Source organism: Clostridium sp. OM05-9, from assembly GCF_003481465.1.
Lineage (GTDB): Bacteria > Bacillota > Clostridia > Lachnospirales > Lachnospiraceae > Coprococcus > Coprococcus ammoniilyticus.
On the sequence record NZ_QULF01000007.1, the window covers coordinates 1 to 57671 of the forward strand.

Here is a 57671-nt window from a genome sequence, read left to right on the forward strand (position 1 = left end):
ATAACTCTTTATTATCCATCACCCCACCTCCAAAATTCCCCTTGCCAAAATCCAGATTTGCGTTATCATAGTAAAAACAAAAGATAGCAAATTCGTTTTGAAAGGAAGTTGAAGATATATGACAAAGACAGGATTGGTTTTAGAAGGCGGTGGCATGCGTGGCATCTATACTGCCGGCGTACTGGATGTATTTTTAGATCATAATATTACTGTGGATGGCGTGATCGGCGTATCGGCGGGAGCTATTCATGGAGCATCTTTCGTATCCAAGCAGCGTGGAAGAAATATTGCATATAGCTTGGAATACCGAAACAATAAGGAATATATGAGTTTGAAGTCATTGCTGAAAACGGGAAATTTATTTGGCGTTGATTTTTGTTATGATCGACTGCCGAATGAATTATACAAATTCGACTATGATGCATTCGAGGAGAATCCAACGAGATTTTATGTATGTTGTACGAATGTAGAGACCGGACAGCCGGAGTATCTGGAATGTACGGATCTTCGAAAGGATATGGACAAGCTACGTGCATCAGCATCACTTCCGATCGTGTCACAGATCGTAGAAGTAGATGGCAAGAAGTTATTGGATGGCGGAACGGCAGACAGCATTCCAATCTTCCAGTTCCGGAGAATGGGATATCGAAAAGATATCGTAGTTTTGACCAGACCGGAAGGCTATGTCAAGGAAGAAGACAGCATGTTGAAGCTGGAAGCAATCCGGTATAAGGAATATCCGGAGTATGTGAAACGAATAGCCATGAGGCATTTGTATTATAATAAGACATTGGAGAAGCTGGCTGAACTGGAACAGAAGGGCGAGGTTCTTATTATCCGTCCGAGTGTACAGATCGACATATCAAGAACGGAAAAGGATGATAAGAAGATTCAGGCAATGTACGATCTGGGCGTGTATGATGCACAGAATAAGATCGAGGAAGTTGTTGAATTTCTGAAATAATGCATCATATCCGGATAATATAAAAGATTGTTATGATTTTGGTATCAAAGTTTGGATAGATACAGAAAGATTTATTTGTCAGTTTCTTACTATGGCTATAAGGCAGGATGTCTGCATATGAAAAATGATAATGTTCAATGTAAAACGGACAATACGAAGGATAAGGCACAGGAGAATCATGTGAAAATGACACAGACTCCTGTGCCTTCTCTTATTTTGCGATTATCCTGTTCAACCATTGTCAGTATGCTTGCCGGAACGACATACAATATCGTGGATATGTATTTTGTTTCAGATCTTGGAAACAGTGCAGTGGCGGCAGTTGGCATTTTATTTTCAGTGCTTGCGATGATACAGGCGGTAGGGTATACATTTGGCATGGGTGCAGGCAGCAGAATATCCCGATTTTTAGGTGAACAAAAGGAACAGGAGGCAGGCAGAGATGCACTGGTTGCGGTCTTAATGTCGCTGATTGCCGGACTTATACTGATGGGAGCAGGATTTCTGTGGCAGAAACCGTTGGTTGAGTTCCTGGGATCGACGGATACGATCGCGACATTTGCATTAGATTATGGATTCTGGATCCTGCTTACAGCGCCGGTTATGTGTGTGTCGTATGTACTCAACAATGTTCTGCGGGCGGAAGGAATGCCCGTCTGGGCGTTAGTTGGAATTGGAAGCGGTGCTGTCTTAAATGCGGTCTTAGATCCAATTCTGGTGTCAGGTTTGGAGCTTGGAATCCGAGGAGCAGGAATTGCCACATTTTGTGGACAGAGCGTAAGTCTCATTATTATGCTGATCGTGATGCTGAGTGGGAAAAGTGTGATCAGGTTTAATAAAAATACAGACATAATGGATCATTTGTCCCAAAATGCAGATGCCAAATATAAACCAACAGGAATGCGAGTTAAAATTGAGCAGATAAAGAGAGAGGATAGACGGGGTTTAGCGGTGTTTAAGCAGACAGCCATCGATATTACGAGAACCGGAATCCCATCCTTTTTCCGTCAGGGGCTGGTCTGTGTGGCGACCATCCTGTTGAATCGGGCGGCGAGAGCATATGGGGATGACGTGATAGCTGCGATATCAGTATCAAATAAAGTATTTGCCATATTATTTGCAGTCATGGTCGGATATGGGCAGGGCTTTGCACCGGTGGCCGGTTATAATTATGGAGCAAAGAAGAATGATAGAGTAAGAAAAGCGATCATATTTACGATTCTGAGTCAGGTCATTGCATCGGCTGTTACAGGTATTCTTGTGTGGATATTTGCATCTCCGATCATCTCGTTATTTGGTGAAAATGCAGCACTTGATCTGGGTGTGCTCTCTCTTCGGATGCACGCGGTATCATTGCCATTTATGGCAGTCTGTCTGGTCAGCGGTATGTTATTTCAGGCAATAGGGGAGATCGGAAAAGCCATTCTTATATCCTCCACCAGACAGGGAATCTTTTTCCTGCCATTGATCTGGCTTCTTCCAATGTGTTTTCAGGAAACAGGCGTGGCTCTTACACAGGGAATCTCCGATGTACTGTCAGGGGTATTTTCATTGCCCTTTATACTTGTGGCGATTCATATGTGTAAAAAAACAGGTAGAAAATAGCTACATTTTTTAACAGGGCATTTACAGGAAATCTCCACCAAGAAAAAGATAGACATTTTTGGATGTGAATGGTATGCTTTAAGGTAAGATTGTGACGGTGGAAGCCATGTTCGACAGGCGGCTTTCATCCGGAAGACAGCTGTAGGAAGGTTGTGACACATGGAGTATATATTTGTGGATTTTGAGATGAATCAGATCGATAATTCTCATCCCGATGAATTAAAAATTTGCAAAAATGAAATAATTGAAATAGGAGCTGTTAAGCTGGACGATACATATAAGGAGATTGATTCATTCAAGACTTATGTAAAGCCGGGAATTACGCCTGTGACATCCAGAATAACAAATCTTACCGGGATCACAAATGAGATGGTAGACGATGCACCGGATTTTGCGATTGCGATGGATCGGTTCATTGCATGGGGCTTAAGCGCGGATGTGATCTATGCATGGAGTGAGAATGATCTGCGGCAGTTTAACCGGGAACGCAAGTTAAAATCCTACAATAACCCGGATGCACAGAAGCTTGCATCCAAATGGAAGGATTTCCAGAAGGAATTTGCACGTATGCTTGGAACCAGAAGAAGACTGGCACTGTCAGATGCGGTATTCTATCTGGGAGAAGATTTTCAGGGAAAAGAGCATGATGCATTGTGGGATGCCAGAAATACAGCAGAAGTATTCGTTCTTTCAAAGAACAGGGAGAAGTTTGAGAAGATCATGGCTCCGATTATGAATGCTTATAAACCAAAAGAGAATATGACCTATTCCATAGGAGATGTATTTGGAAACATCAATCTGCCGGAATAAATGGTCTTGGCATGATTGAGCAGACACGTTCTATGTGCCTGCTCAAAAAAATGTAAAAAGAAAGCAGAGGAAATTGAATTTGGAACTGAATAATTCGAATATGAAAAAGCTTATAAAACTGATCATTATAACTGTATTAGTCGTATTTTGCGTATTTCGTTTTGATAAAATCTATGCCTGCGGTACATGGATCATCGGGTTGCTTATGCCGTTCGTGATTGGATTTGCGATTGCGTTCATTCTGAATGTGCCGATGAAGGGATTTGAAAATCTGTTATTCCGAAATGAAAAAAGCAGATGGTATCGGTTCCGGAGACCGGTCTGTATGGTGCTTTCCCTTATCTGCGTCGTTCTGGTGATTGCTTTTGTGATCACGATGCTGATACCGGAGGTCAGCCGGACAATTACAGCGATCGGACAGCAGTTTCCGTCTACGATGGAGGCAATTAAGAATTGGGCGGTGAATCTGGCAGCGGGATATCCGGATATCGTTGACCGGATCATGGAGATTGATATTGCATGGGATAAGGTGAGTGAGAGCGCGATCAATCTGATAAAGAATGGAAGCGGAAGCCTGTTGTCATCAACATTTAATTTTGCAACCTCCGTTGTCAGCGGTATAGTCGATTTTGTGGTTGGATTATTTTTCGCAATCTATATTCTGGCACAGAAGGAGAACTTGAAGCGTCAGACAAAGGGTCTGATATATGCGTTATTTAAAGAGAAAACAGCAGATAAGATCATCAAGACCTGCGTTATGGCAGATGAGACATTTGCAAATTTCATAACCGGACAGTGTCTGGAGGCATGTATTCTGGGCTTGATGTTCTTTGTATCCATGAGCGTCCTTAGTATTCCATATGCACTGACAGTCAGTGTTACGATTGTGGTAACGGCATTGATTCCGGTCTTTGGTGCATTTATTGGATGTGGTGTTGGTGCATTTCTCATTCTGGTTGACGATCCGAAAAAGGTACTGGTATTTTTGATCCTGTTTATCATACTGCAGCAGGTCGAGGGAAATCTGATCTATCCGCATGTGGTAGGCGGTTCCGTCGGACTTCCATCTATATGGGTGTTGGTTGCAGTTATCATTGGCGGAGATCTGATGGGAATTCTCGGTATGTTGATATTTGTACCGTTATCCTCTGTCTTATATGCACTGGTGAAGGAATTCGTACTTATGAGATTGCGGGAAAAGGGAGTCGCCTGGGAAAAGTATGGAGAACCTTACGCTTCGTCGGATGATGGCTGGAGGGAGAAACCCCGGAAGCGGAAGCAGAGACGACAGTCCAGACGCATGAAAGAGAAAAGAAGCAAGGAAAATGCCTGAGAGAAACGAGCTGGATAAAACAGGGCAAATGCCTGTTTATATAGACAAATGAAGAAAGAAGGATAATTTAAGATGTACAGAGATATAGCGAAATTGGTATTATATAGAAATCTGGGTGAGAACAGTATTCTGATGAAGCTGTCCGGGATATTTGAGGATTTTGACCGCGGAGACTGTTCGAATGCGGAGCTGGTTGCAAGGATCTACGACCAGATCAAGCGGTTGCTGGATCTTGCTACCGATTATGGATTTGACACAAATCTGTGGCACAATTATCTGGCATTTATTCTTATCACAAATGAGAATTCATTCTCTATGACGAGTGAAAAAGTGGGTGCCAATGACGGAACCGTTAATTATTTTGCAAAAAATGATTTCAAGATCTTCAAGAAGCTGTTTGATTTTGATTTCTCTGAGATCGAGGAAGCGTTGGATATTGACTGCTTCACGATCGTGAATAATTATAAAGCCATCGGCAAGAAAGAACGTATGTATAATAAGAATGTCAGCACAAAGGTACAGGATATCAGCCGTGCGATCGAAGGGGCAAAGGATGAAAATGATATCTTCAAGATCGTGACGGATTTCTATAAGGCATATGGTGTTGGAATGTTCGGACTGAACAAGGCATTCCGTATCGTTCATCCGACAAATGGAGATATGCAGTTTGTTCCGATCAATAACACAGAGGATGTTCGTCTGGATGATCTGATCGGATATGAGATCCAGAAACAGAAGATCGTGGAGAATACAGAAGCCTTTGTTGCAGGACGTAAGGCAAATAATGCGCTGTTATTTGGTGACAGCGGAACCGGAAAGTCAACAACGATCAAGGCGATCATAAATGAATATTACGATCAGGGACTTCGTATGATCGAGATCTATAAGCATCAGTTTCAGGATCTGTCTCAGGTTATTTCCCAGATCAAAAACCGTAACTATCGATTCATCATTTACATGGATGATCTGTCCTTTGAGGAGTTTGAGACAGAATACAAATATCTGAAGGCAGTCATCGAAGGTGGCCTGGAGATCAAGCCGGATAATGTTCTGATCTATGCGACCTCGAACCGTCGTCATCTGATCCGTGAAACATGGACAGATCGTACCGATCTTGAGAATAACAATGGTATGCACAAGAGCGATACGATGCAGGAGAAGCTGTCACTGGTCAATCGTTTTGGTGTTACGATCAATTACAGCAAGCCATCACAGAAGGAATATTTCCAGATCGTTGTAGGTCTGGCAGAGAAGAACGGCATCCATATGACAGAGGAAGAACTGTGTGCGGAAGCAAACAAATGGGAGTTGTCGCATGGTGGAATCTCCGGCCGTACAGCCCAGCAGTTTATCAACTATCTGGCAGGAAAACAGGAGTAATGCAGTATGACAAAAAAAGAAAAGCAGCAGGTCACTGAGATCTGTCGGATCTTGAATGAGACATACGGAACAGATTACAAGTGTTATCTGAATCATGAAAATGCATGGCAGCTTCTGATCGCAACGATGCTGTCGGCACAATGTACAGATGCCAGAGTAAACATCGTAACAAAAGATCTGTTCGTGAAATATCCGACCTTGCAGGCATTTGCCGATGCAGATATCAAGGAACTGGAAAAGGATATTTACTCGACCGGATTTTATAAGAATAAAGCGAAGAATATAATTGGCTGTGCAAAGAAGCTCATCAGTGAATATGGCGGAGAAGTGCCGAGTGATATCGAGAGCCTGACGAAATTAGACGGTGTTGGAAGAAAAACCGCAAATGTGATCCGTGGCAATATCTACCACGAGCCAAGTATCGTCGTTGATACACATGTAAAACGTATTTCCAGGCTTCTTGGGCTGACAGATAGTGATGATCCGGTGAAGATCGAGCATGAGCTTATGGAAAAGCTTCCAAAGGAACAGTGGATCTTATATAATATTCAGATCATTACACTTGGAAGAACGATCTGTATCGCCAGACGACCAAAATGTGCCGAATGCGCGCTGAACCGTGTGTGCCCATCGGCAAATGTAACGGAATAAGCAGTTGGCAGAATCTGGCACAAATGCTAAATTGCTATAAAATAATGCTATTATATCTGGACAAAGTGAAAATTCAGCGTTAATCTATACATGATGTCGCTGCATAAGACGGAAAAAGGTCTGATGTGGGGCGGATAATATCAGAAAATTATAAGTTTAAAATATAAAGGAGAAATGGGAAATGATCAATTTAAGCAGTTCAAAGGGTAAAAAGGTAGCATCTGCAATTATAGTTGGAATCCTGGTAGCAGCTATGGTAATCGGTATGCTTGCATATGCATTCTAAAAGGTATCAGGGATGAATAAAGAAAAGTTTCGATTTATACAGCAGAAGCGGTCAATCTTAAGATCGTTGAATAAACAGGAACATTCTGACGTAACACAAGCCGGCATAGGAGATGACTATAGCCGGCTTGTGTTGTTGGATAGTGAGCTTGCAGTAACGGAAGGACTCTGCCTTGCAAATGCACTGGGTACGGTGACTTCGGATGTTATCAAACAATATAATAAATTACGGCTTGGCGGGTATCAGCCATTTGCACTTACAGATACGGTTATGATGCCGGAAAATGATGAGAAGCGTATGAAAAAAATTCTGCGGGAGCTTTCTGATCTTGCGAAGGAGCTTCACATGGATGTTGTGTATGGAGATACCGCGATCAGCGGGATATTCAAGGAGCCTGCGGTAACTGTAACGATGTATGGACGAAAGATATCGCAGGGCGAGAAAAATGCAAAGATCAAGCCGGATATGGATATCGTTATGTGCGGACAGACCGGCATCCTCGGAACCCTGCTTCGGGTAAGGGAAAGAAAAGAAGAGCTTCTGACCAGATATTCTGCGGAATATCTTCGCACAGCAGAGCAATTTGACCGGTTATTACTTGTGAAGGATCAGGGAGATATTGCGATGGCATGTGGCAGTATATATGCACGCCACATCTCAACAGAAGGAGTATATGGCGCATTATGGGAACTGGCAGAGGCTGGAAATGTCGGGCTTCGGATCAGCCATGACCATATACCGATCATGCAGGAAACCATTGAGATCTGTGAATTTACCGGGGATGATCCATACCGGATCGATGGATGTGGAGCAGCGTTATTTGTCACAGCAGATGGTGGAATGTTAAGTAATCGTCTGTATGAAGCCGGATTTGAGGCTGCTGTGATCGGCAGAACAACAACCGGACATGACCGCGTGATCATCCATGACGGAGAGGAAAGCTTTTTGACACCATAAGAGCGAAGGGAGAAAAACATGTTAAATATCGTACTTCATGAGCCGGAGATGCCGGCAAATACAGGAAATATAGGACGTACCTGTGTGGCAGCAGGTGCAAGACTTCATTTGATCGAGCCTCTGGGCTTTCAGATCAACGAGAAGCAGTTAAAGCGTGCGGGTTTGGATTATTGGGACAAATTAGATGTAACGATCTATGATGATTTCAATGATTTCCTTGAAAAGAATCCAGGCGCAAAGATCTATATGGCAACGACCAAATCCAAACAGAAATATACAGATGTAAACTATGAGGAAGATGCCTACATCATGTTCGGAAAAGAGAGTGCAGGAATCCCGGAGGAGATTCTGTTAGACTATAAGGAAACAGCAGTCAGGATTCCAATGTTCCCGGAGATACGTTCCCTGAATCTGGCAAATTCTGTAGCGATCGTGTTATATGAGGCACTCAGGCAGCAGGGCTTCCCGGAGCTTGAGGCGAAGGGGCAGCTTCACCATTACGAGTGGTAAAAAGGAGTATTTATGAGTACATACATGGTAGATGGAAAGAAAATGATGAATATCTGTATCCTTGAGATTCTTCGGAAATACACGGATTCCGAACATACAATGGATCAGAAGGATATCATAAAGAAACTGGAAACCGAATATGGAATGAAGGTTGACCGCAAATCCGTCAAGAGCAATCTCATGAATCTGGTGGATTTTGGTTATAATCTGGAATGTACGGAGATTGAACGTGAAAATAAAAACGGAGAGACCGAGATCCTGACAAAGGACTGGTATTACAATCATGAATTTGATGATGCTGAGCTTAGAATGTTGATCGACAGTATTTTATTTTCAAAGACGATACCGAGAAATCAGGCACAGGAGCTGATCGAGAAGATCAAGGGGCTTTCGAATGTGTATTTCAGTGCGAAGGTACAGCATGTGTGCAATCTGCCGGGGTTATCACATACCGATAACCGTCAAACCATGTTAAATGTTGAGATGATCGATGATGCGATCAGTGAGGGCAAGAAGGTTGCATTTCTCTATAACACCTATGGTATCGATAAACAGCTTCATCCAAGAAAGGATACGAAGTATATCGTAAATCCATATCAGATGGTTGCAAATGAGGGCAAATATTATCTGATCTGCAATTATGATAAATATGACAATCTGTCGAATTACCGGATCGACCGTATGACGGAGATTGAGATATTAGATGAAAAGGTCAAGGATAAAAGTCTGGTAAAAGGGATGGAGCATGGACTGAATCTGCCACAGCATATGGCGGAACATCTCTACATGTTCAGTGATCCCGCAGCTACGATTGTATTAAAGGTTCAGAAAGGGAATATGGGTGATATTGTAGACTGGTTTGATAAGAACTTTGAAGTGTTGTCACCAAAATTTGTTCAGAACAATTATCCAGATAACTTTAATCCTGAGACAGATGCCAATAAGGCGTTTATCCGTGTGACCTGCAGCCAGAATGCCATGTTTCACTGGGCGATGCAGTACGGAACCAGCGTAGAGGTCATAGAGCCTGCAGATCTCCGCGAGCGTATCCGTGATGCTGTAAATGAGATGGCAGAACGATATAAATAATGCCTCCTATTAATGGAGACATTTTGAGTAAGACATAAAATAAAGCCCCACCCGCTCTTGCCTCTATGATGGATAGGAGTTGAAACATCAGTGGAACTTTCGTTATGAGGTTTGCACTAGCTGTCAGCATCAAGCCCTTGTTTGAGCCTTATAAGGCGAGTTTGGGCGACTGCTGACAAATCAGCGTGCGAACCGAATAGAAAGTGTAGCGAGTTTCAACTCCTATCCATCATAGAGGCAAGAGCGGGTGGGGCTTTTGTTAGTTCTTCTTAATACGGAACTTTCCGTTGGAGATATATTGTGTATCTTCTTCCTTCTTCACATGCACGGCTTTGATCGGAACCTGCATTTCCTTCTGCATAGGGAGAGAGAAAATGAATTCACTTCCTTCGCCGACCTTACTGTTGAGGGTGATATTCTCACCATGCGCCTTGATGATCTCTTTTGTGATGGCAAGTCCGAGACCGGTTCCGGTCTTATCCTTTCCGCGGCTTGGATCCGTTTTATAGAAACGGTCAAATACTTTCTTGATCGATTCCGGTGGAATTCCGACACCTTCATCCTTGACACTGACAAAGATTTTATCGGATTTTTCTGTGACCTGAACTGTAATCTGTCTGCCTTCCGGGGTGAATTTGATCGCATTGTCAACCAGATTGTAGATAACCTGCTGGATTCTTGTACGATCTGCGTAGACAATGGTATTGTCGGTATGGAAGATTGCATGCAGATAAATGCCTTTGTCCTGACAACGACCTTCAAAGGTGTTGATCGTAGGAAGGATAATGCTCTTGATATCAAAATTCGACTTATCAAGCTGAAGGTCAAAGGAGTCGAAGTTGTTTAGTTCCAGAAGTCCCTGTGTCAGCTTGGTCAGACGTTTTGTCTCATTTAATACGATCTGTAGATATTTCTCATGCTTATCCGGTGGAATTGTTCCATCGATCATGGCTTCAATATATCCTTTGATCGAGGTCAGAGGAGAACGGAAGTCGTGGGATATATTGGAAATGAAAGACTTTCGGTATTCATTGGAACGACTCAGCTCGTCTGCCATTTCCTCCATATATCGTGCAAGTTCACCAAATTCGTTATCGGTATGCACATCAATTCGCGCATTGAAATTTCCGGCGGCATACTGCTTGGAGGTTGCAATGATTTCACGGATTGGTTTTAATGTACTGTTCGTGATCAGCATTAAGGCGATCAGAGACAACACCACAATGACCAGAAATGGCATATAGGTGGATGCAAATGTTTTCTGCGCAATATCCTTGATAAACTGCAGTGACAAGTGAATGGACAGCAGTCCTGCATAGGATTTATCCTGATAAACAGGGGTACTGAGGCTTAAGGTTTTGGCTGAAAAGCAGCCGTTCAGCGTACCGGTTTTTACTGTCTGGGAATATATATCCGTCCGGTCATAAAAATCAGTGATCATCATATCTTTTGCAGCAGGACTTTCACTGTTTGAACAGTATATGATCTCGCCATTTGCAGTAGAAAGCCAGATCTCTGCGTTCATATCAGCAGCATGTTCATCCAGCTTCTGATAAAACGTATCCTTATCGATCAGGCCGTTCATATAATCCGTTACGGTGGTGCTGATGATAAGCTTGGATTCTGTTTTCAGATTTTGTTCTGTGTTGCTTAGCAGCTTTGACTGTGTCATATTGACGGTATACAGAGCAAGTACACTGAAGATTACAATGACCAGCAGGACAAAGCCGACAACAATCTTATCAAAAATCGTTTTTTTCATGGTCATTTAACCTCAAATTTGTAACCGATTCCCCATACTGTAAAAATGGACCAGTTATATTTATCGGTCAGTTTTTCGCGCAGACGTTTGATGTGTACATCAACGGTACGGGTGTCACCGACATATTCGTAGCCCCATAATTTGTCCAGAAGCTGTTCTCTGGTAAATACCTGATTTGGACGGCTTGCAAGGAAATACAGCAGTTCCAGTTCTTTTGGCGGCATTTCCAGATTTTTGCCCTCTAATGTAACGGTATAATTTGAAATATTAACGACCAGATTATCATACTCGACATAGGTGCCGATATGATCGGCATTTGTCGGATTATAGTTCTGGAAATTATCCGTCCGTGAGTTGCAGCGGCGAAGCAATGCACCGACACGGGCAACCAGTTCGTTGGAATCAAAGGGTTTTACGATGTAATCATCGGCACCGATCTTAAGTCCGAGCACCTTGTCAAATACCTCACCTTTTGCGGATAACATGATGATCGGTACATTGGACTGCTTTCTGATTTCCGTACATACCTGATAGCCGTCCATGCCCGGAAGCATGACATCTAATAGGATGAGATTTGGCATAAATTCGACAAATGCCTCCAAGGCAGAAGCTCCGTCTGCGGCAATCTGTGTTTCATAACATTCTTTATTCAGATAAAGGGAGATCAGTTCGGCGATGTTTTCGTCATCGTCAACGATCAATATTTTTTCTTTGTCCATATAGTTCTCCTTGTTGTTGTGTATTTTATAACTCTACAATCGTAACGCCGGCTTCGCCCTCCCCGTACTCACCCAGACGGAAGGATTTGACGTATGACTGCTTGCGCAGATAGTCATGGATGCCTTTCCGGAGTGCTCCGGTGCCTTTTCCATGGATGATCCTTACCTTGTGCAGGTGCGCCATCATGGCATCATCGAGATAACGGTCAACCAAAGAGGTAGCTTCGGCTACAGTCATGCCGAGTACATTGATCTCCGGCTGGATGTTTAGAGCCTTGCTCATTCCACGTTTATTATTGATCGATACCTGAGCGTTGTTCTGCTTTGGTGTCTCGATGATCACAAGATCAGAAGCAGGAAGCAGAGAGCTTAAGATGCCCATCTGAACCTTGATATTTCCCTTCGAATCAGCAGGAGCAGTAACCGTTCCTGTTGTATCCATGCTGATAACATGCACGGTGTCTCCGGCCTTGAAATCCTTTGCCGTATGATGGGAGGTCATGGATTTGCGTTTTTCCGGCGTCATCTTCCGGTAATCGTCCATCTTGGTACGGAGCTTTTTTCGCTCATTCTCCATAGTGCTCGCATCTGCTTTATGAGGATTTGTTGTCCATTTATTATATTTTTTAATGGCTGAATCCGCCATTTCCTTTGCTTCTTCCAGAATATCCGCCGCTTCTTCTCTTGCATCTGCAAGAATCTGAGCCTTCTTGGCAGAGAGTTCGTCATCCTTTGCTTTTGCCCGTTCCTGAAGCTGTCTGGCTTCTTCCTTAAACTGCGCAATCTCCGCTTTGTCCCGTTCAATCTCTTTTCGGCTGTTTTCCAGGTCGGATAGCAGTGTTTCGAAATCAACCTTGTTGCTGTCGATATTTGTCTTTGCCCGTTCGATGATATCGTCGGATAAGCCTAATTTCTTAGATATTGCAAATGCATTTGATTTGCCGGGAATACCGATGATGAGCCGGTAGGTCGGCATCAATGTCGCTACATCGAATTCACAGCTTGCATTCTGAACGCCCGGAGTCGACATGGCAAATAATTTCAGTTCACTGTAGTGCGTGGTAGCCATGCAGCGGATGCCCTGATCGTTTAAGCTGCTTAAGATCGCGATCGCAAGTGCTGCACCCTCGACCGGATCGGTTCCACCGCCAAGCTCATCGAAAAGGCACAGCGTGTTTGGTGTCACATGGTTCATGATATATACGACATTGCTCATATGGGAGGAGAAGGTCGAGAGACTCTGCTCGATGCTCTGTTCATCTCCGATATCGGCAAATACATCATCAAATACATTCAGTCTGGAACCATCCAGTGCCGGAATATGAAGTCCGGACTGTCCCATCAGAGTAAACAGACCCAGTGTTTTTAAGGATACGGTCTTACCACCGGTATTTGGACCGGTAATAATCAGCAGGTTGTAGTCCTCACCCAGTTTGATGTCGACCGGAACAACGGTATGTTTGTCTAAAAGTGGATGGCGTCCCTGCTTGATATCCACGATGCCGTCCGTATTAAAGATCGGTTCGGTTCCCTTATAGGATCTTGCAAAATTCGCTCTAGCAAATATAAAGTCCAGATCGGTCAACGTCTCAAAGTCAAATTTTATATTTTCGTATTCAGATGCTGCCTGCGCTGACAGGCTTTCCAGAATCTTTTCGATTTCTGCCAGCTCCTGATTATCCAGCTCTTTTAACTGGTTGTTCAGATTAACTACCGCCAGAGGTTCGATAAATACAGTATTTCCACTGGAAGACTGGTCATGGATCATGCCCGGAAAGCTGTTCTTATATTCCTGCTTGACCGGGATACAGTATCTTCCGTTACGCATCGTGATCAGATTATCCTGAAACATCGTCTGCTTGCTCTGGTCAGTTACAAGTTTGTTCAACTGGTTATGTAACTTTTCATTTGTCAGTTTTTTGTTCCGTCTGACTGCCTTCAGACCGGACGAGGCATCGTCTGCGATCTCGGATTCTGACAGGATACAGCGGTGGATCTCCTGACTTAAATGTTCCAGCGGAACAAGCTCCATGAAGCGGGAGTAGAGGCTGTCATGTGCCTTTTCCTCGTTGTCATCGCCGCTGCCATATTGTCTGGCGGATAATGCCATATCAAGGACACTTCCGATATCTAACAGTTCCTTGATGCCAAGTGCTCCTTGTACCTCCAGTCGCTTGATCGAAGCGCCGATATCCCGGAGACCGGCAAATGACAGATTGCCCTGTGTATTCAGCCGGATCAGAGCATCTCTTGTTTCCTGCTGTAAGGTCTGGATCAGAGCCGGATCCTTGCGGGGCTTCAGGCGTTCACATTTTCGTTTTGCCATCGGGGATGCCGCGTAGGAGGTCAGCATTTCTACAATTTTATTATATTCTAAAAGTCTTAAAGTCCTTAAATTCATATCGTTTTCTCCATCTTAAATGCACAAATACGCATACACAATCCATTATAAACAGTTTGCCTGTGGCTGTCCAGTGTGGGTTGGCGCCGGAAACCTATATGTTGTTTCAACTTATATGTTATACTTGCCGGACAAGAAGAAACTAGAAGAATTTATGTTAAAAGAGATAGAAGAAATGGGAATGTAGAGATAAGCACCTTAGCTAATGATCGTTAAGGTGCTTTTTGTATGTCCTTAAAAAAGGAGAAAGCTCCGGCAAAATTTCCATGCATAGACTTGCAAAGCAGGACATATAAATAATGGTATAGAGATTGACAAGGGTAAAGATAGAGCCGAAAAAAGACATTGGGAAGGGAGCGGTGAGATGAGAGGACAAAGATGGCTGCGTATTCTGGCAGGGGTGTTGACTGTGGTAGTTGGGCTGAGTTTGTTTGCCGGATGCAGTTTTTATAAGGTGAAAGAAGATGGTGAAGCGCTGACTTACGATATCTGTGACGACACCATGCTGCCGGAGGAGTTGTTGAGCGTCATTAACAGCAAAAAAGAAGAACCGTTTAATCTGACATATTCAAACAACACTTACACATATATTGTGATCTGCAGCGGCAGGCAGAATCGGGATGATGTTGGCGTGGTTGTAGATAAGATGTATATGGATGAAAATGCTATTTACATCGAATCGGTTCTCAGGCAGACGGCGACACCATCAGATGCAGTAAGTAAGGATACGGTATCGTATCCATATATAGTTCTTCGGATTGCACGGACAACGACACCGGTTGTATTTAAAAATTAGAAAATAGTATGGGGGTATCATATGGAACTTGTAAAAAATAAACTCAGTACAACGATTTTAAAGACTTCTAAGTATTCGCAGTTTACGATCAATGATGATTTTAATGTACCGGATGCAAAAGACGATATGGAACGGATCATTGCAAGTACAGGAAATGTCCTTTTAGATGATGTAGAGACATTGGAGAATAAGGTGCGGATATCAGGAACAGTTGTATTTAAAGTCCTGTATCAGACAGTTGGTGAAGATGTTCGGTTTGAAACCTATGAGGGTGATGTTCCATTTGAGGAATCCATCAATATGGATGGCATACTTGCCGGTGATAAGGTCGATGTCAGCTGCGTGCTGGAAGATCTGTACATAACCATGATCAATTCAAGAAAATTTGAAGTTCGCGGGCTGGTTGGCATGAAACTGTGGGCTATGGATTCCGTAGAGCTGTCCGGGGCAACCGGATTGTTAAACGGATCGGGAATCGAATGCAGGAATGAGCAGATTCCATTTACCAATAATGTGGCATCTGTAAAAGATATATTGAAGGTAAAAGAAGATTTCGAGATCGCTGCCAATAAACCAAACATCGGTCGGGTGCTTTGGAGCCGGGTGTCCTTCTATGGCATCGAGACAAAGGTTGTAGATGGGGGAATAAATATGAAAGGACAGATGGACCTGTTTGTAATCTATCTGGCGGAGGAGCCCGGCGTACCAATGCAGTATCTGAATGAGAGCCGGGAATTTGAAGGCCTGATCCCGTGTGAAGAAGCAAATGAAGGCATGATCCTGGATGACCGCATTACGATGGGAAAAGGAGAAGTCAGTGTGCGTGCGGACAATGACGGAGAAGACCGCGTGCTTCAGGTTGAATATAATCTCCATACAGATATGAAGATTTACGAAGATATGGAGCTTTCTATCATCGGGGATATGTTCTCTCCGTCGGCAAATGTAGAAACGATCTGTGAACAGTTTCCATTTGAGAATCTTCAGATAAAAAATAATGCCAAGACAAAAGTCGTACATAAAGAGCGAATCAAGAGCAGCTTCCCGAAGATCCTGCAGATCGTATATGCAACCGGAACGGTTGAGATCGATGAGGTAAAAGCAGGAGAGGACAGCATTGATATATCAGGTGCGGTAAAAGCTGAAATACTCTATGTATCAGCAGAGGATAGCAAGCCGTTACAGCAGATTGAAACGGCGATACCATTCAATTATCAGGTGGAATCCGTACCATTTGTCAATCAGGATTCGATCCGCATCAATCCATCCGTTGATCAGATTACAGCCCAGATGCTGAATTCCGATGAGGTGGAGATCAAGGCGGTGATCAATATGAATGTTACGGTATTTGCACCGGGTTCTGTGGATGTCATTACCGATATGAATATTCTGCCGATCGACTGGAATAAGAAGGCAGCCATGCCGGGTATGGTTGGATATGTTGTAAAAGAAGGCGACAGCATCTGGTCTATTGCCAAAGAATATTTTTCCAGCCTGGATTCCATCCGAACCATCAACCATCTGGAAAGCGACGAGGTAACACCGGGTGAGAAATTATTAATTGTAAAATGTTAGCAATATAAAAATCCCCGCCCGTCTCCGGCACGATGGTGGGTAGTGTTTTCAACATCAGTGGAACTTTCGTTATGAGATTCATGCTAACTGTCAGCATCAAGCCCATGTCTGAGCCTGATAAGGCAAGTTTGGGCGACTGCTGACAAATAGTTGCATGAAGCGAATAGAAAGTGCAACGAGTTGAAACACTACCCACCATCGTGCCGGAGACGGGCGGGGGTTTATTTTTCAATCCAAAATCTTCGTGCAAATCCTATTGAAAAATGTTATCATCTGTATATGAGGTATTGATAAAAATTCCCAACAATGGGGCAAAGCACGGAGGGTAATACATGCTGGAACAATCTTACTACGATGAGGCTGATAAGATTATTGCTGCATATGGGACAGAGCCAAGATTTCTGATCCCGATCATTCAGGATATTCAGAGTGAATATAAGTATCTTCCGCCGGAATTATTACGATATGTGGCGGACAAACTGAATATCGCAGAGGCAAAAGCTTACAGCGTAGCAACATTCTATGAGAACTTTTCATTTGATGCAAAAGGAAAGTTCATTCTTAAGGTGTGCGATGGAACCGCATGCCATGTCAGAAAATCCATGGATATCTTAAATCAATTGTATAAAGAACTTGGATTGTCAAAAGAGAAACACACAACAGATGATATGATGTTCACATTAGAGACAGTATCATGTCTTGGCGCATGCGGACTCGCACCGGTCATGACGGTAAACGATGTTGTTCATCCGGCTATGACACCGGAGAAGGTAACTGCATTGATAGCAGAATTGAAGGAGGGTGCGGATGAATAGAATAACAAATGTATCAGAGCTTGACGCAGCAGTAAAACAGGCAGAAGAGATGCTGCATGCGGATTCGCACAGGATCCTTGTCTGTGCAGGAACCGGATGTCTGGCGGGTGGCTCTCAGAAAATATACGACCGGTTCTGCGAGATGGCGAAGCAGTCGGAGGGCGTGAAGGTAGAATTTGTCCCGGAGGCGGAGGATACAGTTATAAAAGAATCCTGTCATGTCGGCGTGAAGAAAAGCGGCTGTCATGGATTTTGCGAGATGGGGCCGCTTGTGCGAATCGAGCCATATAATTATATCTACATAAAAGTAAAGGAAGAAGATTGCGAGGAGATCTTCAACGAGACGATCCTGCACGGAAGACCGGTAGAGCGTCTGATGTATCACAAGGATGGTGTTGTCTACAGACAGCAGGAAGAAATTCCATTTTATAAGAAACAGACCAGACTGGTACTGAAAAACTGCGGACATATCGATGCAGAAAATATCAATGAATATCTTGCGGTCGGTGGATATCAAGCACTTCGTAAGGTGTTATTTACCATGGAGCCTTCGGAAGTTATTCAGGTCATCAGTGACTCCAATCTGCGTGGACGTGGAGGCGGTGGTTTCCCGACCGGATACAAATGGCAGCAGGTTGCCAGACAGGCGGAGAAGATCCGATATGTTGTCTGCAATGGTGATGAGGGAGATCCGGGTGCGTTCATGGATCGAAGCGTGATGGAAGGCGATCCGCATAAGATGTTAGAGGGTATGATCATTGCTGCATATGCGGTTGGTGCGCAGGAGGGATATGTCTATGTAAGAGCAGAATATCCGCTGGCAGTCAGCCGTTTGAAGACTGCGATCGCACAGGCAGAGGAAGCGGGATTTCTTGGTGAGAATATCTTAGGCTCCGGTTTCTCTTTCCATATACATATCAATCGTGGTGCGGGAGCATTTGTCTGCGGAGAGGGAAGTGCGCTCACGGCATCGATCGAGGGACAGCGCGGAATGCCGAGAACCAAGCCGCCGAGAACGGTAGAGCAGGGCTTATTTGCCAAGCCGACAGTTCTGAATAATGTAGAAACCTATGCAAATGTGTCCATGATCATTTTAAATGGTGCAGACTGGTACAAGTCGATCGGACCGGAGAAAAGTCCGGGAACCAAGGCATTTGCATTGACCGGAAGTGTAAAGAATACGGGACTGATCGAGGTACCGATGGGAACAAAGCTGCGTGAGATCGTGTATGATATCGGCGGTGGTTTAAAGGATGATATCCCGTTAAAGGCAGTTCAGATCGGTGGACCATCCGGTGGCTGTCTGGTGACGGATGATCTGGAGGTCAGTCTGGATTTTGATTCATTAAAGAGCAAAGGAGCGATGATCGGTTCGGGTGGTCTGGTTGTTATGGATGAGAATACCTGTCTGGTTGAGGTAGCCCGTTTCTTTATGAACTTTACACAGAACGAGAGCTGCGGCAAATGCGTTCCATGCCGTGAAGGAACCAAGCGGATGCTTGAGATCCTGGAGCGGATCGTTGCCGGAAATGGTACGTTAGAGGATCTGGATCTGTTAGAGGAACTGGGACAGGCGATCACCGACACAGCCCTTTGTGGACTTGGTAAGAGCGCAGCCCTTCCGGTACTTAGTACGCTGAAGAATTTCCGTCAGGAATACATCGAGCATGTGGTTGACAAACGATGCAGAACCGGAAACTGTAAAGCACTGGTTCGCTATAAGATCAATCCGGAAGCATGTAAGGGCTGTTCCAAATGTGCGAGAAACTGTCCGGTCGGTGCGATCACAGGCGAGATCCGGAAACCATTTGTCATTGATACAGCCAAATGTATCAAGTGTGGTGCATGTATCGATAATTGTGCGTTCCATGCAGTATATACAGAGAATTAAGGAGGGAGACGAACATGGATTATATTACGATCAATTCAATCAAAGTGCCGATCGAGGGCGAGAAGAATGTTCTGTCTCTGATCCGAAAGGCAGGGATCGACATCCCGACATTCTGTTATCATTCAGAATTATCCATCTATGGCGCATGTCGTATGTGCGTGGTAGAAGATGACAGAGGAAAAATATTTGCAGCATGCTCCGAGACACCGAGAGCGGGCATGGTGATCTATACGAATACAAAGAAAGTGCAGCAGTACAGAAAGCTTATTATCGAGCTGTTGTTATCCTCTCATTGCAGAGACTGTACGACCTGTCAGAAGAATGGCATGTGTGCGCTCCAGTCACTTGCCTATAAGGTTGGTGTGCATGCGGTTCGTTTCCTGAATAATAAAAAAGAAGAAAAGATCGATATGAGTTCACCGTCTATCGTCCGGGATCCAAATAAATGTATCCTATGCGGTGACTGTGTGCGTACCTGCGATGAGATTCAGGGGCTTGGTGTTATCGATTTTGCATTCCGTGGTTCGAAAATGAAGGTACAGCCGGCATTTGACAAGCCGCTTGCAGAGACAGACTGTGTAGGATGCGGACAATGTGCAGTTGTCTGCCCGACCGCAGCAATCTCGATCCGTACCAATGTAACCGATATCTGGGATGCGATCGAAGATCCGTCCATCCGGGTGGTTGCACAGATCGCACCGGCAGTCCGCGTGGCAGTTGGAGATAACTTCGGTATACCAAAGGGCGAGAACTGTTTTGGTAAGCTGGTATCAGCACTTCGTATCATGGGCTTTGACATGGTATTTGACACAAGCTTTGGTGCCGATCTTACGGTTATGGAGGAATCCAAAGAATTTGCGGCGCGTCTTGCATCGGATGAGAAGCTTCCGTTATTCACATCCTGCTGTCCGGGATGGGTCAAATATTGTGAAGAAAAATATCCGGAATTTGCAGATAATCTGTCAACCTGCCGTTCTCCACAAGGAATGTTCTCAGCAGTGATCAAGGATTATTTTGCGGAGAAAGATAAAGAAGATGGTAAGAGAACGATGGTTGTATCGATCATGCCTTGTACAGCAAAGAAGGGAGAGATCCTCCGACCGGATAATTTCACGGATGGCAGACAGGATACCGATTATGTCATCACAACGACAGAGGTTGTGCGGATGATTAAGCAGATGGGACTGCAGTTTACCGAACTGGAAAATGAATCCGCAGATGCACCATTTTCGGTGGCTTCCGGTGCAGGCAAGATCTTCGGAACGACAGGTGGTGTAACGGAAGCGGTGCTCCGTCGTCTTGCGGAGGACAAATCCTATAACACGATCCGTGAGATCAGTTATACAGGTGTCCGGGGATTTGAAGGAACGAAGGAAGCAACGATCGAGTTAGATGGCAGAGAAGTGAAGATTGCAGTTGTACATGGTCTTGCAAATGCAGGACGGTTGCTTGACCGTATCCGATCCGGCGAAGCAAGCTATGATTTCGTTGAGGTTATGGCGTGCAGACGTGGATGTATCATGGGTGGCGGTCAGCCATCCGGCGCAGGCCCAAGAACCAGACGGAGCCGTATGGAAGGTATGTACAATGCAGACGCAAGCTCCAATGTCCGTTTCTCCGAGGAGAACCCGGCAGTCCGTCAGTTGTACGATCATTTCCTTGCCGGAAAAGAACATCGTCTGCTGCACCGGAATCTGTAAGCTTAATATTAAGATAAAATGGGTATATCTTCCATAATAAGGTAGATATATCCATTTTTTATTTCCTACTTTGTTACATGCATGATATAATGAATGCAAAATTGTTTGCTCGCAAGGATGCTGATTTTGCAGAATGCATTGAGTGAGCTATGCTCACGAAATAATGAGTGCAAGAGAGCTAACATGCTTGCATGCAATGCCATGGTTTGGAGAGAATGATATGAATGTAATGCCGGTTGAACGGATTATTGAAAAAGTAACAGAAATTTGCAAAAAAAATAATATAAAGCATTTAAAATTGTTTGGCTCTTTTGCCACAGGAACAGCAACGGAGTATAGCGATATTGATTTTGTTGTGTATGGATGCCCGGATATACTGAAATTGGAACGGGATATGGAGGATGTAGAAACGCTTCGGAAGATAGACATATTTGATTATGACTCAATAAGGAATAAGCAATTATTGGAGGATATAGATTTATATGGAAAACAAATTTATTAACAGATATCGTACATTTTGTAATTGCCTGAACAATCTGAAAAAAAGTCAAAATGCAGATCCGGAACAGGATTTCGTACTGGAGGGAACGATTCAGAACTTCAATCTTACGTTTGATATTTCATGGAAAGTAATGAAAGATATTCTGGTGAAGAAACTTGAAATTACGAATTTTGCACTTGGCTCACCACGGGAAGTTTTACAAACAGCATTTACGAACCGCTTGATAGATGATGATCGCTGGGTTGAGATGTTGAAAATAAGGAATCAGCTTGCACATGATTATGATGGATCTTTGGCGGAAAATGTATTCCAGAAGATTGTTGAAACGTATATTATTTTATTTGAAAGATTCAGAGATGAAAATAAAAAATTCTATGAAAACTGGGATATGGATGAAATGCATTTTGAGTAAACATGTCATATAGAATCACATATAGAATCTACGTTTTTAACAATTGTCATTCACCATTTGGTGTGCTACACTTAATTAGTAAATTTTTTGCGAAAGGGATTGACAAAGGATGCAGAAAGGAAAAGGCTTAAGCACAGCACAGCACAGCACAGCACAGCACAGCACAGCACAGCACAGCACAGCACAGCACGCTTAAATAGCGCTTTTTTGATACCATAAAATATAGAACTGCAGTTGAGAAGACCTGGAACAGGATAATGGAAGATTATCCTGTTTCGGGTCTTTTTTGCGCTTGTGTCAACCCGGAGTAAAAAGAAGAAATTGGAAGGAGAGACAATATGAGAAACAAAAAACAAATGAACAAATTGGCATTGCAGACAAAATTAAAACGTCTGATGGTTGTTGGAGGTCTGGCAGCATTAGTAGCAGTACCGCTGTTATTTAGTAATGCAGGTATGCGGAAAGTTGATGCAGCGCAGGGGGATGTGAAGATCAATTCAACGAATTTCCCGGATGAAGGATTTCGGAAATATATTTCTGAGAATATCGATCTGAATGAGGATGGTGTATTATCAAAAGCAGAGATTAAGAAAGTCTCGGAAATAACACTGGAGCATTATGATGGAGATGGAAATGAATATGTTTATAATGATCTGACCGGTATTGGTGTATTTACAGAATTGAAAAGACTGGAATGTGAAAGCCAGAAATCTCTTTCCAAACTGGATCTGCACAAAAATACAAAACTGGAAGTCGTAAAATGTGGTTATAACAGCATAAAAGAATTGGATGTATCCAAATTAACGAAATTAAAAGAACTGCGTTGTTATGATAATAAACTAACAAAGTTAGATGTCAGCAAAAATGTAAAACTGGAGATATTAGATTGTGTGAGCAATAACTTAACTGGTCTGGATCTCCGTAAGAATACAAAATTGGTAGTGTTGTGTTGCGACGAAAACAAATTGACAAAGCTCGATCTTACAAAAAATACCAAACTTCATACTCTGTGGTGTAGTAGTAATAAACTTACAAAGCTCGATCTTACAAAAAATACCAAACTTCATATTCTGTGGTGTAGGAGTAATAAACTTACGAAGCTTGATGTTACCAAGAATCTTGATCTTGTAGACTTGAATTGCGAGACCAATAAACTGACAAAATTGAATGTTGATAAAAACGAAAAACTTGTATGTTTGGTCTGTTCTGATAATAAGCTGACTCAGTTGCATCTTACAAATAATAAACAGCTTGTAAAGCTGGAATGTGCAAAGAATCAGTTGACCCAGTTGGATACCAGTCATAATAATGCCTTAGTATGGGTAGTGTGTACAAATAACAGGTTAACGAAACTGGATTTTAGTGCAAGTCCTTTATTTGGTTCTGTTGTTTGCAATGAGAATAAATTGACAGAAATTATCGTACCAAAGAATATGGAAAACGATAGAATTTACTATGATAAAAATTTGAAGGTATCCATAAAGAAGAAGACAAAACCAGTCAAAAATGGAGCCTATTTTGTTGAGGATACTTATAATTATCCATATTGTACCTTCCGTGTTACAAGTACAAAGGCCGGAAACCGGACAGCATCTGTTGGAGTATGGACCAATGGAAGTTATTTTACCCAAGATGGCTGGAAAGGTTATATGAAAGGAATAAAATATGGAAATCAGACTTATAAGCTGACGTCCATTGATTCTGGAGCATTTGCAGGTGCAACATTCTCTGAATATGATGGAAATAATAATATTGTGATCGGAGGAAGTATTAAAACAATTGGATCCAAGGCATTTGCCGGAACAAAAGTTTTAAAGACGATCACCCTTGGAACATCAGTTGAGAAAATTGGATCATATGCTTTTGCTAACAGCAGGGATTTAAAGGTTTTAAAGATCAAAACAACCAAGCTGACATCCAAAACGCTGAGCAAGAAAACCTTTGCCGGTATCACCTCAAAGACAACAGTCAAAGTACCAAAGAGCAAGCTTAGCGCATATAAGAAGCTTTTCCGTAAGTGCGGACTGAGCAAGAATGTAAAGGTTAAGGCAATCTAAAAAAGCCGGAAAGAAATAAAAAAGGGTTCGTTCAGAATAGGTTGTGTCTGGATGCCTCATAATGAAAACAAGCAGGAAATCTTTTAAGGATTCCTGCTTGTTTTATAACTATATAATATTTTATTTTTATGCTGCTTCTTTCTTTGCGCCTGTATTTGCATTTGCTTCCGGCATCAGTTTCTTGAATAATGGAACGATCTGTGCAGCGATAATAGCTTTTACAAGATCCAGTGGAATAAATGCAACAAAGCCTGAAAGGAAAGCGACTTTCCAAGTTAAGTTTCCGTTGAATTTCCACCATAACATTCCGATGATATCAATGAGGGCTGCTGTTAAAATAGCAATGATCGTATAACGGATACGATTATATTTCTTACCCTTTGTCAGACCTGCAAAGATAGTAACGATAATAAATGAGAATGTATATCCACCGAATACTCCTGTCAGATAACCGATACCGGAGCCACCGCCGATAAATACCGGAACGCCGACTGCACCGAGGATCATCCATAAAGCAACGATGATCGTTGAGTCGCGGACTTCAAATACCAGTGCAATGAGCATGATCATAAAGTTCAGTAATGTAATGTGTGCTGCATTTGGGAGTGGAGTTGGGATACTTAAATATGCGGATACGCATAAGATTGCTGCAAATACAGCCATCATTGTGATCTCCACGGTTGTGAATTTGTTTTTCATGTGTGTTCTCCTTGTTGAATAAATAATATAAGTACAATGGATGCCATCCCTTGATTGGATGAGGTTAAGGGGGATTGACAAAAATATGAAGCGGATAGCAGGGCTAAGCTATCCGCTTCCAGATAACAAATTGAATGTCAACTATTAAATGGCACCCACTGGATAACATTATAGATGGCATATATCCAAATGTCAACCATAAAATATGCCTGTTGGTTGACATTTGGATAACTTTACTTAGGAATTGTCATTTACCTTTCAGTATGCTACACTTAATTTGTAAATTTTACGCGAAAGGGATTGACAAAGGATGCAGAAAGGAAAAGGCTTAAGCACAGCACAGCACAGCACAGCACAGCACAGCACAGCACAGCACAGCACAGCACAGCACAGCACAGCACAGCACAGCACAGCACAGCACAGCACAGCACAGCACAGCACAGCACAGCACAGCACAGCACAGCACAGCACAGCACAGCACAGCACAGCACAGCACAGCACAGCACAGCACAGCACAGCACAGCACAGCACAGCACAGCACAGCACAGCACAGCACAGCACAGCACAGCACAGCACAGCACAGCACAGCACAGCACAGCACAGCACAGCACAGCACAGCACAGCACAGCACAGCACAGCACAGCACAGCACAGCACAGCACAGCACAGCACAGCACAGCACAGCACAGCACAGCACAGCACAGCACAGCACAGCACAGCACAGCACAGCACAGCACAGCACAGCACAGCACAGCACAGCACAGCACAGCACAGCACAGCACAGCACAGCACAGCACAGCACAGCACAGCACAGCACAGCACAGCACAGCACAGCACAGCACAGCACAGCACAGCACAGCACAGCACAGCACAGCACAGCACAGCACAGCACAGCACAGCACAGCACAGCACAGCACAGCACAGCACAGCAAAATAGCGCTTTTTTGCATGCGATAAAATATAGAACGACAGTCAAAGACCTGGAACAGGATAATAGGAGATTATCCCGTTCCGGGTCTTTCTGCGTTTGCATCAACCCGGAGTAAAAAGAAGAAATTGGAAGGAGAGACAATATGAAAAACAAGAAACAAATGAACAAATTGGCATTGCAGACAAAATTAAAACGTCTGATGGTTGCCGGAGGCCTGGCAGCCTTGGTGGCAGTACCACTGTTATTTAGTAATGCAGGAATGAGGAAAGTTGATGCAGCTCAGGGGGATGTGAAGATCAATTCAACGAATTTCCCGGATAAAGAATTTCGGAAATATATTTCTGAGAATATCGACATGAATAAGGATGGTGTATTGTCAAAGTCAGAGATTAAGAGCGTAAAGACAATATATTTGGGTTCTGGGAGTGAAGTAGGTGGCTATATATGTAAAAGTCTGACCGGTATCAATATATTTACAGAGTTACAGATGTTGGATTGTGCTGGTAATAAACTGACGACGTTGGATGTCAGCAAAAATACAAAGTTAGTAAAATTATATTGCAGCGTCAATAAACTGACGACGTTGGATGTCAGCAAAAATACAAAGTTAGTAAAATTAGATTGCGACGTCAATAAACTGACGACGTTGGATGTTAGCAAAAACTCCAAATTAGAATATTTGTCTTGTAGGAACAATAAATTGACGAAGCTGGATGTTAGCAGAAATTCCAAGTTAAAATATTTGGATTGTTATGACAATAAACTTACAGACTTGAATATAAGCAAAAATCAAAATTTAATAGTATTAAATTGTTCGTTTAATAAGCTTTCAAAATTAGATGTGACAAAAAATAAAAAATTAAGTTTATTAAAATGTAGAGATAATAAACTGACAAAGCTGGATGTTACCAAGAATACAAGACTGATTGAATTGGATTGTAGTTGCAATAATCTGAAACAACTGAATTTGAGATATAATGAATGGCTTTCTAACCTGTTGTGTTCATATAACAAACTGACAAGTCTGGATACCAGTTATAATAAGTCATTACGCAATGTGGATTGTTATCACAATAAATTAACAAAATTGGATTTTAGTGCAAGTCCTTTATGTGATCGTATTGATTGCAGTTCAAATAAACTAACAGAAGTTATTATAGCAGAGGGTGTAAAAAAAACTAGTGTTTATTATGATCAGGAGATAGATCGTTCAATAAAAATAAAAAGTAAGAAGACAAAACCGATGAAAACCGGCGAGTATATTACTTTATTTGATGATGGGAAATTTGATTATTATGTATTTCGCATCACTGGAAGCAAGAAAGGGAAAGAAACCGTAACATGTGTATACTATAACATGGATATAATCGTACCTTATGGTGAGTCATCAAAAAAAGTTAAAAAAAGTTTTAAATTTGGAAATACAACATATAAGGTAACAGCAATCGGGGAAAATGCATTTAAGGAGTTGAACTCCTATTGTGAAGATGAAAATATTTGTGAATCCATTACAATTGGTAATTCTGTGAAAACAATTGGCTCCAAGGCATTTGCTGGTACAGAGGATTTAAAGTACATTATCCTTGATGAATCAGTTGAAGAAATTGGATCATATGCTTTTGCCAACAGCAAGGATTTAAAGGTTTTAAAGATCAAATCCACGAAGCTTACATCCAAAACGGTGAACAAGAATGCATTTGCCGGTATTACGTCAAAGACAACAGTCAAAGTACCAAAGAGCAAGCTTAGTACATATGAGAAGCTTTTCCGTAAATGCGGACTGAGCAAGAATGTAAAGATCAAGGCAATCTAAAAGCCGGAAAGAGCAATATAATATACCCAAAATTATACAGCCTGAGTATCTGTATATTATGCAGAAATGCAGACTATATGAATACTGTAATTGAAACGATCTTCCAGAATATATTTGTTCCGGAGGATCGTTTTTTGTAATGACATAGAATGGTTAAGGATAATATTATTTGATTAAAAAAGAACTTCTTTCCGCCGGCGGTTTTTGTATTGTAAACCTATTTTGAAAGGAGTTTGAATGACAAAAGAAAGAGCGAATCATAAAACTGCGGATGAGAAAGAAATAATTCAATGGCATCCGGCATTTTATTGTGCGATACAGTTGGAATTTAGAGAAGATGCGGAATATCTGGAATTTTCGGGATATCTGTCCTGTAAAATTACTGCAAGAACTTGAAAAAAGTGGCTTTGAGGTTGAAAAAAGACAGTCAGGCATTTACTATATAAGTGGAAGCCTGTTTGATACGCAGATCGTAACTGCAGATCAATTGGCTGAGGATGAACAGGTGTGGCTGCGGTCTTTGACAAAACGCCTGACACCAGCTCAGTACAAGAATGTTGTAAAGCAGTCAGAACAATTGCCGGAGCGGAAGAGGCAGCTTGCGGAGGCGGTTATACAGGTAATGACGAAAGCAAATGTAGAAAAGATAGATAATTGGAAGGAGCGTGTTGGTATGTACTGGAAAGATACGTTGCGGGAGATAATGGCAGATGATATTGAAGAGATTAAACGAGAAGCAGTAGCAGAAGCAGCAGTAAAACTCTTATAAAATAAACATAATCAGGAGGCGGCTATGCTTAGAGTTGGAGTTACAGAACTGAATATTGGATTTGAGAATAGGGAAGAAGCAAAGAAACGCTGCCTTGAAGTTATGGAAGAAGCAAGGGCAAATGGAGTAGAGCTTCTGGTATTTCCGGAGATGACACTGACAGGATTCACGATGCGGCCATGGTTGTATGCGGAAAGCTGGGATGCGGATAACATCCCGGACAGTGTTTCATTTTTTATGGAGAACAGCAGAAAATATAAGATGTCGATGGCATTTGGGTATATTCGTGCGGTTATGGCAGATGGCAGCCTGGTGTATGATGAAATGAAAGAAAAGGCTTACGAGAACCGGTTGGTGCTTGTGGATGGAGAAAAAGTGGTACTTGATTATGCGAAGATCCATCCATTTTCATATAGCGGTGAGGATAAGGTATATCGGGCAGGAGAAAAACTTGTACAGGCACAGATAAAGGATATCCGGATAGGCGGATATATCTGCTATGACCTTCGTTTCCCGGAGATTTTCTCTGCAATGAGAGATCAGTATGAAGTTATCATGGTGATCGCAAACTGGCCGGAAACGAGGGCGGAACAATGGGAAACACTCTTGAAGGCAAGGGCGATCGAGAATCAGGCATATGTGATCGCAGTCAACCGGGTTGGAGATGGAGATGGGCTTCACTATATTCCGGGCTCTCATGTATATGACTGGCTTGGGCGGGATGTATCAGTTCGGGTTAGTGAGAAGCTGCGTGTCGCAGATATTGATCCCGGGGCAGTCAGACATGCAAGAACAGAATTTCCACAGACAAATGACAGAAAGAATACATTTTATAAGATGCTTTATTAATGAGATGTGCTTATAGACAGTTGGATCGGCATGAAAAATACATGATATGTTTCATGCCAATCCGACTGGTTGTAAGTACATTTCATTTTTTGAAATAGGGCTACCGCAATCCCACTGGCTTTAGACGGTGGGTTAAGGTAGCCGAAAGTGGTGGCTTGTGTTATACTTGGGTTATGGGAACATGGAAATCAAAAAACAGACCCAACAATGTCTATCAGTAAAATAGTAAATCTGATGAAAAGTTATACAACATATCATATTTGGAAAAGATATCCCAATTATTTACGAAAACATTTCTGGAGAGAACATACTTTTTGGACGGACGGATATTTTGCGTGCAGTTTAGGAAATGTTTCAGAAGAGATGCTGAGAAAATATATAGAAAACCAAGGGTAAAAAGGTGGTGACAGTGGATGCTAAAAGCATACAAATATAGGATATATCCTAATAGCGAACAGAGAATACAGATTGCAAAAACATTTGGCTGTTGCCGTTTTGTGTATAATCAGACACTGGCATACCGGAAAGAAGTATATGAGAAAGAGAAAAAATCAGTTAGTAAAACTGACTGTAACAATTACTGCAACAGACAATTAAAGAAAGAATACGAATGGCTGAAAGAAGTGGATAAATTTGCTCTGACAAATACGATTTATAATATGGATGCGGCATACCGGAAATTTTTTAAGGAACATGCAGGTTATCCGAAATTTAAGAGCAAACACGACAATCATAAGTCATATACAACAAATATTACAAATGGTAATATAACAGTAGATTTCAAGTGTAATAGAGTAAAACTGCCCAAATTAAAAGATGTAAAAGCAAAACTGCATAGAAGTTTTAGTGGGCAGATAAAATCGGCAACGATATCACAAGTTCCGAGTGGAAAATATTATGTATCGATTTTAGTGGAAACAGAACACATGGAACTGCCACATACAAATCAAAATACAGGAATAGATTTAGGTATTAAAGAGTTATGTATTACTTCTGATGGAAAGAAATATAAAAATCCAAAAATCATCAGAAAATACGAAGAGAAACTGATAAAGCTGCAAAGACAGTTAGCACACAAAGAAAAAAGAAGCCAAAACTACTACAAAATAAAGAAAAAGATAGCATTATGCCACGAGAAAATAACAAATACCAGAAAAGATTATTTACACAAGATGTCACATGAGATTATCAGCGAAAACCAAGTGATAGTTTCAGAAAATCTGCAGATAAAAAACATGGTAAAAAATCATCATTTGGCAAAAGCCATAAGTGATGTATCATGGTATGAGCTGACAAGACAGTTAGAGTATAAGGCAAAATGGAATGGCAGGAAATACATCAAAATAGATTCATTTTATGCCAGCAGTCAAATATGTTCTGTTTGTGGGTATCAGAATATAGAAACAAGAGATTTGTCGGTAAGGAAATGGGAATGTCCGGTTTGTGGAGTAAAGCATGACAGGGATATCAATGCTGCAAAAAATATACTGGCAGAAGGACTAAGACAAATAGCATAAGAAAAAAATAAATAGGGCAGGGACTGTCCGAATTAACGCCTGTGGAGATAGTAGGTAACGAGGTTTATGAAGCAGGAAGCCCATTGGCTTTAGACAATGGGTAGTTCACAGTGATAAGATAATAGTATATAATAAATATGGATAATATATTATCAATTATAATAAAAATTACGGATATATAGATAAAATATTATCTATATAAATAATTTGCGGGGTAAAGAGACATGGAACCTTTTGTATGGGAGACACCGGATGAATTAGATAAGAAATTGGCAGAAAGAGTTCGCAATATACGAAAGCGTAGATCGTTGTCACAGCAGCAGTTAGCGGAACAAAGTGGCGTAAGCTATGGATCAATCAAACGATTAGAGCAAACCGGACAGATTTCTCTGTTGGGATTGACGCGGATCGCGGTTGCACTGGATATAGCAGATGAGCTTCGGGAACTGTTTACACGGGTTCCGTACAAGGATATTCAGGAGGGTTATGAATGAGACAAATAGAAGATAGGATGCTTCAGGTTTGCTATGAGGATCGTTTGGTGGGAACGATGGTGTTAACAGCAGACCGAAAAGCTGCTTTTGAATACAGAATATTCGGATAAACTAGATGAATTATATGGGCTTGGTGGAACCAGCGGCGGAGCAAGGCCAAAGATCATGACGGGGATAGATGGGGAAGATTGGATCATAAAATTTCCAGCACATGTTGACAGGGCAGATATTGGACAAATGGAATATGATTATTCGGTCTGTGCAAAAAAATGTGGAATCGTTATGAGTGAGACAAGGTTGTTTCCATCGCAGCGACATGCAGGATACTTTGGAACCCGGAGATTTGATAGAAAAATGGATGGAAGCAAGGTTCATATGGCAACGGCGGCAGCGTTGTTAGAACTTGATTTTAACCAGCCAAGTCTGGACTACCATGACCTGATGAAATTAACAAGAATAATGACGCAAGATAATAAAATGGATGTTGAAAATATGTTTCGCAGAATGTGTTTTAATGTATTTGCACATAACAGGGATGATCATTCAAAGAATTTTTCGTTTGTATATGATACTGAATCAGAAACATGGAGATTGAGTCCGGCATATGATCTGACGTATAGCACAACCTATTATGGTGAGCATACAACATCTGTTGATGGAAATGGACAAGATCCGGGAGAAACGGAGCTTTTGACAGTAGGAGTGCAGGCAGGAATGAAGAAAAAACAATGTCAGGAGATTATAAACGAAATCAAACAACGGGTTGAGGAAGATCTGAAGGCTTATGCAACCTTCCAAACCACATAAAGCTTGTAAAATATCACATAATGGAGTAAAATGGAAAAAGCAATTAAGGAGGAAACTTTTATGGGTAAGGACGATTGCATTTTTTGCAAGATTGCAAATGGTGAGATACCATCAGCAACAGTTTATGAAGACAGCATATGTAGAGTAATACTTGATGTAAATCCTGCAAATAAAGGTCATGCTTTAATTATACCAAAAGAACATTATGATGATATATATAGCATGGACGCGGATACTGCTTCAAAGATCTTTACGATTGCGACAGAGGTTGCCAAGGCTCAGAAAGCGGAATTAAATCCTGACGGACTGAACATTATTCAGAACAATGGCGCTGCTGCAGGACAGACAGTATTCCATTTTCACATGCATCTTGTGCCAAGATTCATTAAGGATACGGTTACAGTTACATGGGTTCCGGGTCAGTCAGACAATGAGGAACTGGATCGGTTGTCAAAGGCACTTCGTAAGAGAATTTAAGGAAAACATGGATAAGAGGACAGAGACAGGGATAACTTCAAATCAGTTAAAGCTTCTGGCGTGCATATTTATGTTATGTGACCATGTAGGACTTGTTCTAATGAATAATAACTGGATAATGCGGGCTGTAGGACGGCTCGCATTTCCTATATTCGCATTCCTGTTGGTAGAAGGGTACAGGCATACGTCGGATATCAGAAAATATTTTATCCGGCTTTTTTTGTTTGCGCTGATTTCGGAAGTTCCATTTGATCTGGCATCGACCGGACAGGTATTTGATTTGCAGAAGCAGAATATTTTCTTTACACTTGCGGCGGGGCTGGTTGTGCTTTATCTTGGAAAAGTAGCAAAATGGAATCAGATAGGCGCAGTCATCGGAATTGTTGTCATTATGGTAGTTTCAGAGGCTCTGCATTTTGATTATGGAATGGCGGGCATTCTTCTGATCGTATTAATTTATTATTCGACCAAGGATGACACGGCGGAACAAGTATTCAGAAATGCCGGTCTTGTGACCGGACATTATCCGTTTGGCTGGAAGCTGCGTCAGAATATGGGGTTTGCAATCGTATCGGCAGTGCTGTATTTCCTGTTTTACGGAATAAGGCAGCTCTATGCAGTTTTGGCAATCCTGCCGATCAGTCTGTACAACGGAGAGTATGGTCGGAAGAATAAAGTTCTTAAATATACATTTTATGTGTTCTATCCGGCACATTTGCTCATCTTATACCTGCTCAGCAAGGCGGTTTTATAGGATAGCTTTAATGAATTTTTGTCGCAAAACAGAAATTACCTATTGACTTATGGAAATATATCAGTTAGAGTATAGCTGTTTCAGAACTGCATTGCAGTTTGAATACAAATAAATATTTATAAATGCTCTTATTCAGAATGGTGGAGTCATAAGGGACTATGAAGCCATGGCAACCCCGGAACAGGTGAAAGAAAGACCTGTATGGAAGGTGCCTTCCTGAGCGAGTCTGTGATATGCAGACGTCGAACAATGAGAGGTTTGATTTTATCAATCCGCTCAGAGCGGATTTTTCTTTTGCATAAAACCAGGTGGGGATAACTTGTCTGAAAAAAGAAAAATCAAAAGCTATGTGAACGAATACGCATGGCAGTAACTATAGATAGTATTTATACAAGGAGGAAATGATGGAAAAATTATTATTCACATCAGAATCAGTAACAGAAGGTCATCCGGATAAAATCTGTGACCAGATTTCCGATGCAGTATTGGATGCATTGATGGAGCAGGATCCAATGAGCCGTGTTGCCTGCGAGACATCGATCACAACAGGTCTTGTACTTGTAATGGGTGAGATTACAACAAAAGCATATGTAGACATTCAGAAGATCGTTCGTGAGACGATCCGTGAGATTGGATACGACAGAGCAAAATACGGATTTGACTGTGATACCTGTGGTGTTATCACAGCAATTGATGAGCAGTCAGCAGATATTGCAATGGGTGTTGATAAGGCATTAGAAGCAAAAGAGCATCTGATGAGCGATGATGATATCGAAGCGATTGGCGCCGGAGATCAGGGTATGATGTTTGGATTTGCAACAAATGAAACACCAGAATATATGCCATATCCGATCGCACTTGCACATAAGCTTGCAAGAAAACTGACAGAAGTAAGAAAGAATGGAACACTTCCATATCTCAGACCAGACGGTAAGACTCAGGTAACAGTAGAGTATGATGAGAATGGAAAAGCAAAGAGACTCGATGCGGTAGTTCTCTCAACTCAGCATGGCGAGGAAGTATCACAGGAACAGATTCATGAAGATATCAAGAAGTATGTATTTGATACAGTTCTTCCTGCTGATATGGTAGATGAAGATACCAAGTTCTTTATCAATCCAACCGGAAGATTCGTTATCGGCGGACCAAATGGTGACAGTGGACTTACAGGACGTAAGATCATCGTAGACACTTATGGTGGATATGCCCGTCACGGCGGCGGTGCTTTCTCAGGAAAGGATTGTACAAAGGTTGACCGTTCCGCAGCGTATGCAGCAAGATATGTAGCAAAGAACATTGTAGCAGCAGGACTTGCAGATAAATGTGAGATCCAGTTGTCTTATGCGATCGGTGTTGCCAGACCTACATCTATCATGGTAGACACATTCGGAACAGGAAAGGTATCCGATGAGAAGCTGGTTGAGATCATCCGTGAGCATTTTGATCTTCGCCCAGCCGGAATCATCAAGATGCTTGACCTCAGAAGACCAATCTACAAGCAGACAGCAGCATATGGACACTTCGGAAGAACTGACCTCGACCTTCCATGGGAGAGACTCGACAAAGTTGATATGTTGAAGGCATATTTATAAGAGAAACAATTAAAAGCCTGTCGGAAGTTTGCAGCTCTTGAATAAGGTTTATAATCACGTTTTTGCCGCATGAGATTGATTTAATATTATGACAAAGCGGTGGTATAAAAATAAGACCTACCAGAGTTTGTTATTTCTGAATAAGGTTTCATAATCCATAGTGTAGCCGACTGAGTTTCATTCAATTTTGTGCCATGTCGTCGCCGCAAAAGTTTTTATCGCGGCAGAGACATGTGCATATAAAATTGAGTGAAACAAAGGTAGGCAAACGTGATTAGAAACCTTAATCAGGAAATAACAACTTTTGGTAGGTCTTATTTTTCTTCTTTACTATCCGGTACATTCTGCTTGATCGGCTTAAACTGCAAGGAGCCGGTGTTTTTCTTTGGCTCTTCGTGATTCACGATCGCTTCTGCCATATTGAATACCTCTGACAGGTCAGCCGTATTCATGGAAGAGTACTGAGCCGCCTTTTTGATGATTTTATCTGCCGGAGTTGCTTCTTTTTCTTCCTTTGCTTTTTTAGTTTCGCTGCTTAATCTGGTGGAAGTGACATCTTCAGCTTTTACGGATGGCTTAGCAGTAAGCTCTGTCATGCCATCTGTTACCGGAATGTCCGCAGGCTTTTGGTTGTTTGTATCATCGGCATTTTCTGCTGGCGTTTCGTCCAGAACAACAGCAGCGGCTATCGTATCTTCTGACTTTGTATCATTTGCAGAAGCAGTATCATCCGAGGTATTATCAGTATCGATACCTGTATCATTGCCTGTGTTGTGATCTGTGTTGTCTGGTGTATCATCGGCAGCATTATTGCTGGTATTGTCGGGAACGTTTTCGGCATCGCCGCTTGTATTGTTATCAGGACCATTGCCTGCGTTGTCAGCGGTATCGTTATCGGAATCATTGCCTGCATTGTCGTCGGTATCGTTATCGGAACCGTTGCTTGCATCACCATCAGGATCATCGTCAGGATCATCGTCAGGAAGTCCCTGCTTGATCACCCGGATCAGCATAATTCCGAGGATAATGATCAGGAAGAACATAACTACGATCACGATGATGCATATAGTGATAACCTTGTCCTTGTGCTGATCAAAGAAAGAACCATTGTTGGCATCTGTCGCAGAAGCAGTCGTGACTGCTTCTGTTGGAACTGCTGAAGCGACAAATCGGGTAAATGTTTTCTCAACGGTATCATAGTAGAACCATCCAGGTTCACCGTCCGGACTCATGGCATATACTACGAGGATCGTATCATCTTCATATTTGTGATAGGCGGTTACGGAATTTTTGTTAAACTTATAGGTGAAAGCCGTGTAACCCGACGGCACTGTAACGTCTTCGCCGGCTGTCAGAATGATAAAGCTTTTGTAAGCAGATGCAACATTGATAAATGGAACCCCAGATTTTGCGGTAGTATCAATGATATACCATGCTCCGTTTTTGCTGTCCTTATCTGTCAGATAAGCACATTTAACCAGTCCGTTTGGAGACTGATAGAGAATGATTTCGGTATCATTATATTTCTCTTTTATTTCGGCAAATCCTTCAGGAATAGTAAGCTTGCTGTAATCTTCTGTAAAATAATAATCTTTTCCATCAATCTGGATGATCGCTCTTGTATCTACCAGTTCTTCCACATTAACCGCAATGTCGTAGATATGATTATCGCCGGTTTCCGCAGTAACCTTGATAGAGATATGAGAGGTCTTTCCCGGTTCAAAATCTTCATTTCCGGTAATGGAAACGGATGATTTGCTGTCTTCCGGGATCGCATTGATCACAAGGCTTGTGGTATCTCCGGGAACGGTTGTCTCATAAGTATATGTATCTTTTGCAAATTCAGGCTTTAATTCACCTGGTGTGATCTGGATCGAAGACAGATAACAGTTATCAGACATTTCCTCTGTGGTATCTTCCGTTGTGTCCTCGGAAGAAGTGTCTGTCGTATCTTCTGTTGTAGATTCGGAAGAATTTGTTTCTGTTGTAGCCGGGGTGTCTGTTGTATTTGGTTCGCTGGTCGTTGCTTCTGTTGTACTGTTGCCGCCAGCGGCTGTTATTGTGATCGTAGCACCTGCATCTGATGCTCCGGCATGTTCTTCGCCCCATGTATAGACATCGGAGCTTCCCGTACTGACATAGGCAGATCCTGTATTTATAGCAGAAAATGTAAAGCTGTTGGAAGCAGAAGTAATATTTCCATCGCCATATCCGGCACAGGATACGGTTCCACCTCCGCCATAGCCATCGCCGGACTGATATTCCAGTAAGGAGGAATCATAGGACAGACAATAGCTGTAAGCGCCCAGTGCTTCAGAACAACTGATCGATACGGTTACTGTAACCGAACCACCCTTTTGAATGGATGAGGATGAAAGCGAGATCGAGAACTGGGTAGATGCTGCATAGGAGTGTATGCTGTTTCCGTATACCAGACAGCTTAATCCCAGAACCAAGATCATACATAATGCTGCTAATTTTTTTCTTGTTTTCATTTTATATATCTCCTGTATTTTATCATCTATTCATTTACTGCTGCATGATCTGTGCTGCGCCCATCAGATATTTCTGGACTTTTAACAGATCGAGAGCAGATAACATACCACTTCGTTTGATATTTGCGGCTTTCAGGTATGGATCCTTTAAGGTAGAAGCACCGATAATATGCTTCTGTATCTTTAACAGATCCAGTGCATTGATAATTCCGTCACCATTTACATCACCGAAAATAATAACGGTATAGGTGCTGGTATTGCCCGAAACAGTTATTTTTACAATGTCACCGGTACCGATACGGTCGGATGTCTTTTCTTCACCGGATGAAGTCCTTACACTGACAGTTCCGTTTGTACATCCAAGATTGGAGACAAATGCAGATACGGTGGTTGATACTGCTACGCCGGTTATGGTTCCGTCGGATACAGTATAGTTACCGTCAAATTCAGGATCTGAGCCGGAATTACCGGAAGATTTACCACGGACGATCGTTAATGTATAAGTACGTTTTGCGCCGCTTTGGGCTTTTACCGTAATTTTTACTGTATTCGTACCCTTTGACAGACTGACTTTTCCTGTTCCGGATACGGAAGCGTTTTTGTTGACCGGACTTGCAGAAATCGTAACAGAACTTGTTTTCTCTGATACGATCAGGGAATACTTGGTTGTTGTATTGACTGCAAATGTTGGTGTCAGGGAATAGTTATCAATACTCAGTGATTTGAGATAGTTGTTTGGATTGCCGCTGTCTGCCGGTTTGCTGACCATGGTATCCGGCATATTTTTGTATACCGGGATACAGAATGTGATTGAATTGTTCAGTGTGCCTGCACCACTGTAGGCATCGTATACCTTAGAGGCTTCAGAGGAAACTGCCTGCACATTAGTCATATACTGATGGGAGTATAAGGCAGAGGTATTTGTGACATTGAATTTCTGTGTATACAAAGTATTCTGCTTCTGCAGAATGTAATTATTTCCAATGTATTGAGCACCGCCATAGATGGATTTGTATACGGTGTTCCATGGTCTTCCGTAGGTAGAACCGGAGGATGCCCATTTAAGTGCATTTGTAACGGCGTTTCCGGTTACGCTGTCGAAACCGCCGATGTTATAGAAATTATAGATCCCCGAATATACGGAATGCTTTCCATTTGTGGCAGAACTGAGTGATGAGCCAACCTCCTGTTTGATTCGGGAGGCAATGTGGTATGGGCTGACACCGACTGCCTTTCCGGCTTTGATGATCAGTTCGGAATATGTACTGTTGGAACCGGATGGCTTGGATTTGTACATAAAGGTTCCGTTCAAAATGGATTCCACGCCGGATTTGGACTGAGAATCTTCATAAGAGAGATTCTCAAATGCAAATACGAACCGTTCATACAGATAAACACGGGGATCCAGATAATAGGAGACCAGTTTATCCGATGCGGCATACCAGCAGTTACCATCAAAGGATGCCCATGTATCGGTTTTGATGTTGTAACCGATCGTCGTGGAACGCCAGTTGTAGCGTGGATAACTGCTGGTTCCCTGAACAAGATTTTTGATCTGACCGGATTTGTTTCGTTCATTATCTACAAGATCATCCCAGTCGATTCCTGTCTGGACAGCTTTAAAAGTCCAGGATGGATGAGCCTCATGCAGTTCCCGGAGCTGTGCCTTATAGCTTTCCGGAAATCCCTGATCATTCATATAGGATTCAAAATCTTTGTCGGATTTTTTCCCTGAGGATTCTGTCGTTGCTGTTGTATTGTTTTTATCAGAAGAGTCTGTTTTGTCGATAGTGACATATGAAGCGGATACGTAGCCGGTATAGGTTGTCTTGTTATAAACAAGGGATACTTTATACCAGGAGCTGTTTGAGGTGTTCAGGATTGTAAGCTTGTGACCCCCATTTAACATAATGTTACTGCCGTGATCCGTTACAGGATTGCCGCCGGGGGCATCACGGAAATAAACATTCGTTACTCCATCTTTGATATGACCGGATTTTCCTGCGGCATCAGAAAGTCCGCTGTTCATGAAAAGACAGACCACAAGACAGCAGATAAGTGCTGCGATCGCCAGTATGGCGGATCGGTATGGTCTGTTACTTAGCCGTTTGTTATTCATATGATGCTCTCCTTTGTATATAAATGCACGATTCGATTTTTGTGATAAAAATATATAAACCTAAAAAATACAATACTGATTTTAGTTTACCATAATCTCAGAAAAAACAAACCCCTTTTTCGTCAAAAAATTAGTGATTTCACAGAAAAAATTGGATGTGCGTACAATATAGAACATATAGGTTGGAATAGAAAATAGGACAGCGGGACAGGCCAAAAATATTTGGTTGCGAAAATGTGATTGTTGATTTGAAAATAAAAAGAGATGCTGACCGATATAGTGGAGCAGGCATCTCTTTTTTCATGTGTATATTTATCCGATTTTTAATTTAAATTTCTGAATATCTTTGTCAGTATCAACTTTTTCGATCTTTCCGCCCAGACCACGGATCTTTTCATCAAATTTCTCATATCCACGCTGGATATACTTAATATCTGATATAACGGAAAAATCATCTGCAACTAATGCAGCAATCACAAGAGCAGCACCGGCACGAAGATCCGGAGCAGCTACATTTGCACCAGAGAAGGATTCTACACCATCAATGATAGCGGTATTGCCTTCTACCCGGATGTGAGCGCCCATTCTGGCAAGCTCGGCAACATATTTGAATCGATTCTCAAATATGCTTTCTGTTACAATACTGGTTCCGTTTGAAAGTGCCAGTGTTACAGCCATCTGCGGCTGCATATCCGTTGGAAATCCCGGATAAGGAAGTGTTTTGATATTGGTTGGTTTCAAACGTTTATCAGACATAACCCTTACAGAGTCATCATATTCAATTACATGAGCACCGATCTCGTTCAACTTGGAGGTGATAGCTTCCAGATGTTTTGGAATTACATTCTTGATCAGTATATCACCTTTTGTTGCAGCAGCGGCTACCATAAATGTACCGGCTTCGATCTGATCCGGAATGATGGAATAAGTAGTACCATGAAGTTCTTTAACACCACGGATACGGATGACATCAGTTCCTGCACCTTTGATATTTGCGCCCATACTGTTTAAGAAGTTGGCAACATCGACAATATGTGGTTCTTTTGCTGCGTTTTCAATGGTGGTTTTACCTTCAGCGAGAACTGCAGCCATCATAATATTGATCGTTGCACCAACGGATGCAACATCCATATAAATATGGCTTCCAATCAGTTCTTCGGCATAAGTGGAGATGGTTCCATTTGTAATATCAACCTGTGCACCAAGTGCTTCAAATCCTTTTATATGAAGATTGATCGGTCTTGCACCAATATCACAGCCACCAGGTAATGCAACCTGAGAGTGCTTGTATTTTCCAAGTAATGCACCTAACAGATAGTAAGATGCACGAATCTTACGGATGAATTCATCATCTACGCACAGATCACTGTTTGGATTGATAGCGGCGCCACAGATGGATACGGTATGTTCGTCTATGTAGCGTACTGTCGCACCAATACCCTGAATTGCCTGAAGAAGGACACGGGTATCTCTTACATTTGGTACATTTTCTATTATAACTTCCTGATCGGTCATTACAGCAGCAGCAAGGATTCCGAGAGCTGCGTTCTTTGCACCTGCAATAGTTACCTCTCCTTCAAGAGGCTGACCGCCTTTGATCACATATTGTTCCATATTGCACCTCTAAATATTTATAAACATATTTAAAAAGTCCGGTTAAAATTTCTGTCGTTTTTTCGATACTTTACCGCACAGATAACTTCTAGATTATAGCATATTTTTGCGAAAAGTAAATAGCAAGTAAAATTATTTATCTGCTTCGCAGTAAATACAACGATAAATCCGGTGTGCTCTGTCTGTAAGCTTAAAGATATGCTGGATTCCCTGTTCGGTTGAGGTTATACAGCGCGGATTGGTACATTTCTTGATGCCTACCAGGCGTTCCGGAAGCTCAATATTTTTCTTTTCCACCAGTTTTCCGTCACGGATAATATTAACGGAGATATCCGGATCGATATATCCAAGGACATCAAGGTTGATGTCGATATCCTGATCTATCTTTAAGATATCCTTTTTACCCATTTTCTGGCTTTTGACATTTTTGATAATTGCTACGGAGCAGTCCAGCTTGTCGAGATGCAGGTCATTATAGATCTGGAGTGCCTTGCCTGCAGCAATGTGATCAAGTACGATACCATTTTGAATACTGTCTATGTTCATCTGTTTGTACCTCCTATGCTAAACCAAGCAGTGTGGCAATTAATGCCATACGGACATATTTACCATTTAATACCTGACGGAAATAACATGCTCTTGGATCGTCATCCACTTCAACAGCAATCTCATTTACCCGTGGCAGCGGATGCAGGACACACATGTCCGGACGGGCAAGTGCCATCTTACTGTTATCCAGTATGTAAGTATCCTTTAATCGTATGTAGTCTGCTTCGTTGAAGAAACGTTCTCTCTGTACTCTTGTCATATAGAGGATATCCAGTTCTCCGATCACATCCTCCATAGATGAAACTTCCTTATAAGGTATATTATTCTTCTCGATCACTTCTGTGCGGATATAATCAGGAATTTTTAATTCATCCGGTGAAATAAGCACAAAACTGATATTTTCATAACGGGACATTGCTTTGATCAGAGAATGAACGGTACGTCCAAACATCAGATCTCCGCAGAAGCCGATCACAAGGTTGTCCAGTCTTCCTTTTTCACGTTTGATCGTTAAAAGATCAGCCAGTGTCTGTGTTGGGTGGTTATGTCCACCGTCACCTGCATTAATGATCGGTACATCGGATTTCATGGATGCAAGCATCGGAGCACCTTCCTTAAAATGGCGCATGGCTATGATATCTGCATAACAGCTTACAACCTTTACTGTGTCACCAACGCTTTCACCCTTAGATGAGGATGATGAACTGGCAGAAGAAAAACCAAGTACATTACCACCTAATTCCATCATGGCGGCTTCAAAACTTAAACGAGTTCTTGTACTTGGTTCAAAAAATAAAGTAGCGAGCTTTTTGCCTTTGCATAACTCACTGTATTTTTCTTTATGATCAATAATATCCTGAGCAAGATTTAAAATGTGATCGAGCTCTTCCAAACTTAAATCCATTGGGTCTATCAGATGTTTCATGGCGGCCTCCTTACAAATTTGCTATCCCCGATTATAGCACCTGCCTGAATGCCATGCAACCGGTTTTTCCGGTAAAACCATGGAATGTAAATAACCGCCGGGGGGCATACTGTTATATCGCCCCCCGGCGGTTATCAACATTCCATGGTTTTATGAATTTAAGAGTGTGTACATTACGGCCTTTTCAGCATGACGACGGTTTTCTGCCTCGTCTAGGATGTGATCGAGGTTCTTATCTACGACATCCTGAGAGATTTCGAAGCCGACATGCATTGGCATATCGTGGAATACGATCGCTTTGCTGCCTTTTGTGAAGTCGCCGTTTAACTGGTAAGGCATCATCTTTGCAAGGGTTTCTTCCTTCTGCTTTTGGTAAGCAGGATTGTTGAAGAATTCCATATCTACCCATGTATCTGTGTAGAGGACATCCATCTTATTTGCATATTCCTTTGCTTCTTCCATGGACATGGCAGGATCAAGCTCGATATAATGACCGCTTTTCTTTGCTTCTTCATACAAATCAGGACCACAGGCTGTCTCATTTACAAGTGGAGTCAGTCCGTATAACGTACCCTTCTTCATCTTGGAGAAGAATTCAACATGGGAGTTAAATACATTGTTCTTTGCACCGATGTACATCAGATTGACATCCAGAGTTCCAAACTTCTCAAGGATCGTGAGGGCATCTGCAAGGATCTGGCATGGATGGTAGGAATTATCACAGCCGTTGATAAATGGAACCGTAGCATTCTTGCCAAATAATTCAACAGTTTCATTTTTGATCAGACGTGCCATGATGATATCAACATTACGGCAGACATATTTGATCTCGGAAACAGGCTCGCCGAGTACAAAGTTGGAGTCCTTCCATAACTGGTTGTAGTAGGTACCACCTAACTCGGTAATGCCGGTTGCAAATGAAAGAAAGGTTCTGGTTGATGTCTTTTCAAATAAAGTATAAAGTTTCTTTCCTTTTAAGGATTCGCTGTACTTCTCCGGATTCTTCTTCATATCCAGAGCAAGGTTCAGGATATCCATCAGCTCATCTGCTGTGAATTCCTTGAAGTTTAACATGTTTTTCATAACTGACACCTCTTCTTTAAAATAGTATGTATCCGTCACTGCTTCGCATATATGCATAAATTATACAGAAAAATTGCATATATTCATATAACATAAAATAGAGAAGCAGGGCATATTTATAATATTGTTATTGAAATAATAACGGAAAAACAAATTGTATCACGATATGTATTTTTTTTCAATTTTTTTGTATTTATTTTGCAAACATACAGGACGATAACAGATAGATACTGGTACATTATGCATAAATATAGCAGAATAAGCAATATTTTGGTACAGACTTCGTTGACAGCAGTTTATAAATATTTTATACTTTTTATTATATGAAATCAGAGATGCGGAAGGAGCATCGGCAAGGAGGAAAGTATGAAACAAAGAAGTATTGGTATGTGTATCTTATTGACGATCGTTACCTGTGGTATTTATGGACTTTACTGGTTTGTATGTATTACAGACGATACAAATGAGATGTCGGGTGAGAATGAACTGGCAGGTGGCGGGATGGCACTGCTGCTTACACTTGTTACCTGTGGTATTTATGGATGGTACTGGGCATACAAGATGGGTGAAAAGGTCGATATCATTAAGAACAGAGGCGGTATGCCATCCAGCAACAGCGGTATCCTGTTTGTAGTTCTCCAGTTATTTGGACTTGGAATTATCGACTACGCACTGGCACAGGATGCGATCAATAAGTACAGCGGAACGAACGGATATGGCCAGCCATATAATGGTGGATATCAGAACCAGCAGTATAACGGCTATAATCAGAACCAGCAGTACGGCGGATACAACCAGAATCAGCAGTATGGTGGCTATGATCAGAGCCAGCAGTATGGTGGTTACAACCAGAGCGGCAATAATCCATACAGCAATGGAAATGATAATAACAACCCATATAACGGACAGTAAGAAACATATATGGAAGAAAAGAAAAATCGTGTCCGAAAGATTATATATCGGGATAGCATTATTCTTTTAGCAGGAATCCTGTATGCGGTATTTGTCAGACTGACCGGTCTGGCAGTACCCTGCATATTCCGGACACTGACCGGATGGCAGTGCCCCGGTTGTGGGATAACCAGAGCATGCCTGTCTTTATTAAAAGGAGAGATACGGACATCCTTTTCCTATAATCCGTTTTTGTACATTGCAGGACCATGTATCATATATCTGATAGTCAGGGGAGATTTGAACTACATAAAAGGAGACGCATATCGGCTGGGTTCAGCGGACACGGTTTTAATCTATATACTGATCATGGCGGCGCTGATATTCGGCGTTGTGAGAAATTTATAAAAAAATTTATAAAATACCATCTTTTATTTGACAGAACATAGCATTATAAAAGTTTTAGTGTAAGGTTTTGTTGAATGAAAGATGGTATTTTTATACGGCTTTTTCTTTATTTGCAAGGATGATGCCGGCACAGACAAGAACAAGTGCGACCAGACAGCGGATGTTTAAGGCAGATGTTTCATGCAGAAGCAGAGCTGATAACAGTACGCCAAAGACCGGATTCGAGAAGCCGTAGACGGCGATCCGGGATACCGGGTTGTGCGCTAACAGCAGACTCCATAATGTATAGGCGCAGGCCGAGATGAACGCCATATAGAGCAGAAGCAGGACAGCAGGAGCGGAGTCTCCTGCGATATGTCCGCCTCCGGCAAGTCCGCAAAGGATCATCACGAAGCCGCCGACAAAGAACTGCCAGCCGCTGAGCAGAACCGGATTCTCCTTATCGGAAAAATATTTGATGATAACTGAAGAGAAAGCATAAGCCACTGTTGATAACAGGATGAAGCCTTCTCCGGTGAGAGAGAAATGCGCGTCTACACCATTTCCCAGATTGATGATAACAACTCCGATAAATCCAATCAGACATCCAAGCATCTTTTTGGATGTAACCTTTTCCATTTTAAATAACAGACCCGATACAAGAATCGCCAGAAAGACGTTTGTCGCTTCAATGATCGCTGCCTTGCTTCCGGTCGTATTTGCCAAACCGATGTAAAAGAAGACGTATTGCAGGATAGTCTGGAACAATGACAGGATAAAGATACGTTTGACCGTTGTCCCGTTATGTGGGATCAAAGGCTTTTTATATATGAAGCTGCAGATAAGGATAACCATAAGTCCGGCGAGCAGAAAACGGATGCCGGCGAACAGGATCTGGGATGCGGTATCATTTCCGCCGATTGAAAACATCCGGTAGCCGATCTTGATGCAGGGAAAGGCGCTTCCCCATAAGGCACAGCAGATGAGTGCAAGTGTGATAACAACAGGTGTTTTCGTTAAAAAATTTTTCATGACAGAATAACCTCAATAATAAAAGTATAATTTTAAACAGTAACAGATGACGGCAGATCCACAGATGTGTCGTGCGGTATTACATGATCGCACTGTTCGGATATACTATAGCATAAAAGAAATCCGAAAAAAAAGACATAATTTTATTTAGAGATGAAGGTTGCAAAAACTGTATAAAAACAAATGGAATCTGTTGACAATTTGCACAAAAAAGGCATATAATTTTTGTTATCTGAGCACATAAGATTGCCAGAAAAAATAGCGCAGACATTTCATTTGTGTTTGTAGTTTTATCAAGGAGGGTTTTTGAAATGGCAAAAAAACCGTATTATATTACAACCGCCATTGCATATGCATCAGGTAAACCTCATATAGGCAACACCTACGAGATTGTGTTGGCTGACAGCATTGCAAGGTACAAGAGATTCGCAGGATATGATGTAAGATTCCAGACCGGAACCGATGAACATGGTCAGAAGATCGAGAATAAGGCTTTTGAGAACATGCAGACTCCAAAGGAATTCGTTGACGAGATTTCAGGCGAGATTAAGAATATCTGGGATCTGATGAACACATCTTACGACAAATTTATCAGAACAACAGATGCAGACCATGAGAGACAGGTTCAGAAGATTTTTAAGAAGCTGTACGATCAGGGTGACATATATAAGGGAGAATATGTAGGGAAATATTGTACTCCATGTGAATCCTTCTTTACAGATTCACAGCTTGTAGACGGCAAATGTCCGGACTGCGGAAGACCGGTACAGGAAGCAAAAGAGGAAGCATATTTCTTCAAACTCAGCAAATATCAGGACAGACTGATGAAGCACATTGAGCAGAATCCTGATTTTATTCAGCCGGAGTCCAGAAAGAACGAGATGATCAATAACTTCATCAAGCCGGGACTTCAGGATCTGTGCGTATCCAGAACATCCTTTAAATGGGGTATCCCGGTTGATTTTGATGACAAGCATGTTATCTATGTATGGATCGATGCATTATCAAACTATATTACAGGTCTTGGATACGATGTAGACGGTAATAACGATGAATTATATAAAAAATACTGGCCTGCTGACTTACATCTGATCGGAAAAGATATCTTAAGATTCCATACGATCTACTGGCCGATCATGCTGATGGCGCTTGGAGTACCGCTTCCAAAGCAGATCTTCGGACATCCATGGCTGATCCAGAATGACGGTAAGATGAGTAAGTCCAAGGGAAATGTAATGTATGCAGATGATATGGTCCGCCTGTTTGGTGTGGATGCAGTCCGTTTCTTCGTTCTGCATGAGATGCCGTTTGAGAATGACGGAATCATTTCATGGGAGCTGGTTGTAGAAAGAATCAATTCCGAGCTTGCAAACACACTTGGAAATCTGGTAAATCGTACGATCTCTATGTCAAACAAATACTTTGGCGGCGTAGTTACGAATACCGGAGTAATAGAAGAAGTAGATGAAGATCTGAAGAATGTCGTATTAAACTGCCGTATCAAGGTCGCAGAATGCATGGATAAGTTAAAGGTTGCAGATGCAATCTCAGAGATCTTCACCTTATTCAAGAGATGCAACAAATATATCGACGAGACCATGCCTTGGGCACTTGCAAAAGATGAAACAAAGCAGGATCGTCTGAATACCGTATTATATAATCTGGTTGAGAGCATCGTGATCGGTGCGTCCCTTCTGGAGCCATATATGCCGGATACCTCTGTTAAGATCCTGAACCAGTTAAATGCTGCAAAGAGAAAGGTAACAGAGCTTGGAAGATTCGGACTTTATCCATCCGGAAACAAGGTAACAGAAACTCCTGAGATCCTGTTCGCAAGACTGGACGTAAAGGAAGTTATGGCAGAAGTTGCCAAGTTTGCACCTCCGGTAGAAGAAACTATCTACGAGAAAGCAAAGAAGCAGAAGGAAGAAAAAGAGAATTCCGAAGAAAAGAAGAAAATGAAACAGGCAGAAGCTAAGGTCGCTGCACTTAACAATGATCCGTCTGTTCTGAATAAACAGCAGATCACGATCGAAGAATTTGAGAAGATGCAGTTGATGATCGGCGAGATCATTGCATGTGAGGAAGTACAGAATTCCAGAAAACTTTTATGTTCTCAGGTTAAATTCGGTGAGAACAATGTGAAACAGATCGTATCGGGAATTAAAGGCTCCTATTCACCGGAAGAAATGGTTGGAAAGCGCGTTGTTGCGATCGTAAACCTGAAGCCATGCAAGCTTGCAGGAGTTGTATCAGAAGGTATGCTGCTGTGTGCAGAGGATGCAGAGGGCAATCTGTCCCTTCTTACAACCGAGAAGAATCTGCCAGGTGGTTCATTCATCAGCTAATTAATAGAAAACGCAGCCCTACAGATATGAAGTCGTTGATTTATTGGGTGGTCTATGATAAAATTTTAATGTCTGCTTATAGTATGGAGGAAAGCAGATTTTGAAAGATTTAGAAATCTTAGCGCCATGTCCCTTTGGATCAACGACGAAAAGGGTGACGAGGATAGAGGTTATCGAAAATTCGGCGGATGCCTCTACGCAGAGTCCGGATGCGCACATGCATGCCAAATATGGAAGAGATTCCAAAACAAAGCAGCATGACCGGATAATTTGATGATGCAGTAAAATATCTGGCGGACGATAAAGACAGATATACGAACAGAAAAAGAAATATGCATCATAAGCCGAAAGGAGATAATTGAATATATGTGTGGAATCATAGGTTTTACAGGCAGAAAGCCGGCGAAGGATATCCTGATCGATGGACTGGAACGGTTAGAGTACAGAGGCTATGACAGTGCGGGTATTGCACTTTTAAATGACGATGATACATTAACGATCCGGAAGAAGGCAGGAAGAGTCAGCGAACTCAGGGAACTGTGTAAGGATGGAGATTATTCATCGACTTGCGGTATCGGACATACAAGATGGGCAACACATGGTGGAGTTACAGATGCGAATGCGCATCCGCACAGATGTGGAAATGTTGCTCTTATCCACAATGGTATCATTGAGAATTACAGTGACATCATAAGAGAGTATGGACTGGCAGATAAGCTTGTATCAGAAACAGATTCTGAAGTTGTGGCAGCCCTGCTGGATACTTTGTATGATGGTGATCCGATCGCAGCGATTCGGAAGGCGGTTAAGATAATTGCGGGTTCATTTGCGCTTTGCATTATGTTTGCAGACAGACCTGGAATCATATATGCAGTAAGAAATGTCAGCCCGATGGTAGCAGCACACAGCGAAGAAGGATCTATCATTGCGTCAGACCTGACAGCGATCATTTCATTCTCAAAAGATTATTTTGTTGTGCCGGAATATCATATCCTTACAATGACACAGGAAGGAATCCGGGTTGAGGATCTGAAAGGCAATGAAGTAAAACCACAGATGTTAGAGATTACATGGGATATTACAGCCGCTCAGAAAGGTGGATTTCCACATTTCATGTTAAAAGAGATTTATGAGCAGCCGGAATCCCTGAGAAATACGATCACACCAAGAATTGTGAATTCACTCCCTGATTTTACAGAAGACGGGATTGATGATGAAGTATTTAAAAATTGTGAAAATATCACAGTCATTGCATGCGGAACTGCTATGCATGCCGGAATCGTAGGAAAAGCAATGATCGAATCAGAGCTTCGTATACCGGTAAATGTGGAGATCGCATCAGAATTCCGTTATAAAGAACCACTGATCAATGAGAAGACATTGGTTATCGTAACTTCCCAGTCGGGAGAGACAATTGACACATTGGAAGCAATGCGTCTGGCAAAAAGATGTGGTTCCAAGGTTATTTCGATCGTAAATGTAAAAGGGTCTACGATCGCAAGAGAAAGTGATTATGTGTTATATACACATGCCGGACCGGAGATTGCAGTTGCAAGTACAAAGGCATATTCGGTTCAGATGGCGGCAATGTATTTAATCGGCTGCAGGCTTGGACTTGTAAAAGAAATTTATTCAGAAGAGCAGGCAAAGGAATTTATCAGCAAACTGTTGGGAACAATTCCGGTAATAGAAGAAACCCTGCTTCAGGCAGATGAAGTCAAGACTGTTGCTAATTATATAAAGATGGCTCCGGATGCATTCTTTATCGGAAGGGGCATGGATTATACTCTTTCACTGGAGGGGGCTCTGAAGTTGAAGGAGATATCCTATGTTCATGCGGAGGCTTACGCAGCAGGTGAATTAAAACATGGTACGATCGCTCTGATCACAGAGAATGTACCGGTTATCGCGTTAGCGACACAGCCGGCTGTATACGAGAAGATGGTTTCAAATATAAGGGAAGTAAAAGCCAGGGGAGCATATGTTATTCTAATTAGTATGGGTGACGAAGTTACTGACACCCAGATATGTGATAAGCATATAAGAATACCTAAGCAGGATAGTTTATTTACTGTATTTGCAGCGGCTGTTATTTTGCAGTTGATCGCATATTATACATCAGATGCAAAAGGGCTGGATGTAGATAAACCGCGTAATCTTGCCAAGTCTGTTACTGTAGAGTAAATGGGACTTGAGTGGCTGGAGAATAATTGCGGAGGGTGTTATTATGAGCACAGAGAAGACATATTTGTGCGATGAGTACAAATTATATTTTAAGATTGAAGATGATGTCCAGATCCTTCATAATGAAGTCGAGCTGTACAATACATCATTTGTAGGAAACAACAGCTTTTGCCATGAAGAGTATATTGACGGACAGAGAGCGCTTACATATTCGATTCCGGCCATGATTACGATGAATCAGTTTATTACAAAGAAGATTCACAGGGACGAACTGGTGGATATTATGTTCAGCATAGCTGACCAGTTGATGTACCTGAAGGCGAATGATATGCCACTCGGTAAGGTTATCCTGAATATTGGATATATGTATCTGAATCTGGAAGATATGAGTGTTCAGCTTGTGTTCCTTCCAATCGATAAACCGATGGAAAAATGCAATATGGAGAAGTTTGTCAGAGATCTGGTAAACAAGCTTGACTTTGCGAATAAGAAAGCTTCAGACTGTGGATATGAACTGATCAAATTCTTTGATCATAATCCATCTTTCTATCTGTCAGAGTTCTACAAGATGATCACAGATATGAAGAACGACAACAATGTTCATCCGGAGGATGAGCAGCATTTCATTGTCAGACCGCAGAAAGCAGAGGCAATAGAAGATACGGAAGTTCCATTACAGACAACCGTTGTATCAATTCCAAGTTTTAAACTGGCAAAGGAAGTTAAGGATTATTCCGGTAATGATATCGGATTTGATGATGATTCAGACATTACATCAACGACTGTTTTGACGAATGCATCCAAGAGCAAACCGGGTCCTGTTATCGTAAGAACCAGAACCGGTGAGCGGATTAAGATCGACAAACCGATCTTCTGTATCGGTAAGTCTGCACAGGGTGTTGATTATCAGGTAACAGACAACAATTCTGTCAGCCGTCGTCATGCATATATCATCAACGTCAATGGTGTTTATTATCTGCGTGATAACAAATCAACCAACCACACCTATCTTGGTGGCAAGATCATCAACAGCGGTACAGACATGATGCTGATCGATGGCAGCAAATTTAAACTTGCAAACGAGGAATTCACATTCCGCGAGAAATAAACCAAAAGGCTTCGTCCTGTTTCTGACAGACGAAGCCTTTTCATATAACTATTCTGTAAGTATTTTATCAATAGGCAGAAAGACAACAGCGTGTAGTATGTATAGATAGAAAAAAGAACAATATCTTTCATGTAGCAGACCTTTTTACTCTGTATAACTTCGAACTAACCTCGGCGAGCCTCGCTAAGGTCTCAGTTACGAACGTCGGTCCTTAACGAACCACCGTTAGGTGGGAGTTTAGTACCGCTACGTGAGAAATAGAACGAGAGTGTTCTGCGTAGTGAAAGGGTATTGTTCTTTTTTTAGATGAAAAATTGGTGCTGTTGTCTTTCGCCCGTTTATTCCTTGGAAGTGTCGGCTTCCGTAGCGTCAGCGGTCTCAGTGGCGATCATTGCCTGGTCGATCTCCTTCAGACTGTCGGATGAGATGCTGTAGTATTCACCGTCATCGTTGATAAGTGCCTTGATGACTACAGGATCCTTGTACTGTGGTTTTTCGGTATGAGAAGAAAGGATCGATGCAATACCGTTTGCAAACTTTTTATCATATTCCTCTTTCTTAACGTCATTATAGACACCGTCGTCTACGTCTTTATTAAAGGCTTCAATATAAGCAATAATTTCATCGTAGGACTGGTCAAGGATTGCCAGTGGATATATGGTTACATCCACATAGTAGTCCCCGTTTTCTTTATAGCTTTCCGATACTTCATATCGTGCATCATTGTAAATAGCGGCAGCAACAGTGGTAAAAGTCTGGTTTACTTCAACAGACTGGTTGGTATTCAGATTATAATGTGTGATCAATTGGTTTGCGAGATTGGAAAGGCAGTCCTGATACAGTGCAAGTGCATCGGTTTCATTTCCTTTATTCTGTTTCACATAATTGGTGTAATCACCTTTATAATTAACATCGAGAAGATTTTTTACATACGATTGGTATGCGGTAACTTTTTTCTGACCACAGCCGGTAAAAGCAAAAAGACAGATCAGGATCATAAATGCAGTGGTCAGGCATTTTCTTGTGTGTTTCATAGTAATAAAAATTCCTCCTAACAGTTCGGTTTGATTTCCTTGTCCAATATAGCACAAAATATGTGCTTTGTAACTAAATTAAGAAAAAATAATTGTGCAAAACTATAAGGGTGTGTTATAATCATTTCAATTAGTGCTTACAGAAAATGAGCATCTGTACTGGAATGCATAAGTATAACACACAGAAATAGACGACGATGGCAGGCGCAATGATCGCCCTGACGACAGGAAGATGCTTAAATAATAGATTATTTTGGAGGGATCATCGTGGCAAAAGACAATAATTTTGATGAGGAAGAAGTAAAGACAGAAGCATCATTTAAGACAGTAACATTTGGTGGATATGATAAGAATTCAGTTGATTATTATATTGAAGAGTTAAAGGCTGATCATGAAAAGGAAGTCAATGAGTTAAAGGCAAATGTAAACAAGCTCAGCGAAGCCGTATTAAGCCTTAAGACTATGAGAGAAGTAAATCTGACAGAGTCAAATAAGACAATTGATGGCTTAAAAGCAAAGAATGCAGAATATGAAAGCGAGATTGAATCTCTGAAGGAGCAGGTAAACGCTTATAAGCAGAAGGAATTCGAATCCGCAGGAAGATATGAATCCATTTCAAGAACACTCTTAGAGGCAAGAGAGAGCGCAGATGCGCTGATCGCCCAGACGAATAAAGAGTGTGAGGCACAGCATGCAGAGATGACTGCAAAGTGTGAAGCAATGGAGAAGGATACAACCGATCGTTGCAATGCACTTGAGACAGAGACAAATGCAAAGTGTAAGCAGATGTATGATGAGACGGAAGCAACTTGCGCAAGTCTGAAGGAACAGGCTTACAACGACAGCGAGCGTACAAGAAATAAAGCACATGAAGCTGCAGAAGCTTTAAGTGCAAAGACAGATTATGAGTGCAGAACCCAGAAGGAAAATGCACAGAAGGAAGCAGAAGCTATTACAAACAAAGCGACCAGCGAAGCATACGTTCTCAGAAAGAATGTAAAGAAGGAATGTGATGCAGTCAGCAAATATATGGGAGAACTTCTGGCTGCCTTAGATGGTGTTGTAGATGCATGTTGTGTAACAAAGGATATTGCAGATAAGGCATTTACAGGTCTGAAGAGTGAAGCAACTTCAATGGTGTCATCCGAGGATGATAAAGAAGCTGCCGGAACGGAAGACGACAAAACAGAGGAATAATATTAACAGCGATATTTAACATACATGAAACTTTTCTATGGCTGACATGGAAAAGTTTTATGTGTCTATGGGGTTACATAAGAGAAAAGAGGGATACATTTGGAGATAGGCAAAATCAGCAATTATTCAGATTTTCTGAGCCATATTGAATATCCCGCAGTTGTATTCTGCGAGGATGGAGAAGTTTTAAGTATCAATAATGCGGCAGTAAAACTGGTCGGCAACCAGATTGATTCGATCACGATGGAGCCGGATAAGTTTATGTCCAGTGATGAGTTTTGGCCAATTTTAAATGAGAAGAAAACGATTATCTGGCATCGGCTTCTTCTGAATATAAATAAGAAAAAAAGACTGGTTGTAAGTGGATTTGTCAATCAGTTTGAATATAACGGGAAAAAGGCATATATGGTACTGTTTGAACTGCGTTCTGATGTAGCAATCGGAAGTATGAGTCTGGAACGTATCATTAACCATGCGGGCATTCTGGCACTGTATCTCTACAAGCCGGACAGCAGATGGCAGACTCGTTATGTAACAAAGAATATAACGGAATTCGGATATAAAGAAGGTGACTTTTACAGTGGAGCAGTAGGGATTCGCGATATTATAGTTAAGAATGACTATGATATTCTGATCGGGAATCTCTATAAGGCGGAGAATACAGGACATACGGATTTTGAGATGAAGGTACGTTTTGTATCGGCAGAGAGTGCAATCACTACTATGATGCTGAACTGTCACATCGTAAAGTCGCCGGATGGATGTGCTGATGGCATTGAATTATTATTTGTAAAAGAAAAAAAGCATTCCTATGATGGGGAAAAAGGTGAATATATATTATCTGTTATGAACAAGATCAAGAGTCTTGTGATGGTAAAATCCATTAGCAGAGGACATAGTACATTGAAATACATTACACCGAATGCCAGATTACTTGGAATGAATGTGGATGCACTTATGGCGGGAAATAAACTGACAGAAGACTATATTCATCCACAGGATCGCGCAAGAGTTATTCAGAATGCGAAGAATGTGTTAAAGAGTGGTGGATCCGATTATGAGGACGAGTATCGTATCGTAGATGATTATGGAAATGTCAGATGGGTTCGTTCCCAGAACAGTATCACACAGGCAGGGGATTCTTCTTATACGATTGAGTTCTTTATAACAGATATTACAGAAAACAAGAAGCTGCAGAACAGTGTAGAGGAGGCTAAGAAAGAGTATGAAGACAAGCTTTCTTACATTATGAACACGACTGTAGATGAGAATGAATATACGAGCGAGAGTATCGATAAAGACAAATGGAACAGTATTGTAAAAGCATTTGCAAGCTTAAGCGGGCTATATTCAACGGTTGTATCTCCGGCGGGAGATCAGCTTGTAGAACCGGCAGGACCGTCTCTGCATATGGGAAGCTTTTATGATCTTTTTGAAAAACCTCAGTATAAGAGCATCATTGTGAAGTTAAATGAGGTGATCCTTCAGAACAATGTTCCGGTCATTATGGAGATGGATGACGGTATAGATGGAAGTATTATCTGCGGAGCCCCGATTAAGATTGGAGAGAAACACATTGCAACCTGGATCCTGTGCGGATATGATACAGCAGATGTTACAAAGATGAAGAAGGTCTATAAGATCCAGTGGAATATGTGCAATATCTTCTCAGAATATGCATATAATGACAAGGTCCTGTCCAAAGAAGCAGAACGGAGCAAATCTGTTGAGATGTTGTTAGAAGAGAAGATCCAGAGACAGAAGATTCTGACAGAAGCACTCAGTTCCATGGACAGTGATGATAATAAGACGATCAGCAATATTTTGGAAAGAACCAGTGATTATCTGGGAATCGATGTTATGGCGATCTATTCCCTGAACGAAGATCAAGAGTATATGTGCAGTCATATCTGGTCAAGAGAAAAGAGCATGTCTGCAGAAGAATATGTGGAAGAATGGCAGCGGGGCAAGAAATTCTTTGCACACAGCAAGGAACGTTCTTACGACTGCATTGTAGCAGATAAGAACCATAACTTTAAGAACTTCCAGAGCAATATGGAGCAGATCGGTGTAACGAGTTTTGTCGCACTCAGCATAGAGATCAATAATATCATCAGCGGTTGTATTGTTATGGCGAACAATCATACAGATAAGATATGGTCAGAGGATGATATTGAATTTTCGAAGGATATTCGAAACGTCATTCAGGGTATCCTTGCCAGAATAGAGGGTGATGGCAACATTCGAATGGTAAATAAGCTTCTGGTAGATACTTATAACCATATCAAGATCGGCATCTTTATCCGTGATGAAGAGACCGGAGAGGTATTGTTCTCCAATCAGCCGTTAAACGATATGCTTGGATATGATTTTACAGGAAAAGATAGTAAGACACTGATCCGTGATCTGAATGATACATTTAAAGGTGTGTCAACGGTCCAGAAGCCATTTCTGACCGAACGGAAAGAAGTGAGCTGGAGAAGTTATATCAGACAGTTCGATAAGATCATGGATTTATCCGAAGTCAGCATGAAATGGCTTGACGGAAGAAAGGCATCTCTTGTAATATTAAGGGATGTACAGGATTAACAGTAACCAGAAAGGGGACCAATCATGGCAAGTTCAGATATCGGTATAGATTTAGGTACCGCCAGTATATTGGTATATGTAAAAGGCAAGGGCGTTGTATTAAAAGAGCCGTCCGTAGTTGCCTATGACAGAGATACAAATAAAATAGTAGCGATCGGTGAAGAAGCCAGACTGATGCTTGGAAGAACACCGGGAAATATCGTAGCGATCCGCCCACTTCGTCAGGGCGTTATATCAGACTATACAATAACAGAAAAGATGTTAAAGTATTTTGTCCAGAAAGCAGTGGGAAGAAGTTACTTTGGAAGACGTCCACGTATCAGTGTATGTGTGCCTTCGCAGGTAACGGAGGTGGAGAAGAAAGCAGTAGAAGATGCAACTTATGCAGCAGGTGCAAGAGATGTATCGATTATAGAAGAACCGGTGGCAGCAGCAATCGGCGCAGGAATTGATATCTACAGACCATGTGGTAATATGATCGTCGATATCGGTGGCGGAACTTCAGATATTGCCGTTATTTCCCTTGGCGGCCCGGTTGTAAGTGCTTCCATTAAGGTTGCCGGAGATGATTTTGATGAAGCAATCGTGCGTTTTATGAGAAAGAAGCACAATCTTCTGATCGGTGAGAGGACCGCAGAGGAGATTAAGATCAAGATCGGAACCTGTTTCAGAAGACCGGAGAACATCACACTGGATATCCGTGGCAGGAATCTGGTAACCGGACTTCCAAAGACAGTAACAGTAACATCAGATGAGACAGAAGAAGCGTTGCGTGAGCCTGCATCCCAGATCTGTGAAGCCGTTCATTCCGTTCTGGAACGGACACCTCCTGAGCTGGCAGCAGACATTGCAGACAGAGGTATCGTATTGACCGGTGGTGGAGCATTGCTCCACGGACTGGAAGAGCTTCTGGAAGAAAAGACAGGAATTACAACCATGACTGCAGAAGATCCACTTCGTGCAGTTGCTATCGGAACAGGAAAATATATCGAATTACTCAACAGTAAGACAGAGTAACGCAGGAGACTTGTTGTGATAAAAGAAGGTTATGTTGAAAAAGTTATCTATAAAAATGACGACAATGGCTACGCCGTTTTCACTGTAGAAGGTGAAGACGGCGAAGACATTTTTGTCGGAACCCTTCACGGTATCAGTGAAGGAATCTACATATCTGCAGAAGGGGAATATGTCAATCATCCC

General features: G+C 41.9%; 49 protein-coding genes and 1 riboswitch (1 of these 50 running past the window's edge). Of the genes, 37 read left to right on the forward strand and 12 right to left on the reverse strand.

The genetic code is table 11. From position 1 onward, the window contains the following. Window positions 1-118: 118 nt before the first annotated feature. The 9 genes from DXB77_RS13395 (at window position 119) to DXB77_RS11905 (ending at window position 9585) form a co-directional block, all read left to right on the forward strand. Window positions 119-964, forward strand: coding sequence for a patatin family protein (locus DXB77_RS13395; RefSeq protein WP_118663426.1), 846 nt, complete (start codon window positions 119-121; stop codon window positions 962-964). Between the two features lie 117 nt (window positions 965-1081). Next, on the forward strand, window positions 1082-2569 hold the full coding sequence (locus DXB77_RS11870) for an MATE family efflux transporter (protein WP_118663428.1): 1488 nt from the start codon (window positions 1082-1084) through the stop codon (window positions 2567-2569). A 159-nt stretch (window positions 2570-2728) separates the two neighbouring features. Further along, entirely contained in the window at window positions 2729-3379 is a 651-nt protein-coding gene (locus DXB77_RS11875; protein WP_117784669.1) for a 3'-5' exonuclease, read from the forward strand. Window positions 3380-3458: 79 nt separating this feature from the next. After that, window positions 3459-4712 (forward strand): AI-2E family transporter, encoded by a 1254-nt coding sequence (locus DXB77_RS11880; RefSeq protein WP_242996157.1) that lies wholly within the window; start codon window positions 3459-3461, stop codon window positions 4710-4712. A gap of 72 nt (window positions 4713-4784) precedes the next feature. Beyond that, the gene (locus DXB77_RS11885) at window positions 4785-6092 is read left to right on the forward strand and encodes an ATP-binding protein (protein WP_118663430.1); all 1308 of its coding nucleotides are present in this window, start codon (window positions 4785-4787) and stop codon (window positions 6090-6092) included. 6 nt (window positions 6093-6098) lie between these two features. Beyond that, window positions 6099-6743, forward strand: coding sequence for an endonuclease III (nth, locus tag DXB77_RS11890; RefSeq protein ID WP_118663432.1), 645 nt, complete (start codon window positions 6099-6101; stop codon window positions 6741-6743). A 298-nt stretch (window positions 6744-7041) separates the two neighbouring features. Beyond that, the gene (locus DXB77_RS11895; RefSeq protein ID WP_118663434.1) at window positions 7042-7986 is read left to right on the forward strand and encodes an AIR synthase family protein; all 945 of its coding nucleotides are present in this window, start codon (window positions 7042-7044) and stop codon (window positions 7984-7986) included. 18 nt (window positions 7987-8004) lie between these two features. Continuing rightward, on the forward strand, window positions 8005-8496 hold the full coding sequence (gene trmL, locus DXB77_RS11900) for a tRNA (uridine(34)/cytosine(34)/5-carboxymethylaminomethyluridine(34)-2'-O)-methyltransferase TrmL (protein WP_021944002.1): 492 nt from the start codon (window positions 8005-8007) through the stop codon (window positions 8494-8496). 12 nt (window positions 8497-8508) lie between these two features. Continuing rightward, on the forward strand, window positions 8509-9585 hold the full coding sequence (locus DXB77_RS11905; RefSeq protein ID WP_242996158.1) for a WYL domain-containing protein: 1077 nt from the start codon (window positions 8509-8511) through the stop codon (window positions 9583-9585). Window positions 9586-9844: 259 nt separating this feature from the next. Here DXB77_RS11905 and DXB77_RS11910 read toward each other — a convergent pair whose 3' ends face one another. Genes DXB77_RS11910 through DXB77_RS11920 form a run of 3 tightly spaced genes read right to left on the reverse strand, consistent with a single transcriptional unit; the run spans window position 9845 to window position 14467 of the window. Beyond that, window positions 9845-11347: a HAMP domain-containing sensor histidine kinase gene (locus DXB77_RS11910; protein ID WP_117822514.1), complete on the reverse strand. Its 1503-nt coding sequence runs from the start codon at window positions 11345-11347 to the stop codon at window positions 9845-9847. Window positions 11348-11349: 2 nt separating this feature from the next. After that, a complete protein-coding gene (locus DXB77_RS11915) occupies window positions 11350-12066 on the reverse strand; it encodes a response regulator transcription factor (protein ID WP_117808537.1) in 717 nt (238 codons plus the stop codon). Between the two features lie 25 nt (window positions 12067-12091). Next, complete coding sequence (locus DXB77_RS11920; RefSeq protein ID WP_117822515.1) at window positions 12092-14467, reverse strand: endonuclease MutS2; 2376 nt, start codon at window positions 14465-14467, stop codon at window positions 12092-12094. Between the two features lie 364 nt (window positions 14468-14831). Between DXB77_RS11920 and DXB77_RS11930 the strand changes: the two genes are divergently transcribed. From DXB77_RS11930 to DXB77_RS11965, 8 genes are all read left to right on the forward strand, one after another. After that, entirely contained in the window at window positions 14832-15263 is a 432-nt protein-coding gene (locus tag DXB77_RS11930) for a protease complex subunit PrcB family protein (protein ID WP_008400482.1), read from the forward strand. Window positions 15264-15284: 21 nt separating this feature from the next. Then, window positions 15285-16838, forward strand: a complete 1554-nt coding sequence (locus tag DXB77_RS11935; RefSeq protein ID WP_021944124.1) for an SPOCS domain-containing protein — start codon at window positions 15285-15287, stop codon at window positions 16836-16838. A 332-nt stretch (window positions 16839-17170) separates the two neighbouring features. Beyond that, a complete protein-coding gene (locus DXB77_RS11940) occupies window positions 17171-17653 on the forward strand; it encodes an NAD(P)H-dependent oxidoreductase subunit E (protein ID WP_117822517.1) in 483 nt (160 codons plus the stop codon). A gap of 49 nt (window positions 17654-17702) precedes the next feature. Next, window positions 17703-19544 (forward strand): NADH-quinone oxidoreductase subunit NuoF, encoded by a 1842-nt coding sequence (locus DXB77_RS11945; protein WP_242997321.1) that lies wholly within the window; start codon window positions 17703-17705, stop codon window positions 19542-19544. Between the two features lie 14 nt (window positions 19545-19558). Then, the gene (locus DXB77_RS11950) at window positions 19559-21244 is read left to right on the forward strand and encodes a [FeFe] hydrogenase, group A (RefSeq protein WP_118484866.1); all 1686 of its coding nucleotides are present in this window, start codon (window positions 19559-19561) and stop codon (window positions 21242-21244) included. 220 nt (window positions 21245-21464) lie between these two features. Further along, a complete protein-coding gene (locus DXB77_RS11955; RefSeq protein WP_118484876.1) occupies window positions 21465-21746 on the forward strand; it encodes a nucleotidyltransferase domain-containing protein in 282 nt (93 codons plus the stop codon). Beyond that, window positions 21727-22158 carry an HI0074 family nucleotidyltransferase substrate-binding subunit gene (locus DXB77_RS11960; RefSeq protein WP_118484868.1) on the forward strand — a complete coding sequence of 144 codons (432 nt, stop codon included), beginning with the start codon at window positions 21727-21729 and terminating at the stop codon, window positions 22156-22158. The genes DXB77_RS11955 and DXB77_RS11960 overlap by 20 nt, the downstream gene beginning before the upstream one ends. Before the next feature lie 338 nt (window positions 22159-22496). Next, window positions 22497-24215 carry a leucine-rich repeat protein gene (locus DXB77_RS11965; protein ID WP_118663436.1) on the forward strand — a complete coding sequence of 573 codons (1719 nt, stop codon included), beginning with the start codon at window positions 22497-22499 and terminating at the stop codon, window positions 24213-24215. 126 nt (window positions 24216-24341) lie between these two features. Here the strand turns inward: DXB77_RS11965 and DXB77_RS11970 are convergent, their stop codons facing one another. Beyond that, window positions 24342-24914, reverse strand: coding sequence for a biotin transporter BioY (locus DXB77_RS11970; RefSeq protein ID WP_118484874.1), 573 nt, complete (start codon window positions 24912-24914; stop codon window positions 24342-24344). Between the two features lie 310 nt (window positions 24915-25224). On the opposite strand from DXB77_RS11970, the gene DXB77_RS13135 reads away from it, so the two are divergent. From DXB77_RS13135 to metK, 11 genes are all read left to right on the forward strand, one after another. Continuing rightward, complete coding sequence (locus DXB77_RS13135) at window positions 25225-25959, forward strand: hypothetical protein (RefSeq protein ID WP_207665162.1); 735 nt, start codon at window positions 25225-25227, stop codon at window positions 25957-25959. A gap of 27 nt (window positions 25960-25986) precedes the next feature. Next, complete coding sequence (locus tag DXB77_RS11990; protein WP_118663438.1) at window positions 25987-27657, forward strand: leucine-rich repeat protein; 1671 nt, start codon at window positions 25987-25989, stop codon at window positions 27655-27657. Between the two features lie 337 nt (window positions 27658-27994). After that, a complete protein-coding gene (locus tag DXB77_RS11995) occupies window positions 27995-28426 on the forward strand; it encodes a hypothetical protein (RefSeq protein ID WP_118484814.1) in 432 nt (143 codons plus the stop codon). Window positions 28427-28450: 24 nt separating this feature from the next. After that, window positions 28451-29275, forward strand: a complete 825-nt coding sequence (locus DXB77_RS12000) for a nitrilase-related carbon-nitrogen hydrolase (RefSeq protein WP_118484816.1) — start codon at window positions 28451-28453, stop codon at window positions 29273-29275. 150 nt (window positions 29276-29425) lie between these two features. After that, window positions 29426-29671 carry an IS200/IS605 family transposase gene (gene tnpA / locus DXB77_RS12005; protein ID WP_279220254.1) on the forward strand — a complete coding sequence of 82 codons (246 nt, stop codon included), beginning with the start codon at window positions 29426-29428 and terminating at the stop codon, window positions 29669-29671. 17 nt (window positions 29672-29688) lie between these two features. Continuing rightward, complete coding sequence (tnpB, locus tag DXB77_RS12010) at window positions 29689-30792, forward strand: IS200/IS605 family element RNA-guided endonuclease TnpB (protein ID WP_118484818.1); 1104 nt, start codon at window positions 29689-29691, stop codon at window positions 30790-30792. 224 nt (window positions 30793-31016) lie between these two features. Then, on the forward strand, window positions 31017-31286 hold the full coding sequence (locus DXB77_RS12015) for a helix-turn-helix domain-containing protein (protein WP_118663440.1): 270 nt from the start codon (window positions 31017-31019) through the stop codon (window positions 31284-31286). Window positions 31287-31373: 87 nt separating this feature from the next. Continuing rightward, window positions 31374-32093, forward strand: a complete 720-nt coding sequence (locus tag DXB77_RS12020; protein WP_347559494.1) for a HipA domain-containing protein — start codon at window positions 31374-31376, stop codon at window positions 32091-32093. Between the two features lie 60 nt (window positions 32094-32153). Then, window positions 32154-32570, forward strand: coding sequence for an HIT family protein (locus tag DXB77_RS12025; protein WP_021944027.1), 417 nt, complete (start codon window positions 32154-32156; stop codon window positions 32568-32570). A gap of 7 nt (window positions 32571-32577) precedes the next feature. Beyond that, on the forward strand, window positions 32578-33324 hold the full coding sequence (locus DXB77_RS12030; protein ID WP_118484824.1) for a TraX family protein: 747 nt from the start codon (window positions 32578-32580) through the stop codon (window positions 33322-33324). 125 nt (window positions 33325-33449) lie between these two features. Further along, window positions 33450-33580: riboswitch (SAM riboswitch) on the forward strand. Window positions 33581-33728: 148 nt separating this feature from the next. Then, window positions 33729-34916, forward strand: coding sequence for a methionine adenosyltransferase (metK, locus tag DXB77_RS12035; RefSeq protein ID WP_021944025.1), 1188 nt, complete (start codon window positions 33729-33731; stop codon window positions 34914-34916). 314 nt (window positions 34917-35230) lie between these two features. Here the strand turns inward: metK and DXB77_RS12040 are convergent, their stop codons facing one another. The 6 genes from DXB77_RS12040 to DXB77_RS12065 all read right to left on the reverse strand — a co-directional run bounded on the left by DXB77_RS12040 (window position 35231) and on the right by DXB77_RS12065 (window position 43701). Beyond that, on the reverse strand, window positions 35231-37411 hold the full coding sequence (locus DXB77_RS12040) for a cadherin-like beta sandwich domain-containing protein (RefSeq protein WP_118663442.1): 2181 nt from the start codon (window positions 37409-37411) through the stop codon (window positions 35231-35233). Between the two features lie 34 nt (window positions 37412-37445). After that, window positions 37446-39530, reverse strand: coding sequence for a dockerin type I domain-containing protein (locus tag DXB77_RS12045; RefSeq protein WP_118663444.1), 2085 nt, complete (start codon window positions 39528-39530; stop codon window positions 37446-37448). Window positions 39531-39842: 312 nt separating this feature from the next. Next, a complete protein-coding gene (locus DXB77_RS12050) occupies window positions 39843-41144 on the reverse strand; it encodes a UDP-N-acetylglucosamine 1-carboxyvinyltransferase (RefSeq protein ID WP_021944022.1) in 1302 nt (433 codons plus the stop codon). Between the two features lie 132 nt (window positions 41145-41276). Continuing rightward, entirely contained in the window at window positions 41277-41690 is a 414-nt protein-coding gene (locus DXB77_RS12055; RefSeq protein WP_008400467.1) for an aspartate carbamoyltransferase regulatory subunit, read from the reverse strand. 13 nt (window positions 41691-41703) lie between these two features. Continuing rightward, window positions 41704-42618: an aspartate carbamoyltransferase gene (pyrB, locus tag DXB77_RS12060; protein ID WP_117808555.1), complete on the reverse strand. Its 915-nt coding sequence runs from the start codon at window positions 42616-42618 to the stop codon at window positions 41704-41706. 150 nt (window positions 42619-42768) lie between these two features. Further along, entirely contained in the window at window positions 42769-43701 is a 933-nt protein-coding gene (locus tag DXB77_RS12065) for an ornithine carbamoyltransferase (protein WP_118663446.1), read from the reverse strand. A 366-nt stretch (window positions 43702-44067) separates the two neighbouring features. Between DXB77_RS12065 and DXB77_RS12070 the strand changes: the two genes are divergently transcribed. Beyond that, a complete protein-coding gene (locus tag DXB77_RS12070) occupies window positions 44068-44613 on the forward strand; it encodes a DUF4234 domain-containing protein (RefSeq protein ID WP_118663448.1) in 546 nt (181 codons plus the stop codon). A gap of 9 nt (window positions 44614-44622) precedes the next feature. Further along, window positions 44623-45000: a DUF2752 domain-containing protein gene (locus DXB77_RS12075; protein ID WP_117808557.1), complete on the forward strand. Its 378-nt coding sequence runs from the start codon at window positions 44623-44625 to the stop codon at window positions 44998-45000. A 90-nt stretch (window positions 45001-45090) separates the two neighbouring features. Here the strand turns inward: DXB77_RS12075 and DXB77_RS12080 are convergent, their stop codons facing one another. Continuing rightward, window positions 45091-46011 (reverse strand): DMT family transporter, encoded by a 921-nt coding sequence (locus DXB77_RS12080; protein WP_118663450.1) that lies wholly within the window; start codon window positions 46009-46011, stop codon window positions 45091-45093. 311 nt (window positions 46012-46322) lie between these two features. Between DXB77_RS12080 and metG the strand changes: the two genes are divergently transcribed. The 3 genes from metG (at window position 46323) to DXB77_RS12095 (ending at window position 51651) form a co-directional block, all read left to right on the forward strand. Further along, window positions 46323-48359: a methionine--tRNA ligase gene (metG, locus tag DXB77_RS12085; protein WP_117808559.1), complete on the forward strand. Its 2037-nt coding sequence runs from the start codon at window positions 46323-46325 to the stop codon at window positions 48357-48359. Window positions 48360-48725: 366 nt separating this feature from the next. Then, on the forward strand, window positions 48726-50543 hold the full coding sequence (gene glmS, locus DXB77_RS12090; protein WP_118663452.1) for a glutamine--fructose-6-phosphate transaminase (isomerizing): 1818 nt from the start codon (window positions 48726-48728) through the stop codon (window positions 50541-50543). 43 nt (window positions 50544-50586) lie between these two features. Further along, complete coding sequence (locus DXB77_RS12095; protein ID WP_173784002.1) at window positions 50587-51651, forward strand: DUF6382 domain-containing protein; 1065 nt, start codon at window positions 50587-50589, stop codon at window positions 51649-51651. 338 nt (window positions 51652-51989) lie between these two features. Here the strand turns inward: DXB77_RS12095 and DXB77_RS12100 are convergent, their stop codons facing one another. After that, window positions 51990-52685 carry a hypothetical protein gene (locus DXB77_RS12100; protein WP_117808561.1) on the reverse strand — a complete coding sequence of 232 codons (696 nt, stop codon included), beginning with the start codon at window positions 52683-52685 and terminating at the stop codon, window positions 51990-51992. A gap of 267 nt (window positions 52686-52952) precedes the next feature. Between DXB77_RS12100 and DXB77_RS12105 the strand changes: the two genes are divergently transcribed. The 4 genes from DXB77_RS12105 to DXB77_RS12120 all read left to right on the forward strand — a co-directional run. Then, the gene (locus DXB77_RS12105; RefSeq protein WP_021944012.1) at window positions 52953-53882 is read left to right on the forward strand and encodes a hypothetical protein; all 930 of its coding nucleotides are present in this window, start codon (window positions 52953-52955) and stop codon (window positions 53880-53882) included. A gap of 99 nt (window positions 53883-53981) precedes the next feature. Then, window positions 53982-56471, forward strand: a complete 2490-nt coding sequence (locus DXB77_RS12110; RefSeq protein ID WP_118663454.1) for a PAS domain-containing protein — start codon at window positions 53982-53984, stop codon at window positions 56469-56471. Window positions 56472-56495: 24 nt separating this feature from the next. Next, complete coding sequence (gene mreB / locus DXB77_RS12115; protein WP_021944010.1) at window positions 56496-57488, forward strand: rod shape-determining protein MreB; 993 nt, start codon at window positions 56496-56498, stop codon at window positions 57486-57488. Between the two features lie 15 nt (window positions 57489-57503). Further along, a protein-coding gene (locus tag DXB77_RS12120; RefSeq protein WP_117784690.1) for an ATP-dependent RecD-like DNA helicase crosses the window boundary here: on the forward strand, window positions 57504-57671 show its beginning. 2082 nt of this gene lie beyond the right edge of the window; only the first 168 of its 2250 coding nucleotides appear in the window; it begins with the start codon at window positions 57504-57506; the stop codon falls past the right edge of the window.

Excerpts from the sequence above, each read along its gene's own strand:
- DXB77_RS11965 (WP_118663436.1), top strand. The coding sequence starts at position 22,497 with ATGAGAAACAAAAAACAAATGAACAAATTGGCATTGCAGACAAAATTA.
- tnpB (WP_118484818.1), top strand. The coding sequence starts at position 29,689 with ATGCTAAAAGCATACAAATATAGGATATATCCTAATAGCGAACAGAGA.
- trmL (WP_021944002.1), top strand. The coding sequence starts at position 8,005 with ATGTTAAATATCGTACTTCATGAGCCGGAGATGCCGGCAAATACAGGA.
- DXB77_RS11875 (WP_117784669.1), top strand. The coding sequence starts at position 2,729 with ATGGAGTATATATTTGTGGATTTTGAGATGAATCAGATCGATAATTCT.
- DXB77_RS11960 (WP_118484868.1), top strand. The coding sequence starts at position 21,727 with ATGGAAAACAAATTTATTAACAGATATCGTACATTTTGTAATTGCCTG.
- DXB77_RS13135 (WP_207665162.1), top strand. The coding sequence starts at position 25,225 with ATGCAGAAAGGAAAAGGCTTAAGCACAGCACAGCACAGCACAGCACAG.
- DXB77_RS11920 (WP_117822515.1), bottom strand. The coding sequence starts at position 14,467 with ATGAATTTAAGGACTTTAAGACTTTTAGAATATAATAAAATTGTAGAA.
- DXB77_RS12015 (WP_118663440.1), top strand. The coding sequence starts at position 31,017 with ATGGAACCTTTTGTATGGGAGACACCGGATGAATTAGATAAGAAATTG.
- DXB77_RS12065 (WP_118663446.1), bottom strand. The coding sequence starts at position 43,701 with ATGAAAAACATGTTAAACTTCAAGGAATTCACAGCAGATGAGCTGATG.
- DXB77_RS11970 (WP_118484874.1), bottom strand. The coding sequence starts at position 24,914 with ATGAAAAACAAATTCACAACCGTGGAGATCACAATGATGGCTGTATTT.
- DXB77_RS11915 (WP_117808537.1), bottom strand. The coding sequence starts at position 12,066 with ATGGACAAAGAAAAAATATTGATCGTTGACGATGACGAAAACATCGCC.
- DXB77_RS12080 (WP_118663450.1), bottom strand. The coding sequence starts at position 46,011 with ATGAAAAATTTTTTAACGAAAACACCTGTTGTTATCACACTTGCACTC.
- DXB77_RS12000 (WP_118484816.1), top strand. The coding sequence starts at position 28,451 with ATGCTTAGAGTTGGAGTTACAGAACTGAATATTGGATTTGAGAATAGG.
- DXB77_RS12095 (WP_173784002.1), top strand. The coding sequence starts at position 50,587 with ATGAGCACAGAGAAGACATATTTGTGCGATGAGTACAAATTATATTTT.
- DXB77_RS12070 (WP_118663448.1), top strand. The coding sequence starts at position 44,068 with ATGAAACAAAGAAGTATTGGTATGTGTATCTTATTGACGATCGTTACC.
- DXB77_RS11990 (WP_118663438.1), top strand. The coding sequence starts at position 25,987 with ATGAAAAACAAGAAACAAATGAACAAATTGGCATTGCAGACAAAATTA.
- DXB77_RS11945 (WP_242997321.1), top strand. The coding sequence starts at position 17,703 with ATGCTGCATGCGGATTCGCACAGGATCCTTGTCTGTGCAGGAACCGGA.
- DXB77_RS11935 (WP_021944124.1), top strand. The coding sequence starts at position 15,285 with ATGGAACTTGTAAAAAATAAACTCAGTACAACGATTTTAAAGACTTCT.
- pyrB (WP_117808555.1), bottom strand. The coding sequence starts at position 42,618 with ATGAAACATCTGATAGACCCAATGGATTTAAGTTTGGAAGAGCTCGAT.
- DXB77_RS12055 (WP_008400467.1), bottom strand. The coding sequence starts at position 41,690 with ATGAACATAGACAGTATTCAAAATGGTATCGTACTTGATCACATTGCT.
- DXB77_RS11895 (WP_118663434.1), top strand. The coding sequence starts at position 7,042 with ATGAATAAAGAAAAGTTTCGATTTATACAGCAGAAGCGGTCAATCTTA.
- DXB77_RS11950 (WP_118484866.1), top strand. The coding sequence starts at position 19,559 with ATGGATTATATTACGATCAATTCAATCAAAGTGCCGATCGAGGGCGAG.
- DXB77_RS12100 (WP_117808561.1), bottom strand. The coding sequence starts at position 52,685 with ATGAAACACACAAGAAAATGCCTGACCACTGCATTTATGATCCTGATC.
- DXB77_RS11930 (WP_008400482.1), top strand. The coding sequence starts at position 14,832 with ATGAGAGGACAAAGATGGCTGCGTATTCTGGCAGGGGTGTTGACTGTG.
- DXB77_RS11955 (WP_118484876.1), top strand. The coding sequence starts at position 21,465 with ATGAATGTAATGCCGGTTGAACGGATTATTGAAAAAGTAACAGAAATT.
- mreB (WP_021944010.1), top strand. The coding sequence starts at position 56,496 with ATGGCAAGTTCAGATATCGGTATAGATTTAGGTACCGCCAGTATATTG.
- metK (WP_021944025.1), top strand. The coding sequence starts at position 33,729 with ATGGAAAAATTATTATTCACATCAGAATCAGTAACAGAAGGTCATCCG.
- DXB77_RS12040 (WP_118663442.1), bottom strand. The coding sequence starts at position 37,411 with ATGAAAACAAGAAAAAAATTAGCAGCATTATGTATGATCTTGGTTCTG.
- DXB77_RS11910 (WP_117822514.1), bottom strand. The coding sequence starts at position 11,347 with ATGAAAAAAACGATTTTTGATAAGATTGTTGTCGGCTTTGTCCTGCTG.
- DXB77_RS12050 (WP_021944022.1), bottom strand. The coding sequence starts at position 41,144 with ATGGAACAATATGTGATCAAAGGCGGTCAGCCTCTTGAAGGAGAGGTA.
- DXB77_RS11995 (WP_118484814.1), top strand. The coding sequence starts at position 27,995 with ATGCGGAATATCTGGAATTTTCGGGATATCTGTCCTGTAAAATTACTG.
- nth (WP_118663432.1), top strand. The coding sequence starts at position 6,099 with ATGACAAAAAAAGAAAAGCAGCAGGTCACTGAGATCTGTCGGATCTTG.
- DXB77_RS11870 (WP_118663428.1), top strand. The coding sequence starts at position 1,082 with ATGAAAAATGATAATGTTCAATGTAAAACGGACAATACGAAGGATAAG.
- metG (WP_117808559.1), top strand. The coding sequence starts at position 46,323 with ATGGCAAAAAAACCGTATTATATTACAACCGCCATTGCATATGCATCA.
- DXB77_RS12025 (WP_021944027.1), top strand. The coding sequence starts at position 32,154 with ATGGGTAAGGACGATTGCATTTTTTGCAAGATTGCAAATGGTGAGATA.
- DXB77_RS12075 (WP_117808557.1), top strand. The coding sequence starts at position 44,623 with ATGGAAGAAAAGAAAAATCGTGTCCGAAAGATTATATATCGGGATAGC.
- DXB77_RS11905 (WP_242996158.1), top strand. The coding sequence starts at position 8,509 with ATGAGTACATACATGGTAGATGGAAAGAAAATGATGAATATCTGTATC.
- DXB77_RS12045 (WP_118663444.1), bottom strand. The coding sequence starts at position 39,530 with ATGAATAACAAACGGCTAAGTAACAGACCATACCGATCCGCCATACTG.
- DXB77_RS11940 (WP_117822517.1), top strand. The coding sequence starts at position 17,171 with ATGCTGGAACAATCTTACTACGATGAGGCTGATAAGATTATTGCTGCA.
- DXB77_RS13395 (WP_118663426.1), top strand. The coding sequence starts at position 119 with ATGACAAAGACAGGATTGGTTTTAGAAGGCGGTGGCATGCGTGGCATC.
- DXB77_RS12030 (WP_118484824.1), top strand. The coding sequence starts at position 32,578 with ATGGATAAGAGGACAGAGACAGGGATAACTTCAAATCAGTTAAAGCTT.
- glmS (WP_118663452.1), top strand. The coding sequence starts at position 48,726 with ATGTGTGGAATCATAGGTTTTACAGGCAGAAAGCCGGCGAAGGATATC.
- DXB77_RS11885 (WP_118663430.1), top strand. The coding sequence starts at position 4,785 with ATGTACAGAGATATAGCGAAATTGGTATTATATAGAAATCTGGGTGAG.